Origin of the sequence: Nostoc paludosum FACHB-159 (assembly GCF_014698835.1) — a bacterium.
Classification (GTDB): domain Bacteria; phylum Cyanobacteriota; class Cyanobacteriia; order Cyanobacteriales; family Nostocaceae; genus Nostoc; species Nostoc paludosum.
Window position 1 is genome coordinate 1 of record NZ_JACJTU010000019.1, and the last position, 57671, is coordinate 57671.

Annotated in this window: 50 protein-coding genes and 1 tRNA gene (1 of these 51 running past the window's edge); 20 read left to right on the plus strand and 31 right to left on the minus strand. The window is 41.6% G+C overall.

Annotation, left to right across the window (positions count from 1 at the left end; translation table 11 throughout):
• The first annotated feature begins 754 nt into the window (after window positions 1-754).
• The 3 genes from gor to H6H03_RS19670 all read left to right on the plus strand — a co-directional run bounded on the left by gor (window position 755) and on the right by H6H03_RS19670 (window position 4271).
• Window positions 755-2134: a glutathione-disulfide reductase gene (gene gor / locus H6H03_RS19660; RefSeq protein ID WP_190956775.1), complete on the plus strand. Its 1380-nt coding sequence runs from the start codon at window positions 755-757 to the stop codon at window positions 2132-2134.
• Between the two features lie 75 nt (window positions 2135-2209).
• Window positions 2210-2851, plus strand: coding sequence for a YqiA/YcfP family alpha/beta fold hydrolase (locus tag H6H03_RS19665; protein ID WP_190956776.1), 642 nt, complete (start codon window positions 2210-2212; stop codon window positions 2849-2851).
• Between the two features lie 271 nt (window positions 2852-3122).
• Window positions 3123-4271, plus strand: a complete 1149-nt coding sequence (locus H6H03_RS19670; protein WP_190956777.1) for a histidinol-phosphate transaminase — start codon at window positions 3123-3125, stop codon at window positions 4269-4271.
• A gap of 4 nt (window positions 4272-4275) precedes the next feature.
• On the opposite strand, the gene H6H03_RS19675 is transcribed toward H6H03_RS19670, so the two are convergent.
• Window positions 4276-4830: a hypothetical protein gene (locus H6H03_RS19675; protein WP_190956778.1), complete on the minus strand. Its 555-nt coding sequence runs from the start codon at window positions 4828-4830 to the stop codon at window positions 4276-4278.
• 787 nt (window positions 4831-5617) lie between these two features.
• The gene (locus tag H6H03_RS19680; protein ID WP_390842686.1) at window positions 5618-6250 is read right to left on the minus strand and encodes a GNAT family N-acetyltransferase; all 633 of its coding nucleotides are present in this window, start codon (window positions 6248-6250) and stop codon (window positions 5618-5620) included.
• 904 nt (window positions 6251-7154) lie between these two features.
• On the opposite strand from H6H03_RS19680, the gene H6H03_RS19685 reads away from it, so the two are divergent.
• From H6H03_RS19685 to H6H03_RS19710, 6 genes are all read left to right on the plus strand, one after another.
• Window positions 7155-7301 carry a hypothetical protein gene (locus H6H03_RS19685; RefSeq protein WP_190956779.1) on the plus strand — a complete coding sequence of 49 codons (147 nt, stop codon included), beginning with the start codon at window positions 7155-7157 and terminating at the stop codon, window positions 7299-7301.
• On the plus strand, window positions 7298-10861 hold the full coding sequence (locus H6H03_RS19690; protein ID WP_190956780.1) for a response regulator: 3564 nt from the start codon (window positions 7298-7300) through the stop codon (window positions 10859-10861). The genes H6H03_RS19685 and H6H03_RS19690 overlap by 4 nt, the downstream gene beginning before the upstream one ends.
• 99 nt (window positions 10862-10960) lie before the next feature.
• A complete protein-coding gene (locus H6H03_RS19695; RefSeq protein WP_190956781.1) occupies window positions 10961-12118 on the plus strand; it encodes a hypothetical protein in 1158 nt (385 codons plus the stop codon).
• 50 nt (window positions 12119-12168) lie between these two features.
• Window positions 12169-12239, plus strand: a tRNA-Gly gene (locus H6H03_RS19700).
• Between the two features lie 384 nt (window positions 12240-12623).
• Entirely contained in the window at window positions 12624-14408 is a 1785-nt protein-coding gene (locus H6H03_RS19705; protein WP_190956782.1) for a M61 family metallopeptidase, read from the plus strand.
• A 4-nt stretch (window positions 14409-14412) separates the two neighbouring features.
• On the plus strand, window positions 14413-14586 hold the full coding sequence (locus H6H03_RS19710; protein ID WP_190956783.1) for a hypothetical protein: 174 nt from the start codon (window positions 14413-14415) through the stop codon (window positions 14584-14586).
• Here H6H03_RS19710 and pyk read toward each other — a convergent pair.
• Together pyk and H6H03_RS19720 are read right to left on the minus strand one after the other, a co-directional pair.
• Complete coding sequence (gene pyk, locus H6H03_RS19715; protein ID WP_190956784.1) at window positions 14542-16308, minus strand: pyruvate kinase; 1767 nt, start codon at window positions 16306-16308, stop codon at window positions 14542-14544. The genes H6H03_RS19710 and pyk overlap by 45 nt on opposite strands.
• Before the next feature lie 87 nt (window positions 16309-16395).
• Complete coding sequence (locus H6H03_RS19720; RefSeq protein ID WP_190956785.1) at window positions 16396-16566, minus strand: hypothetical protein; 171 nt, start codon at window positions 16564-16566, stop codon at window positions 16396-16398.
• Window positions 16567-16749: 183 nt separating this feature from the next.
• Here H6H03_RS19720 and crtR point away from each other — a divergent pair, with 183 nt between their 5' ends.
• From crtR to H6H03_RS19740, 4 genes are all read left to right on the plus strand, one after another.
• A complete protein-coding gene (crtR, locus tag H6H03_RS19725) occupies window positions 16750-17640 on the plus strand; it encodes a beta-carotene hydroxylase (RefSeq protein WP_190956786.1) in 891 nt (296 codons plus the stop codon).
• Between the two features lie 41 nt (window positions 17641-17681).
• The gene (locus tag H6H03_RS19730; RefSeq protein WP_190956787.1) at window positions 17682-18047 is read left to right on the plus strand and encodes a papain fold toxin domain-containing protein; all 366 of its coding nucleotides are present in this window, start codon (window positions 17682-17684) and stop codon (window positions 18045-18047) included.
• Window positions 18048-18060: 13 nt separating this feature from the next.
• A complete protein-coding gene (locus tag H6H03_RS19735; RefSeq protein WP_190956788.1) occupies window positions 18061-18426 on the plus strand; it encodes a hypothetical protein in 366 nt (121 codons plus the stop codon).
• Between the two features lie 112 nt (window positions 18427-18538).
• Window positions 18539-18724: a hypothetical protein gene (locus H6H03_RS19740; protein WP_190956789.1), complete on the plus strand. Its 186-nt coding sequence runs from the start codon at window positions 18539-18541 to the stop codon at window positions 18722-18724.
• Window positions 18725-18743: 19 nt separating this feature from the next.
• On the opposite strand, the gene H6H03_RS19745 is transcribed toward H6H03_RS19740, so the two are convergent.
• The 5 genes from H6H03_RS19745 to H6H03_RS19765 all read right to left on the minus strand — a co-directional run bounded on the left by H6H03_RS19745 (window position 18744) and on the right by H6H03_RS19765 (window position 22204).
• Window positions 18744-19265, minus strand: a complete 522-nt coding sequence (locus tag H6H03_RS19745) for an opioid growth factor receptor-related protein (protein ID WP_190956790.1) — start codon at window positions 19263-19265, stop codon at window positions 18744-18746.
• A 181-nt stretch (window positions 19266-19446) separates the two neighbouring features.
• Window positions 19447-19860 (minus strand): chorismate mutase, encoded by a 414-nt coding sequence (gene aroH / locus H6H03_RS19750; protein WP_190956791.1) that lies wholly within the window; start codon window positions 19858-19860, stop codon window positions 19447-19449.
• A gap of 102 nt (window positions 19861-19962) precedes the next feature.
• Window positions 19963-20784, minus strand: a complete 822-nt coding sequence (gene sppA / locus H6H03_RS19755; RefSeq protein WP_190956792.1) for a signal peptide peptidase SppA — start codon at window positions 20782-20784, stop codon at window positions 19963-19965.
• 662 nt (window positions 20785-21446) lie between these two features.
• Entirely contained in the window at window positions 21447-21743 is a 297-nt protein-coding gene (locus tag H6H03_RS19760; RefSeq protein ID WP_190956793.1) for a hypothetical protein, read from the minus strand.
• 269 nt (window positions 21744-22012) lie between these two features.
• On the minus strand, window positions 22013-22204 hold the full coding sequence (locus tag H6H03_RS19765) for a hypothetical protein (protein ID WP_190956794.1): 192 nt from the start codon (window positions 22202-22204) through the stop codon (window positions 22013-22015).
• Between the two features lie 52 nt (window positions 22205-22256).
• Between H6H03_RS19765 and H6H03_RS19770 the strand changes: the two genes are divergently transcribed.
• The 4 genes from H6H03_RS19770 to plsY all read left to right on the plus strand — a co-directional run bounded on the left by H6H03_RS19770 (window position 22257) and on the right by plsY (window position 25778).
• On the plus strand, window positions 22257-23054 hold the full coding sequence (locus tag H6H03_RS19770) for an MlaE family lipid ABC transporter permease subunit (RefSeq protein WP_190956795.1): 798 nt from the start codon (window positions 22257-22259) through the stop codon (window positions 23052-23054).
• 112 nt (window positions 23055-23166) lie between these two features.
• The gene (locus tag H6H03_RS19775) at window positions 23167-23553 is read left to right on the plus strand and encodes a DUF3119 family protein (protein ID WP_190956796.1); all 387 of its coding nucleotides are present in this window, start codon (window positions 23167-23169) and stop codon (window positions 23551-23553) included.
• Between the two features lie 193 nt (window positions 23554-23746).
• Window positions 23747-25021 (plus strand): DUF3086 domain-containing protein, encoded by a 1275-nt coding sequence (locus H6H03_RS19780; RefSeq protein ID WP_190956797.1) that lies wholly within the window; start codon window positions 23747-23749, stop codon window positions 25019-25021.
• Window positions 25022-25097: 76 nt separating this feature from the next.
• On the plus strand, window positions 25098-25778 hold the full coding sequence (plsY, locus tag H6H03_RS19785) for a glycerol-3-phosphate 1-O-acyltransferase PlsY (protein WP_190956798.1): 681 nt from the start codon (window positions 25098-25100) through the stop codon (window positions 25776-25778).
• A gap of 234 nt (window positions 25779-26012) precedes the next feature.
• Here the strand turns inward: plsY and H6H03_RS19790 are convergent, their stop codons facing one another.
• The 18 genes from H6H03_RS19790 to H6H03_RS19875 form a co-directional block, all read right to left on the minus strand.
• Entirely contained in the window at window positions 26013-27404 is a 1392-nt protein-coding gene (locus tag H6H03_RS19790) for a PP2C family protein-serine/threonine phosphatase (protein ID WP_190956799.1), read from the minus strand.
• A 720-nt stretch (window positions 27405-28124) separates the two neighbouring features.
• On the minus strand, window positions 28125-29762 hold the full coding sequence (gene ftsY / locus H6H03_RS19795; protein ID WP_190956800.1) for a signal recognition particle-docking protein FtsY: 1638 nt from the start codon (window positions 29760-29762) through the stop codon (window positions 28125-28127).
• A gap of 164 nt (window positions 29763-29926) precedes the next feature.
• A complete protein-coding gene (gene nusB, locus H6H03_RS19800) occupies window positions 29927-30568 on the minus strand; it encodes a transcription antitermination factor NusB (protein ID WP_190956801.1) in 642 nt (213 codons plus the stop codon).
• Between the two features lie 121 nt (window positions 30569-30689).
• Window positions 30690-31403 carry a DUF502 domain-containing protein gene (locus tag H6H03_RS19805; protein ID WP_190956802.1) on the minus strand — a complete coding sequence of 238 codons (714 nt, stop codon included), beginning with the start codon at window positions 31401-31403 and terminating at the stop codon, window positions 30690-30692.
• Window positions 31404-31815: 412 nt separating this feature from the next.
• Entirely contained in the window at window positions 31816-32724 is a 909-nt protein-coding gene (locus H6H03_RS19810) for a glycosyltransferase family 2 protein (RefSeq protein ID WP_190956803.1), read from the minus strand.
• 181 nt (window positions 32725-32905) lie between these two features.
• A complete protein-coding gene (gene hpsJ-B, locus H6H03_RS19815) occupies window positions 32906-33748 on the minus strand; it encodes a hormogonium polysaccharide biosynthesis protein HpsJ (RefSeq protein ID WP_190956804.1) in 843 nt (280 codons plus the stop codon).
• Between the two features lie 325 nt (window positions 33749-34073).
• Window positions 34074-34709: a TIGR04282 family arsenosugar biosynthesis glycosyltransferase gene (locus H6H03_RS19820; RefSeq protein WP_190956805.1), complete on the minus strand. Its 636-nt coding sequence runs from the start codon at window positions 34707-34709 to the stop codon at window positions 34074-34076.
• A gap of 32 nt (window positions 34710-34741) precedes the next feature.
• A complete protein-coding gene (locus tag H6H03_RS19825) occupies window positions 34742-35305 on the minus strand; it encodes a GspH/FimT family pseudopilin (protein WP_190956806.1) in 564 nt (187 codons plus the stop codon).
• On the minus strand, window positions 35271-36326 hold the full coding sequence (locus H6H03_RS19830; protein ID WP_190956807.1) for a glycosyltransferase: 1056 nt from the start codon (window positions 36324-36326) through the stop codon (window positions 35271-35273). Before H6H03_RS19830 ends, H6H03_RS19825 begins: the two co-directional genes overlap by 35 nt.
• A gap of 1 nt (window position 36327) precedes the next feature.
• Window positions 36328-37320, minus strand: coding sequence for a hormogonium polysaccharide biosynthesis glycosyltransferase HpsE (gene hpsE / locus H6H03_RS19835; RefSeq protein ID WP_190956808.1), 993 nt, complete (start codon window positions 37318-37320; stop codon window positions 36328-36330).
• Window positions 37321-37325: 5 nt separating this feature from the next.
• Window positions 37326-38300: a hormogonium polysaccharide biosynthesis glycosyltransferase HpsE gene (hpsE, locus tag H6H03_RS19840; protein ID WP_190956809.1), complete on the minus strand. Its 975-nt coding sequence runs from the start codon at window positions 38298-38300 to the stop codon at window positions 37326-37328.
• 180 nt (window positions 38301-38480) lie between these two features.
• Window positions 38481-39209: a pilus assembly FimT family protein gene (locus tag H6H03_RS19845; protein ID WP_190956810.1), complete on the minus strand. Its 729-nt coding sequence runs from the start codon at window positions 39207-39209 to the stop codon at window positions 38481-38483.
• 38 nt (window positions 39210-39247) lie between these two features.
• Window positions 39248-40249: a hormogonium polysaccharide secretion pseudopilin HpsC gene (gene hpsC, locus H6H03_RS19850; RefSeq protein ID WP_190956811.1), complete on the minus strand. Its 1002-nt coding sequence runs from the start codon at window positions 40247-40249 to the stop codon at window positions 39248-39250.
• Between the two features lie 61 nt (window positions 40250-40310).
• Window positions 40311-41018: a hormogonium polysaccharide secretion pseudopilin HpsB gene (hpsB, locus tag H6H03_RS19855; RefSeq protein ID WP_190956812.1), complete on the minus strand. Its 708-nt coding sequence runs from the start codon at window positions 41016-41018 to the stop codon at window positions 40311-40313.
• Window positions 41019-41204: 186 nt separating this feature from the next.
• Entirely contained in the window at window positions 41205-46190 is a 4986-nt protein-coding gene (gene hpsA / locus H6H03_RS19860; RefSeq protein WP_199339002.1) for a hormogonium polysaccharide biosynthesis protein HpsA, read from the minus strand.
• A gap of 702 nt (window positions 46191-46892) precedes the next feature.
• The gene (gene metH, locus H6H03_RS19865) at window positions 46893-50414 is read right to left on the minus strand and encodes a methionine synthase (protein WP_190956813.1); all 3522 of its coding nucleotides are present in this window, start codon (window positions 50412-50414) and stop codon (window positions 46893-46895) included.
• A gap of 256 nt (window positions 50415-50670) precedes the next feature.
• A complete protein-coding gene (locus H6H03_RS19870) occupies window positions 50671-50940 on the minus strand; it encodes a type II toxin-antitoxin system PemK/MazF family toxin (RefSeq protein WP_190956814.1) in 270 nt (89 codons plus the stop codon).
• Entirely contained in the window at window positions 50921-51124 is a 204-nt protein-coding gene (locus H6H03_RS19875; protein ID WP_190956815.1) for a hypothetical protein, read from the minus strand. The genes H6H03_RS19870 and H6H03_RS19875 overlap by 20 nt, the downstream gene beginning before the upstream one ends.
• 137 nt (window positions 51125-51261) lie before the next feature.
• Between H6H03_RS19875 and H6H03_RS19880 the strand changes: the two genes are divergently transcribed.
• Entirely contained in the window at window positions 51262-51588 is a 327-nt protein-coding gene (locus H6H03_RS19880) for a hypothetical protein (RefSeq protein WP_313931885.1), read from the plus strand.
• Between the two features lie 42 nt (window positions 51589-51630).
• On the opposite strand, the gene clpB is transcribed toward H6H03_RS19880, so the two are convergent.
• The 3 genes from clpB to H6H03_RS19895 all read right to left on the minus strand — a co-directional run bounded on the left by clpB (window position 51631) and on the right by H6H03_RS19895 (window position 55318).
• Window positions 51631-54273 carry an ATP-dependent chaperone ClpB gene (gene clpB, locus H6H03_RS19885; RefSeq protein WP_190956816.1) on the minus strand — a complete coding sequence of 881 codons (2643 nt, stop codon included), beginning with the start codon at window positions 54271-54273 and terminating at the stop codon, window positions 51631-51633.
• Between the two features lie 369 nt (window positions 54274-54642).
• Window positions 54643-55077 (minus strand): lactoylglutathione lyase, encoded by a 435-nt coding sequence (gloA, locus tag H6H03_RS19890; RefSeq protein WP_190956817.1) that lies wholly within the window; start codon window positions 55075-55077, stop codon window positions 54643-54645.
• A 97-nt stretch (window positions 55078-55174) separates the two neighbouring features.
• Window positions 55175-55318: a hypothetical protein gene (locus tag H6H03_RS19895; protein ID WP_190956818.1), complete on the minus strand. Its 144-nt coding sequence runs from the start codon at window positions 55316-55318 to the stop codon at window positions 55175-55177.
• Window positions 55319-55323: 5 nt separating this feature from the next.
• Here H6H03_RS19895 and H6H03_RS19900 point away from each other — a divergent pair, with 5 nt between their 5' ends.
• Window positions 55324-55986: a class I SAM-dependent methyltransferase gene (locus H6H03_RS19900; RefSeq protein WP_190956819.1), complete on the plus strand. Its 663-nt coding sequence runs from the start codon at window positions 55324-55326 to the stop codon at window positions 55984-55986.
• A 997-nt stretch (window positions 55987-56983) separates the two neighbouring features.
• Window positions 56984-57328, plus strand: a complete 345-nt coding sequence (locus tag H6H03_RS19905; RefSeq protein ID WP_190956820.1) for a hypothetical protein — start codon at window positions 56984-56986, stop codon at window positions 57326-57328.
• 38 nt (window positions 57329-57366) lie between these two features.
• On the opposite strand, the gene H6H03_RS19910 is transcribed toward H6H03_RS19905, so the two are convergent.
• Window positions 57367-57671, minus strand: the final stretch of a protein-coding gene (locus H6H03_RS19910; protein WP_190956821.1) for an amidohydrolase family protein. 808 nt of this gene lie beyond the right edge of the window; the window shows 305 of its 1113 coding nt (coding positions 809-1113); the start codon falls outside the window, past its right edge — the gene reads right to left on this strand; the stop codon is at window positions 57367-57369.

Below are 57671 nucleotides of genomic sequence, written 5' to 3' on the forward strand. Positions count from 1 at the left end.
GGTAATGAAAACCCTGGTGGAGGTACAGGTAATGAAAACCCTGGTGGAGGTACAGGTAATGAAAACCCTGGTGGAGGTACAGGTAATGAAAACCCTGGTGGAGGTACTGAAAACCCCCCTCCAGAAACTACATAAAACTACTACAGTACTCTGCTATGGAGCGTTCCATCAGTTAATCTACAGTGATTGAACAAAAAATGTTGAGCGCAGTCTCCACCTCAACTTCGTTCTAGGTGGAGTAAGCGAAATCACACAGAAAACGCGCAGCATCCTTATTCTAATTTCCCCTGATTCTGGAGATACTCGATAACTTTTCCCAAGGGCGCTTGGCTTCCAACTGTAATCAGCGCGTCATACCAATTCTCTAAAATTCTGCAAAAGATTCAAACCTTGAAACCTAGATACAATATGAATTTCACAAATTGCGTTAGCGTAGCAAGGCATAGCCCATTGCCTGGCTTGCTTCCCCTTTTGCGGATATTGCAAATTAGGAATTGGTATAAGCCATGAAAACGTTAATTTATTCAATCTATTACCATATTTTTAGGTGAGTCCCATACACACCAAAACCTTTCTAGAAGGTACACTACAGCAAAAAAGTAATATTCCCTACGAATACAGAGAATCTGCTAACGCTAGATTAAATCAAGGACAAGACTTACACAAGGTTTACCGGATATCCTTATATAGTTCGATCGCATTCTGTGTGTAAGTTCTCAGGAACTAACTTGTTGCTAAAGAGATAGAAAAATTTATGACTTTTGATTACGACCTGTTTGTAATTGGCGCGGGTTCTGGTGGTTTGGCGGCTTCCAAACGGGCGGCTAGCTTCGGAGCAAAAGTGGCGATCGCCGAATATGATTTAGTTGGCGGAACTTGTGTTATTCGCGGTTGTGTTCCCAAAAAACTCATGGTCTATGGCTCCCACTTTCCGGCACTCTTCAGTGACGCCGCAGGCTATGGCTGGAAAGTGGATAATGCACAATTGAACTGGGAACATTTTATTACATCTATAGATAAAGAAGTTCGCCGACTCTCCCAATTACATATCAGCCTTTTAGAAAAAGCAGGCGTAGAACTAATTCCCGGTCGCGCCGCATTTTTAGACCCTCACACAGTAGAAGTTGATGGACGCAAAATTACAGCAGACAAAATTTTAATTGCTGTTGGCGGGCGTCCCATAAAACCCGATTTGCCAGGAATGGAACATGGCATTACTTCTAACGAAATTTTTCATCTCAAAGAACAACCAAAACACATTGCCATTATTGGCGCTGGTTATATTGGCACAGAATTTGCCTGTATTATGCGCGGTTTGGGTTCTCAAGTAACGCAAATTACTAGAGGTGAAAAGATTTTGAAGGGGTTTGATGAGGACATCCGCACAGATATTCAAGAAGGTATGAAGCAGCACGGAATTGAGCTGATTAACAATCATGTGATAGAAAAAGTTGAACGGGTGCCAGAAGGAGTGAAACTGACTTTATCAGGGGAAGATCGAGAACCAGTAATTGCTGATGTGTTTTTAATAGCCACTGGTCGGACTCCAAATGTAGATGGACTAGGTTTAGAAAATGTTGGGGTTAATGTTGTCCCTAGTTCCATAGAAGGGCCAGGATACAGCAGCACAAATGCGATCGCAGTCAATGAATATAGCCAAACGAGTCAACCGAATATCTTTGCTGTTGGTGATGTCACCGACCGAATTAATTTAACTCCCGTAGCAATTGGTGAAGGTCGCGCCTTTGCTGATAGTGAATTCGGGAATAATCGTCGAGCCTTCAATCACCAAAATGTGCCCACAGCCGTATTTTCTACCCCGGAAGCTTCAACAGTAGGCTGGACAGAAGCTGAAGCTAGGGAAAAACTCGGTGATGAGGCCGTAAAAATTTATCGTGCTCGCTTCCGCCCGATGTACCACAGTTTGACTGGCAAGCAAGAGAAGGCAATGATGAAATTAGTAGTTGATAGCAACACTGATAAAGTGCTTGGCGCTCACATGGTAGGTGAAAATGCTGCTGAGATCATTCAAGGTGTGGCGATCGCTGTGAACATGGGCGCAACCAAAAAAGACTTTGACGCCACTGTTGGCATACATCCCTCGGTAGCTGAAGAATTTGTCACAATGCGATAACTAGGTCATTAGTCATTAGTCATTAGTCTTGGATAAACGATCGATGACCAATGACAACCCTATGGTAAAAGTTGAATGTCTACCCAGTATATCTATTTACACGGCTTTGCTTCGAGTCCAAAATCTGCTAAAGCACGGTACTTTGGCCATCGCTTTACCGAAATTGAGACAGAACTGAAAATTCCTGATTTGAATGCTGGGGATTTTTCCCAGCTGACGATCGCTCGTCAAATCACTCAAGTTGCGGCAGAATTACCCAAGGATTCTACACCAGTAACGATTATTGGCTCAAGTTTAGGTGGTTTAACTGCTATCCACTTAGCACAGCAATATTTACAAATACAACGCTTAGTCTTACTAGCGCCAGCTTTCGGTTTCTTATCCCATTGGTTACCCAAATTAACAGATGAGGAAATACAGCGTTGGCAGCAAGAAAAATATCTCATGGTGTACCACTATGAGGAAGGGCGATCGCTTCCCTTAAATTACAATTTTGTGACCGATGCAGCACAATACGAAGAAGAAATTTTGCAACGTCCTATTCCCACGCTAATTTTGCACGGAAAGAACGATGAAGTCATTCCTATTGAAGCTAGTCGTGACTTTGGGCGATCGCGTCCTTGGGTGGAGTTAGTCGAACTCGACAGCGACCACGCTTTAGGTAATGTTATGGAAGAAATATGGCAAGCAATTCGCCTCTTCTGCCAGTTACCTTGAAGTTGTAAAATATAAAACTTACACATAACCTACATCACAATCAGATTCTACATCTGAAGGCAACAGGCAATTAATCTTTATCTATTGCCTATTCCCTATTTCCTCACCTATGAGTAAGTTCAAAAGTCAAATGAGGATTCTATATTTTTCAGTCAGTACTACTCAACTCATAGATTGAAAGAGGGTATATTCACTTACCGTCAAAAACGATTAGGTCAAATTAAGCCTTTTGTAAACAGTATTGATTTAAAATCCAAAATCTAAAATTGATATGCTTCCCTTCATCCGAGCAGATTTAGCACAATTTACAGCCTACAAACCCCACCCTAGCAGCGATACTGCTGCATCAGTTCCGACGCAGTTCGATCGCCTCGATACAAATGAAAGCCCTTATGATTTACCGTCCCAGTTAAAAGAAAAGTTAGCCTGGACATATAAGCAAGAAATTGAAACAAATCGTTATCCTGATGGCGGACATGAGACACTTAAAAGTGCGATCGCTAAGTATGTTAATGAGTCAGCTGGTCTGTTGCCATCTTTGTTTAATGCCGCTAATATCTCTGTAGGCAATGGTTCAGATGAACTAATCCGTTCTTTATTAATCGCCACTTGTCTAGGAGGAGAAGGTTCAATTCTTGTTGCCAATCCCACTTTCTCAATGTACGGAATTTTGGCACAAACTTTGGGCATTCCTGTAGTAGCGGTGGGGAGAAATGAAATCAATTTTGAAATTGACTTAAAAGCTGCCCAGTCTGCCATTGAAGAAACTCAAAACCCTCCCATTCGGGTAGTTTTCGTGGTGCATCCGAATTCGCCAACTGCCAACAGTTTAACTACAGCAGAGTTGCTTTGGTTAAAGAGTTTGCCTGAGCATATTTTGGTTGTGATTGATGAAGCCTATTTTGAATTTAGCCAAACTACTCTAGTCGGTGAATTACCACAGCACCCTAACTGGGTGATTTTACGGACTTTTTCTAAAGCTTTTCGATTGGCATCTCTTCGCGTCGGCTATTGCGTTGCTCATCCAGAGGCGATCGCCATCTTAGAAAAAATCCGCTTACCCTACAATCTTCCGAGCTTTTCCATAGCAGCAGCATTAATCGCTTTACAAAATCGCCCACTCTTACTTGAGTCAATTGGGCAAATATTAAGCGAACGAGCCAAACTCATTGAAGCTTTATCCCAACAACCAGAACTACAAATCACAACCAGCACTGCCAACTTTATTTACGTGCGTCTCAAACCAAATAGTTCACACTCACAAGACGCTAGTTTAAAAAGTTTGCATCACAAACTTAGGACAGTGGGCACACTCGTGCGATATATTAGCGGCGGATTACGAATTACTGTCGGAACGACCGAGGAAAATGCCCGTACTATTAATCGAGTACAAGCCGCTTTGGCAAATTTGCAATCTTAACAATTCACTCAATAAATCTACCGTCATCTTCACTGCCCAAACGGCGTACCAGTCCTACTGTTTGTGGCAGCACACCTACTAAAAGAGCAAAGGCTACATCCGGAAGAAGAGACACTATTTCCGGTGGAAAGTATTGCTCAAATTGATCCAGAATTTTTTGGACTCGCTGGCCAGGAACTGGATTTTCTGTAATTTGTTTGATCAATCGAATCCATTGTCGCCTAATCAAGTAAGCTTTCTGACGTTCTTCATTAGATTCTGGAGTTAACAAAGACAGATTACCTATTGGCAGTGCCCCTTGGCAATCAAAATCGTAGTCTCCACCCACAGCAGCCCCAGGGCCCGCGAACTCTGCATGGTAACGTTTAAACAGTATTAATCCGTTTCGCCTGCGACTATTGACGATGAAAACTTCTCCACTGTGTAAACGTGTAAGGATGTCCGAGCCTTGTGGTTGCTCAGTTCCATCTGGCATGACAAGATAGTCGGGGAAACTAGTTTCAGGGTAATAGGTTGATACCATAGAGGGCTGATAGCGGCGATGCTGTTCGCTATCCATGTTTTTTAAACTTTCAAAGGATTTGGTAGTAGTATGCACTTCAATAAGGAACTAGCTGTTATTTCAAATGAGATTTTTCATTCTTTTATCATCAACAGTCTTGTGGTCAATTTATCTAAGATAAAAATAAATAGGCATTATTCACTAATTGAGTGATTATATTTTATGAGATACAAGTAGATTTGTCTTCAAATTATAATAGTGTTTTTTTAAAGTTTTTATAAAGATGAATATCTTAATTACAAAGTTATTATGAGGAATTGAGAATTTTTTTGTTCGGATTTAGAGCTATCTCCATTATAATCTATATTCTTTGCAAGAAAAATTATTTAAATTTATTAATTAAAATCAAAAGTACCAAACGTAAATTTTTATGAACAAATCTACTTTTATAAAATTGTAGTTTTCTTAAAATTACTATTTATAATTTTGATAAAACTCTCAATATAAATATCTTTCAGAGAATTACTAAAAGCTGTATGTTAATATCAAAAAGGTAGTTTCCAAATTCTTGCTATTTAGCTAATATCTGATTTTTGAACGATATTTCGCCTATTTTTCCAGATTTTACATTAAATTAATTTATATTCAATTGCGGATTTTGTTAAGAGGATGTTTGAAAAGGATCAATAATTTTGCTTTCGGGCATAATCTCAATTTTTGTTGGATATTGCTCCTCATTCCTTGAAAACCACAAGTCAAGTCTTCAAGAGGACTTTCCAAACAACCTCTAATAGAATTTTTCAAAGCGATCGTAACATTAAAATTTATAGATGCTAAAAAAAATTCAGATAATGGAGTCAGCACTTAGGCCTTTGTGCAATAACATCTGACTCGAACGTCTAAGCAAAAATGTATTCCAATTCGATTCGACTTTATGCACCCGATATCCCAGCTTGAAATAAAGCTGTCTTGCTTGGTGGTTATTTTCTAGAACGTGGAGATATAAATCTTTAAATCCCCATTCTTGAGATATTTTTTCACAGCGATTCAGTAACCCTGACGCCACGCCATGTCTACGGTAATTTGGGTGAACCGCTAAATTCGATAAGTAAGGAAAACCCAAGCCGACCTGACTCCAAGAATCGCTATAACGCACGCCCAGTTCTACAGTACCCACTAAGTTACTAGCAGCACCAGTAGTATAATCAAGAGCAACTAAACAAACATGACGAGGCGCAGGTGATACAATGCGATGTCTTAAGTCTTCGTAAATGCCCAGACGTAACAATGGAAAAGTCCATCCCCAAATGCCTTTTTGTGAGTGAAAGCTTTCAGCAATAATTTGGGCAACACTAACTAAATCAGCAGGTGTAGCCATGCGAATTTGGAAATGGCAAGAAGGTGGATCGATTGGCTGTTGGTGGTAAGGGTGAAAAAACCGATATTTCAAGGCTACTTTAGTATTGATTTTATTCAAAGAAAATTTATCAAAAATTTTAAAACAGTATTTACTTAACAGTAAGTTGCCCAGGAAATTGGACTAACTTCAGACTAAGAATTCATGTTTGGTTAGGGATTCGACAAAGTGTAAAAGTTGGTTAAACTTTTCTAGCCCGCATTGTTGAAAGCGCCTTAAAAGTTAAAGTTTCGTAAATTTAAAATCTTAAGTTCAATGGATTTAGATAAATTCCTGATGCTCTGGGGTATGAGATCGGTGTGGCGATCGCAAAGCCATCTGTAAAAAGCTAGAGGTTGGTGTGAATAGATAGAAGAACAGCATAGCTCGTCTCTCGGCAGCAGCTACAAAATTTTTAATTAAATGCATCATTCAAGTATAAAAAAGGAACTACGGACTGGGGATTGGGAATTAGGGACTGGGGGAGACCGCAGAAAAGTTCTGAATCTAAGCAAGTTTTATCCCAGGCTTGTGTGAATGTCAGAGTGTCCCCGTGTCTTCTTTGCGCCAGTATCCAATACCCCTCTGCTTGGCGAGTAGATCCTTAATTCTCAACTTCTTAACCATCGGCACTTGTCTTAATGATAGTTCTGATTGCTAAATTGGAAAGAGGCATTTGTCTAATAGTATACTTTGGCTTTAAATCTTATTGTTTTAATATTATTGGCTCTACCATGACTACCATAAATAAAATTTACCTGCAAGTGTTAGTACAACTGCTACGCGGGGAAAACTTAATATGCAGCTTCATCTGGATTTTTCAGCTAGCTATGAGTGCTGTATGTAGTATCAGAGATTGCTCACTGGAGGTGAAAGAAAATTTGGCAAGCAAGTATAGACTCTGTAACACTAAAACAGACTATAAAATCAATTACTCTGTACTAGAGCAAACAGTAATCGATATCAGCCATTGAGATAAATCACTGTGAGTAAACGCTCCCACACTCAGCAGTCATGTAGCCAAACAGCCTTATTGGTCGAAATGCTCTGCTCTTACCTGACTCAGAAAAATCCTCACCCCATCAGATTATTCTTTATCCGACTGCCGTTGCAGCAGGAAAGCGGTGCATGAAATCCCAAGCAAACAGTAAGCCTAAAATTTTGGTTGTTGATGATGAACCAGACAACCTTGATTTGCTCTACCGCACTTTCTATCGTGACTATAAGGTGCTAAGAGCAACCTCTGGCCCTGCGGCACTCGATTTGCTGGCTCAAGAGGGAGAGGTCGCGGTGATCATCTCCGACCAGCGGATGCCGATGATGAGCGGTACAGAATTTTTGAGCCTGACAGCAACTCAATACCCAGATATTATCCGGATTATTTTAACTGGCTACACCGATGTCGAAGACCTGGTGGAAGCAATCAACGCTGGTAAGGTTTTCAAATATGTCACTAAACCGTGGGAAGCAGAGGAACTTAAAGGAGTTGTACGCCAAGCTTTAGATACCCACAATGTCCTCAAAGCTCGTACCCGCGAACTTACCCGCACACTCAGGCGAGAATCGCTGCTCAATACGGTCACAAATACGATTCGCAGTGCATTAGACTATCGGCAAATTTTGCAGGCAATTGTTGATTCAGTGGGTCAGATGTTGGAAGTAGATGTCTGTCTGTTGCGTCCCTTCCAAGATGAACAGTTGGCAGATAAAGGATTTATCTATCAAAAGCCTCTGGAAGACAAAGGAGATGAGGACACAAAGACGCGGGGACACGGGGACACGGAGATCGATTTTCCTATTGCTCCTCCATCTGCCACTCTTGCCATCTCACCCTCCTCGTTGCTGGCTCACACGGTTTGGGAAACCCGTGAAGTTCAAGTAATTCATGACGTGATAGATGATGAGCGGGTTCAGGGTGATACCCCAGAACTGCGCCAACGTGGAGAAGCTTTTGCTGCTGCTGACATTTGTTCTAGTTTAGTGGTGCCACTAATCTGTCAACAGGAACTGATGGCAGTCCTAGCACTGCACCAGTGTTCTCTGCCCCGCTCCTGGGGGGAAGATGAAGTGCAGCTAGTATTGATGGTGGCGGATCAAGCAGCCTTAGCTTTGTCTCAAGCTTATGTTTACGAGCAAGTACGTGCCCTAGCTAAGCGAGAGAGTTTGATTAATACCATTACTAGCGCGATTCGCTCTAGCTTAGACCCTGAAGATATTTTTGCAGCTATTACTCAGCAACTGGGACAAGCTTTACAAGTTGATGGCTGTGTTCTATCTCTGTGGACGGAGGAAGATGAGTTTGTCCAGTCTGTGGGCTTGTATGACAGTTTTCAAGATCGGGAAAATTTCGGTAGCCACAACCCAAACCAGGCATCGCTAGCTCTAGACCACAATATAAGTAACAATAATCACGTATTAACTGTATTACCTAATTCTCAAACCTCTATAAAAGAGAATCCCATTTTACAAGAGATTTTACAGACACACGAACCAGTAGTAATTGCTGATGTAAACCATTCTCCCAGAGGAATACAGGGTTTTGATTTGTCTTTGAAAATGCCTGCACGATCGCTAATGGTCGTGCCATTATTGGCTGATGGCAAATGCATAGGTAGTATTACTTTATGTCAAAGTAATAAAATACGGCAGTGGTTATCGTCTGATATCGACCTAGCTAAAGCAGTAGCAGCTCAAGCCGCGATCGCTGTGCAGCAATCACGTCTATATGAAAAAACTCGCCAACAAGCCGAACGCTTACTGGAATTAGACAAACAAAAAACAGAATTTTTTCAAAATATCTCCCATGAATTTCGCACTCCCATCACCTTGATTCAGGGGCCTTTAGAGTCAGCGGTGGGGGCTGGTGAGGGGTTATCTTATTCCCAAAGTGCGATCGCCCTACGTAACTCCCGGCGTTTGCTGCGACTGGTAAATCAACTGCTGGATTTACAACGGCTAGATGCAGGAAGAATGCAGCCTAGTTTCCGTCCTTGCGATTTAGTCGAATTTGTCAGCCAAATTGTTGAGTCTTTTCGCCCCTACTGCGAGAAAAAGGGACTACAACTTACTACACAGCTGTATGAATGTCCTACGGTGTACTTGGATATGGAAAAATTTGATAAGGTCGTTTACAACCTGCTATCAAATGCCATGAAGTTTACTCCCGAAGGTGGGACAATCAACGTCAGGCTAAAACCTGAAGGCGATCGTTGCATCTTGGAAGTACAAGATACTGGAATTGGCATTGTTAAAGAACAAATTCCCCATTTATTTGAGCGCTTCCGCCAAGCAGAAGGTTCAGCAAACCGTTCCTATGAAGGCAGTGGTTTGGGTTTGGCTTTAGTTAAAGAATTAGTAGAATTACATAGCGGTCAAGTCAGTGTGGATTCAATATATGGTGAGGGTACTACCTTTAAATTATCGTTAGTTACTGGTACTGCTCACTTACCCACAGAGCAAGTGCTGGAAAGTCCTGTTGAACTAAACACAAGCCGGGCTAGTGTAGAATTGGCTGATTTAGAACTGCTAGATCAAACAGCAGATAATATTGAAAATATTACAAAAAACTTATCACCCACTTCTGATACTCAAGAATCACTACTGGGCAATGGGCACTCTATTTTAGTTGTGGACGACAACCCCGATTTGCGAAGTTATGTATCTGATATACTGCGTCGCAATGGCTATCAAGTGCAGACATCTCGTAACGGTTATGAAGGGTATCGCCTAGCTAAAGAAATTATGCCCAGCTTGGTTCTTACTGACTTGATGATGCCCTTGGTCAGTGGACTTGAAATGATTCAGATGATCCGCAGCGAGGAGAAGCTCAAAGGAATACCAATCATTTTGCTCACAGCCAAAGTTGACGAAGAAACTCGCATCGAAGGTACAGAACATGGTGCTGATGCTTATTTAGCAAAACCATTCAACGATCGCGAGCTTTTAGCGGAAGTTCGCAATCTTTTAGCGTTGAAAGAAAATGAAAGACGGATCTCGGAGTTAAATATATATCTTACAGAATCGGTACTAAAGCGCTTTTTGCCGGCTGTGTTGGTGCAAAAAGCTGCCGCCGGAGATTTGGCTTTAGATTTGCGCCCAGAACCACGCTTAATTACAGTTTTGTTTAGTGATATTGTGGGTTTCACACAGCTAGCAAACACCCTTAGATCCCGGCGAGTAGCAGAGTTACTCAATGAATATTTAGAAGCTATGACCAAGGTTGTATTTGCTAATGGCGGTACTGTAGATAAATTTATGGGAGACGCCATCTTAGCTTTATATGGGGCGCCAGAAGAACTCACTCCCAACGAACAGGTACGTCGTGCCATAAATACAGCAAGAGGAATGCACCGTTCTCTGGATCAATTAAACCAGCGTTGGCGAGACCAAGGTGTATTTGATGGTGACAGACAAACTGGCGTCCAGTTTCGCTGTGGTATTCACCAAGGTACGGCAGTTGTGGGGATGTTTGGTAGCGCTGAACGTGCTGACTATACTGCTATTGGCCCAAGCGTAAATATTGCTGCTAGGTTACAATCTGCTGCTGTTCCCGGTACTATCTTGGTTTCTGCTGCCGTGGCAGATTATTTGCAAGAAGAAGAAATTACTAAAGGTAGTCCCCTAGAACTTAAAGGAGTAGATGAAACAGTTCTGACCTTCGCCGTTACATCAGAGGTAATGATTAATCGCTAAAATTTAGACTGGATTCTAAATCACGGAGTGAACACTGATAACTGGTTAAAGCATACAAATTAGTAAAAGTGCCTAATCAGAACCAGTTTCAAAGAGAATATGGAACCCTCGGTTGCAGACAAAACTCCAATTCCAGCCAAAGTCTGGAGGCGACATACCGATCCACCTCTTTTGTGGATTTCTGTTGCTACCAGCTCAGTCTTTCTGCATTTGTTAGTGTTCTTGTTGTTGCGGTCATCAAATACTTTTAATCTCTGGTTTCCTCAGGAAAGCCAATCTGCTATACCCATTGAATTGATAGACATTGCTCCTGCAAGGAAATCAACAAGCAAATCACAATCAGCAGCTAAAATAGTTTCACTAAAGCGATTTTCTTCAACTCAAAAGTCTGTAGCAGCAAGAACTACGCCAAAAAATCGAGATTCTGCTGCAATAAATTCCACTAATAAGCTTCAGCCCAAGAGTAAAACTGACACCTCTCAAACTAATAGTCAACCCTCTGGGCAACAAAAAGTTGCCAAGCCGATGCCCACACCCACGGCGACACCTACACCTAAAGTTCTAGTAGGTAATCTTCCTTGGAACCGCCGTCAAGATTTAAAATTCGGCAAGGGCACAGCGCTACCATCAAGCCTTCCCACAAGTTTGCCAACTCCACCAAGGGGAAGTACGCCAACTCCTACCCCACAAGCTTCACCAACTCCACCAAGGGGAAGTACGCCAACTCCTACCCCCCAAGCTTCACCAACTCCACCGAGGGAAAGTACGCCGACTCCTACCCCACAAACTCCACCAACTCCCGCAGGGCTAACTCCGCCAACTCCTACCCCACAAGTTCCACCGACTTCTACTCAGGGAGCGTCGGTAGCAATAGTAGCTCCTTTACTTAGAGATGAAGTCAGTAACTTGATAAAATCAGGAGAATTTATACAGGATACTTTGCCAGATGCGATCGCTATATATCAAGGTAGCAATACAAAACAATTCGATCCCAGTTTTCTCTCCCAAAATTCTGGACTTCAGCCAGCACAACTCCTAGCTAGCTTAGTAATCGATCGCAATGGCAACTTTCAACAAGCCGTAGTGCTAGAAATACAACCAGCAACACTGAAAAGCCAAAAAAGCACATACGAGCAAGCCCTTAACCAAATTTTCAAAACAGAAAACTTTCTTCCTGCTCAAAATAACGATGGTACAAAACCAGATTTGAGCAATCTGTATGTCCGGATCAAAATTCAGTCTGCCAATTCCAACTAAAAGTTTGAATTTTCTTTATAACTGTGTTATAATTAAAAAGTTGGAAATTTGCGGGCGTAGTTTAGTGGTAAAACTATAGCCTTCCAAGCTATTAATGCGGGTTCGATTCCCGCCGCCCGCTTAAAGGATACACAAAAGCCTTTGGTTAAATAGGATTACCTCCTATTTAGACCTTTGTTTGCCTCGATTAAAAGTATCAAAATTAACCAATAAGTTAAGCTCGCGTTAGGTTAGGAGTATTAATTGTTCTGAGTCATGAAATCAGTAGATTTACACTCAGCACAGCGCACTTTGCAATACATCTTTTTTAACAATCTCGAAATCGAGTTTTATAATCATCTTGGTGACTGAAGTTTTAGGCATACTTGAGAAGTCCGTGCTTAATCTTCGTTTTTATTGAGCTATTTCTCCAACAGCCCCAGGAATAGAAGTCAAAATTTAAAAACAAATTTGTCATTATTGGGACAAATCTAAGAATCTCATTAATATTAACTCAGCACACAAGATGACTGAAGCAACTGCATCTCGACCCAATACCCACGTTCAGGAAACTGCACCAACGATTCATTACTTGGTGGCAATGTCCCAGCCAGAAACTCATCTGTTTGAGGTGACTTTACGCCTTGTAAATTACCCCTGGCCGATTCTTGATTTAAAACTGCCAGTATGGACGCCAGGTTCATACTTAGTTCGGGAATATGCCAAGAACCTACAGGATTTTGTGGCTTTTGCAGAGGATAAGCCTTTGCCTTGGCGGAAAATTAGTAAAAACCATTGGCAGATAGATAAAGTAAGTGTTTCAGAATTAACTATACGCTATCGGATTTTTGCCAATGAGCTATCGGTACGGACAAATCACTTGGATGCTACCCACGGTTATTTCAACGGTGCAGCAATATTTTTTAGAATACCTGGCTGGGAAAAACAACCGATTCGTGTCACCATCGTACCACCACACCCAGAATGGCAGGTAACTACTGCTTTACCTGCCATTGGCGAGGAAAAGAATACTTTTTTGGCTAGCGATTTTGATACTCTTGTCGATAGTCCATTTGAAATTGGTCGCCACGAATTGTATCAATTTGAGGTTTTGGGAAAACCCCATGAATTGGCAATTTGGGGGCAAGGGAATTATCAAGTCCAGCAGATGATTGCTGATATCCAAAAAATTATTCGGGTAGAAGCACAGATGTTCGGCGGTTTGCCCTATGAACGATATGTGTTTTTGTTACATTTATTTAGCCAAGCTTTTGGCGGTTTGGAGCATAAAAATTCTTGCTCTTTAATTTATCAGCGTTTTGGGTTTCGCGTTCCAGAAAAGTACGATCGCTTTCTGCAATTAGTAGCACATGAGTTCTTTCACTTGTGGAATGTCAAGCGAATTCGCCCAAAAGCTTTAGAGGTTTTTGACTATGATCAAGAAAATTACACTCCATGCTTGTGGTTTTGTGAAGGGACTACTAGTTACTACGATTTGTTAATTCCTTTGCGGGCAGGAATTTATGATGCTAAGTCCTATCTGAATCATTTAAGTAAAGAAATTACCAGATATCAAACCACGCCAGGGCGGAAAGTACAGCCTCTTTCCGAGTCGAGTTTTGATGCTTGGATTAAACTCTATCGTCCAGATGCCAATAGCGGTAATTCCCAAATTTCCTACTATTTAAAAGGAGAAATGATATCGTTATTGCTAGATTTACTGATTCGCTCAACTCACAGTAATCAGCGTTCCCTCGATGACGTAATGCTGAAAATGTGGCAGCAATTTGGAGAAGCTGAAATTGGCTATACCCAAGAACAGTTGCAAGAAGTTATAGAATCTGTGGCAGGAATTGATTTAGCTGATTTCTTTGAGCGCTACATTCATACCACCGAAGATTTGCCATTTAATCAGTATTTAGAACCCTTTGGTTTACAGTTAGTAGCAGAACCGCAGGAAGAACCTTACTTGGGTGTGAGAATAAATACTGAAAATGGGCGGGAGATTATTAAGTTTGTTGAAGCGGGTTCACCTGCACAAGCAGGGGGAATTGATGCAGGTGATGAGTTATTGGCAATTGATGGAATTAAGGTAACGGCAAATAGTTTAAGCGATCGCCTCAAAGATTACCAACCAAACGATAAGATTGAGGTCGCAGTTTTCCACCAAGACGAACTCCGTACTTATTCAATTACGCTAGGGTCACCAAATCCTACTAAGTATCAAGTAAAACCTGTTGATTCTCCCGACTCTACACAGCAGCAAAACTTTGCCGCATGGCTTGGGGTAGCGATCGCAAGTGTTAGATAAGGGCATGGGGCATGGGGCATGGGGAGGTGTGGGAGGTGTGGGAGGATGGGGAAGAAATCTTTCCCCCCACACTCCCCACACTCCCCCATCTCCCAGTCACCAGCCTCCAGTCCCCAGTCGCCAATCCCCAATCCTAAGACGTTTTCACAGCCCCAGAGTAGATCAAACCCCGTTGTAAATCCAGCGTTATAATTGCGCCGTCCCGAATTACTTGCGTCGCTTGCTTTACGCCAACAATCACTGGCACACCAAGACGTAAGCCGATTACTGCTGCGTGACTTGTAAGACTTTCGTCTTCCGTAATAATCCCAGCAGCTTTACGAATTGCTTCCACAAAATCAGCATTGGTGCGGGAAGCAACCAAAATATCTCCGGGATTAAAGTTACTAACATCCATGCTAGTATTTGCCACCCGTGCGCGACCGCTGACCGAACCTTGGCCTAGTCCAATTCCATGACCTAGTATTGCCGTTACCACCTCAACTTTAATCAAGTCTGTAGAACCAGAAACTCCCTGGAGTGTCCCAGCAGTCATCACTACTAAATCTCCCTCAGAGAGTAACTTTAGTTCCTGAGCCACGTTGATTGCAGCTTGGAATGTTTGGCCTGTGGAAGGCAATCCCAGTACTAGCAGCGGTTTTACTCCCCATACCATCTGTAATTGTCGCGCCACGTTCACATGGGGTGTTACTGCTAAAATCGGTGTATGGGGACGAAATTTCGAGACATTGCGAGCTGTTGCCCCAGTTTGGGTTAGAGTCATAATTGCTGCTGCTCCCAGTTGTTCTGCAATTTGACTCACAGCTTGGCTGATAGCATTGGGAATAGAGCGTCTGGTATCTCTTAACTGACGTACTACTGACTGCGCCTCCTCTTGCTCAATGCGCTCGGCGATACGTGCCATTGTGGCCACTGCTTCTACTGGGTAGTTACCTACGGCAGTTTCATTGGAAAGCATCACCGCGTCTGTGCCGTCTAAAATAGCATTTGCTACATCTGACACTTCGGCACGTGTGGGACGGGGATTGCTTACCATGCTGTCTAACATCTGAGTGGCAGTGATGATGGGAATCCCTAAGCGGTTTGCTGTCGCAATCAGCCGCTTTTGCAGTACGGGGACATCTTCTGCTGGTAGTTCCACGCCCAAATCGCCTCTGGCGACCATCACACCATCACACAAGGCCAAAACCGCTTCCATTTGTTCAATGGCCTCGTGTTTTTCAATTTTGGCAATCACTGGCACTTGCTTGCCTGTACTGGAAATTAGCTCTTTAATTTCCATCAAATCCTGGGGATTGCGGACAAAGGAAAGTGCTACCCAGTCTACACCCTGATCTAGACCAAACATCAGATCCTCTCGGTCTTTGTCGGTCATTGCCTTAATTGATAAGTAAACTCCAGGAAAGTTTACGCCTTTGTTGTTAGAAAGTTTTCCAGCGACGGTAATGCGACAGTGCAAATCACCTTTGTCACGGTTAATTTCCTCCACCACCATTTCCACTCGTCCATCATCGAGGAGGATTTTTGCACCAACCGGGACTTCTTGGGCTAAATAATCATAGGTGACGCAGCTAATTTCCTGGGTACCTATAACTGGACGATTTGTTAAGGTGAAGCGATCGCCTTTTGCTACAACTATAGCTCCATTGTCAAACTTCCCCAAGCGAATTTTTGGGCCCTGCAAGTCTTGGAGAATAGCCACTGGTTGATTAAGTTCAAAAGCGGTTTGTCTAATTAAGCGAATATTACGCTGATGATCTGCATGAGTACCGTGGGAGAAGTTTAGCCGCAGTGTCGTTGCTCCCGCTTCAATAATCGCCTTGAGCATTTCAGGACTGCTTGTGGCGGGACCAATAGTAGCGACAATTTTTGTCCGGCGTAGAGAATCTCTTAATTGCATAGGGGCTGAATTTAGGGAGCTATCTGGGAAGTCATCGTAACTTTAAATGGCATCTCCTTTCTGGTCACTGCTATAAGATTTCAGCAGTTAGAGTAGGGTTATAGGAGAAATGGGCATTGGGCATTGGGCATTGGGCATGGGGCATGGGGAAGAGGATGGAGAGATAGGGGGATAAGGAGGTGTGGGAAGTGTAAAAGAGGAAGAAGCATAAATTCTATTTTTCCGCACACTCCCCATGCCCCATGCCCCATACCCCATTTCCCATTCCCCTACTCATGAGCAAAGACTAAGCCTCGTCTGGAATCATAGCGTTATTCATCTGCCCATAGGCTAAGGTCTGGATAAATCTTGGTATATAAAAATTTACAAATCTTTACTATTCCCTAATCTTTGTCGTATATTCGTAATGTTTAATAAAAAAACAAGGAGTCGATGTTAACAATGCTCGCGTCGGAGGCACAAAAGCCATTAACAATCCCACCCAAGGAATTTTTAGCGCCTCCTGGTGATTTCAATCCAACACAACTGCTGTTTTCAGCTGCTGTGGGAATGTTGGTGTTATCTAACTTTGGTTACTGGCTTTGGGAATGGCCGCACTGGCTGTGTTTTGGTGTTAACACTATTGCCTTGCATTGTGCGGGAACAGTAATTCACGATGCCTGTCATCAATCTGCCCATCGCAATCGAATAATTAATGCAATTTTAGGACATGGCAGTGCATTGATGTTAGCTTTTGCTTTTCCAGTGTTTACGCGGGTACATTTGCAACATCATGGCCATGTGAACCACCCCAAAGATGACCCGGATCATTATGTCTCTACAGGCGGGCCTTTGTGGTTAATTGCATTTCGATTTCTATATCATGAAGTATTTTTCTTTCAACGCCGACTGTGGCGTAAATATGAGCTACTAGAATGGTTTATTAGCCGTTTAATTATCGCTTCAATTGTATATATTTCAGTTCAATACAATTTTTTAGGTTACATTCTGAATTTTTGGTTTGTCCCTGCTTTTGTAGTCGGGATAACACTAGGATTATTTTTTGACTATTTGCCTCATCGTCCTTTTTTAGAGCGCGATCGCTGGAAAAATGCCCGCGTCTATCCCAACTCTATTCTTAATATATTGATATTAGGACAAAACTATCACTTAATTCATCATTTGTGGCCTTCGATTCCTTGGTATAATTACCAGCCTACTTATTACCTGATGAAGCCTCTTTTAGATGAAAAGGGTTGTTATCAAACTTCTGGTTTGCTACAGAAAAAAGACTTTTTTGAATTTCTTTATGACATTTTTTTGGGAATTAGATTTCATCATCATAAAGAATAAGGTTGTTGGATAAAGCGATCGCTGCGTGACAAAAGTACATCATGACCAACGCAAGCCTTCAAAATCAACTGAGCGCGATCGCTTCACAATTCCAGGTTTTTGAATGTGTTCCCTGTGCCATCGTCCTGCGACAATTCCTGATAGATCGAAAAATTTCTGGTAAACAGATTAGCCTGTTCACAGGTAGTACAGAAGATCCTTTCTGCAACATCTACCACGAACGCCTCCAACAAAACATCTCTATTAATGGACGACATGAAGCGATCGCTGTTGAAATTGATGGAGAAGAACTCATATTTGACAACATTCACCCTGAAGGAATACCCAGGGTAGACTGGATTAATAACCTATACTGCCCTGCCCAAGATTTAGGCGGCAATTTCCAAATTACTGAAACCGAACTTTAAGTAAGAGGGACAGATGGTTGATTTGTATGACCTAATTTGCAATATTCGCAAACGTCCTGCTATGTATTTAGGACGAACTTCCATATCTAATCTCCGCACTTTTTTGGCAGGTTACTGTTTTGCTCGTCGTCAGATGGGGATTCCTCAAACAAAACAAGAACAAAAATTTTCAGAATTTCAAACTTGGATTCAGCAGAAATTTAATTTAACTTCCAATCAGACCTGGGATCAGATTATTCTATTTTTTTCGCAAGACGAACACACTGCATTAGAGCAGTTTTTTAAATTGTTTGACGAATTCACTCAAACAGAAAATTCGATTGAATTTCAACAGAATGTAACGAATAATTTGAGAGTGATTTCAGGAACTCAAGAGTGAAAATGACCGTTTTAAAAGCCAATTAGTGAGACTACTATCTGAGAGAAAGCTTGATGCCAGATATATATAATAACATACAAGCAAGTACTACATCTTGTTGTGGAAATTTGAAATGGATGCTTTAGTTCAAGAACTCGATACAAAACTACGTCAATGGCAACCTGATATTGCTCAACAAGTACGGCAACGCCTTGCAGAGATTATTGAACTGGCTGACCAAGATGCTCTAGATATTCTTGTTTCGAGAGTAGTTGAACAAGAAGTATTAGATTTGATTGATAATCCAGAAACCCGGTGAAGTGTGGTTAGCCGATTTATTAGAACTCATTCCCTTTGACTGCAATTGTCCAATAATGAAATGTTTTAGAACCAATCTGATTACTATCTTCTTGGTAGATTTGCCGCAAGCACTCATAAAACCCTTGGGCTTCATTCTCTAATCCCAAAGTCATCAAGCACTTTAAAATCCGGGTGATGCGAAGATAATTGTGGTTAAACATACAAACCCATTCACCTTTTCGGTTCCCATAGTCTTCTGACTTGCTGATAATTATTTTTCCATCCTCACTTTCTTGGCGTTGCAAACCATAAAACTGAAGCATAACTGTGAAGGAATGCAGCAAATTTTGACGTAGGCGTGGGTTGCTATGAAATGATTGAATTACTTGCTCATCAACAATGGGAGCATGAGAATTAAATGCGCTTGGCTCAGGTAAAGGAAACAACCACTGAATATAATTGTGGACATACTCCAATTCTTCAAAATTCCAAGCCCATATTTCGGTAATCGCCCGACCTTCTGAGTCTGGTTGTTCCCCTAAATAGAATGGGACAATCATTACCAACTACCTCGATAACTCAATATCTAAATTTTGAGTGCGATCGCTTTTTACCAAGAATGGCAAATCACAACAAAAAGTTAGTAATATTTTCCCATCAATAACACAACGTTCACCAGCCCAATTACCAATGTAATAGTTTATTCAATTTTCTTTTTTACATAAAATTTGTCTAAATAATTTACACTTTTGACTTAACTGCTTGCTGGGACGTTTGTAAAGGCTGTGGCAAACTCCAGTCGGGACGCAAGCTAGCGGCATTACGTAAATAAATATGATGAATTGAGGCGGAAGCTGGCAGGTAGGCGTGGATTAAGAAGCGGATACAACGCTGTAAACTGCCTTCAACATGCATTTGTTGGACATCTAACATTGCTACATTATCCCAGCCGGGACGCGCTCTGGCGATCGCAGCCGGAAAAATAGCATCTAAATCCCGTGTCACTGAAAAAGTGACACTAATAATGTCACTTGGCTGGAATTGATTCCGGTTTTCTAGTTCATCCAGTAATTCTGTAACCACTTCTCGCATAGCTTCAACAGAATTTTCGGCAACTGTTGTTGCCCCGCGAATAGCCCGCATTTGCCACTCCACGCCAAAATCCTCCTTAAAACATAAAAGTTAGGAGTCAGGAGTTAGGAGTTAGGAGTTAGGAGGTAAAACTCTCAACTTCTTTCTCTTAACTTCCAACTCACGTTAGGGTCGATACAACCACAAGGGTAACCCACTAGTAGACATCTCAAATTCGAGCCAATCAATTCCAGATCGAATTCCAGATGAAACCTGGCGACTCCCTGGTAGAACGCGACTCAATAAGGGTTTACGTTCTTCTAGGGTATAGCAGAGAGTTTTTTCTGGATCGAGTCCGACTAGTTCTGCTGTCCAACGACGGGCATCTTCTTCTGTACCCAGGCGGTCTACAATACCTAATTCTAGGGCTTGCTGTCCAGTAAAAATCCGTCCATCGGCGAAACTTCTGACGGTTTCTACTGCCAAAGAACGGGCATCGGCTACTGTTTGGACAAACTGCTGATAACTCGTGTCAATTAATTCTTGGAGAATGTTTGCTTCTGGTTGAGTCAGTTCTCGGTCAAAAGCCAAAATATCTTTGTAAGGACCAGACTTAATTACCTTGAAAGAAACGCCAACTTTTTCTAATAGGCGTTCCAAGTTATTCCCACGGAGAATCACACCAATACTACCTGTAATCGTACCTGGGTTAGCCATAATGTGTTCGGCTCCCATACCTATGTAGACACCTCCAGAAGCCGAAATATTGCCAAAGCTGGCAACGATTTTAATTTTTTCGCGCAAACGCTTGAGGGCACTGTAGATTTCTTGAGAATCTCCGACTGTACCGCCAGGGCTATCGATACGCAGTAATAAAGCCGGAAACTTTTTTTCTTCTACAGTTTTCAGGGCTTCTAAGACGCGTTTGCGAGTAGCACCGGCGATCGCACCAGTAATTTCAATCCGCGCAATTTGTTTCTTAAACTTGGGCTTAAACGGCCAAACCATGAGTTGTCAACATACCTCGTAATAAACTTAATATAAGATGCCCAGCGGTCAAACGACCTCCTTTGATCTGTTAAGAAACATAAGCAAGCATGATTTTCTTGATAATTTTAAGAAATTTTTTATATTTTGCAGAGACTTTTATGTGACATTTTCGCTGGATGCTGATGGAGTTGTTGTAGATTGTGGCTAATATAAAATACCAAACTCTAGTTTAGCGTCCAGTGCGAACCTTGATAAAGGCTATGTTAGCTATTTTTCTGGCTTGAAAGTTCTGAAATATTTGGTGTTAAGTAGGTCGGTGTTGAAAATTGTCGTTATGACAAGGCAGGAGGCAGAAGGCAGAAGGCAGAAGGCAAGAGTTTTTTGGGCAACTTTACTTTTAGTTACATATTTTGGTTTTTTTACGCTGTTCTACTTATATCTTTTTAGCCATGAAAAATCACTTTGTTATGGTCGCACATATGCACTAGTTATTAGTAATAAATTAACTAATAAGTCACAAGTATTTAATCAATAATTTTGGCAGTAATTTTAACTAATAAAAAATTTCTTGAGCAAAACTAATCACTATCGAGGATGCTCCGGTAGACTTTCACTTTGGTAAACATGACTTTTTAGTTTTGTACACCGATGAGTATCTCAATCAAAGCTATCTTCACTATTTAAGAGTCGATTCGTAAAATTTGACACCGATAACAAACGTAAATGTCAAACAGTGTGCCCACAAAACTACAGGTCAAACTGATTACAAATAATCCGCGTAGGGGAGTACCAGTGCCAAAAGTGGCGAGAAAATGGACAATATCAGTAGCGATCGCCTCAGTTAACTCTTGTAAACCAGGAAAGTGACCGATCAGGAACAAAAACAGCAATCCTGCGCCAACGAGAAAAATAGGAGCGACAAAACTAAAAACCATCGTTAGTACCAGGGAGCGGAGAAAGTTAGTGAAAATGGTCATTGAACACAAACTCCGTGAGTGAAGATGACAGTAGCTAGATACAGGTTTGTCATTTTCTACAATACGTGCGATCGCTTGCGAGCAGACAATCTGTCAAAAATCTTAAGTTTTCATTAAAAGAAACTGCTACCAGTTACGCCACATGCTGGAGATGTTAAAAACTACTTACATTTACAAAACACTTGTCTAGCCAAGGTTACAACCGAAGTTAGCACCTCTTCATTTCTAAGCAACACGTTTAATACCAGCTTTATTTTCTGAGAACATCTTTAAAGTAAGTTAATGTTCGGTTTTATTTGGGCATGGGGCACTTGTACTGAGCGTAGTCGTTGGCGCAGCCTCTCGTAGAGAAGTATGGGACATTGGAAGTCTGGGAGTGTGAGAGGGTGGGAAGCATAAATTCTCTTTCCCCCCACTCCCTCATCACCCCATTTACCCATGCCCAATGCCCCATTCCCCATTTCTCATAACTTCCGCTATTCTTAAGGCAGTTACCGAGTTAGCTACAGAACATTGAACCAGACTACATCCAAATCCAGTTTAGGAGAGTGGAGTCAGCGGTTGCTGGCAGCAATTTTTTTGGGTGGACAAGTGTTAGTTCACCTAGTAAGGGGTAAAATCCATCGGCGCAACACCCTAGAGCAAATGGCAGCAGTTGGGCCAGATTCCCTGTTTATTGCTTTATTAACGGCTATTTTTGTCGGCGCGGTGTTTACAATTCAGGTGGCACGAGAATTTATCAATTTTGGCGCAGGAAATATTATTGGCGGAGTACTTTCCGTAGCTTTGACACGAGAACTTTCTCCCGTGTTAACAGCAGTGATTTTGGCGGGGCGGGTGGGTTCTGCGTTTGCAGCAGAAATAGGTACTATGCGGGTAACAGAACAAATCGATGCTATGTTGATGCTCAGAACAGATCCAATCGATTACCTGGTTATTCCACGCGTCCTTGCTTGTTTGTTGATGTTACCAATTTTAACCTTGCTGTCTTTGGTTACAGGGATGTTAGGGGGATTTATAGTTGCGACAAATATTTACAACCTATCGGATACAGTCTTTCTAGACTCAGCCCGTGACTTTCTTGGTGTTTGGGATATTTGTAGCGCCATGATTAAAGCGTGCTGCTTTGGTATTCTAATCGCTGTAATTGGTTGCAGTTGGGGCTTGACAACAACAGGAGGAGCTAAAGGTGTAGGACAGTCAACCACAACTGCTGTTGTGACTGCCTTGCTAATTATCTTTGTTAGCAACTTCTTTCTTTCTTGGTTAATGTTTCAGGGAACTGGCAGTGCATTCCTGCAAGGATTCTAAGAGTTAGGAGTTAAAAGTTAAGAGTTAACAGTTTTAACTCGTGACTCATAACTCCTAACTCCTCACTCCTAAAATAAGAGAGAGATGTACTAACAAAGCAGGATTTAAGACTGTGACCAGTTCATTTGCCCCTAACTCCACTGCAACTGTGGAACTCAAGCCTAGTTACAATATACCTGTGGTGTTGGTGATTGCTGCTATTCCACTAATATTGGTACAACCGTGGATAGGCTTTACTGTCATGCTGTTTGGCTTATTTTTGATGTTTCAGACTTTAACACTGCGCTTGCAATTTACCGCGACCGACTTAGATCTTTACAGAGGCGAAAAATTGATTCGACGTTTTCCTTACCAGGAATGGGAAAATTGGCGTATTTTCTGGAATAGAGTCCCCATCCTGTTTTACTTTAAAGAAGTTAAAAGTATTCACTTTTTGCCAATTTTATTTGACCCCAACACCTTGAAAACTTGCTTGGAAGAACGTTGTCCACGTATTTAGTGCTAAGTGCTTACTCGCCAAAGATTTGAGCGGTACAAACGGCCGCTCAAATCTATCCCGGATGGCAAGTAGTTCTAATCTATACTCAAAGCCCAAAATTGAGTACCTCTTAAAACTTAGAACATTCAAAGCTTGTTAATTGTAATATTTCTGAAAGTTATTTATTCGCATCATAGGAATTACAGTATTGTTTATGAACCCAGAGGCATCTCAAACCCCAGAACCAATTGATGAATGGTTGACAGAAGAACAACAAACCAATGGAGTTGAAAATCCAACAAACCCATCTGTTGATTCAGTGGTAGAAACAGCACCTATTAGCTCATTAGAAGACCAGGCAATTGATTCAACTTCTAATGCAGCAGAGGAAAATTCTACACTAGAGCCAACAGAACATTCCAATGGAGAATCTGGACAGCAGTTGGAGCCGGAAACTGCCGCACTGGGGTCAGACACATCAAACTCAGAAAACAGTTTATTATACGTTGCAACACAGCAGCGAGTGGCACAGTTGCAGAGTACCGAAGCAGCATTGAAAGAAGAAATAGCCAACCTGCAAGCTTCGTACAAAATTCTTCAGGCACAATTGAGTGAAACTCAAACTTCTCTCGGACGACTCGTACAAGAGTCCCTAGTGCAATTAGAACAACGCAAACAAACCCTGCAAATTTCCATAGAACAGCTAGAACGCCGTCAAGAACGTATCCGCAATGAGATGCGAACCACTTTTGCAGGGGCGTCTCAAGACTTGGCAATTCGAGTGCAGGGTTTTAAAGATTATCTCACGGGTAGCTTACAGGATTTGGCCGCTGCTGCTGAGCAACTGCAACTGACGCCAACTGTAGTAGAAAGAGAAAGGGAAAAACCCGATGTCAAGGAGGTTAAACCAGCTGAACCTCAGCCAGGAATACCGCAATTTGCCCAACAACAGTTTCAAGATACTACAAAGCAAATTCGCCGTCTAATTGACCAATACCGCAATAAGCCAGATTACTATGGCCCGGCTTGGCAATTACGCCGGACGTTTGAGCCAGTCCACGCAGAACGAGTTTCCAACTGGTTTTTCAGCCAAGGAGGACGGGGTGCTTTGCGGACAATGGGTAGTCGCTTGCAAAATATCCTAATTGCCTCAGCTGCAATTTCGATATTACACAAACTGTATGGCGATCGCGTCCGTACTCTAGTTTTAGCTAATACACCAGAACGATTAGGTGAATGGCGTCGCGGCTTGCAAGACTGTCTAGGAATAGGTCGCCCAGATTTTGGCCCAGACCGAGGCGTGGTATTATTTGAGGCACCGGAAGCTTTAGCTCAGAAAGCAGACCGATTGGTAAAAGCTAATCAACTGCCTCTAATTATTATTGATGATTCAGAAGAGCAAATCAGTTTGTCCCTACTGCAATTTCCTTTGTGGTTGGCCTTTGCCCCCGACCCCAAAACAGTGAGAAACTATGATGATGACTTTTAATTAGTCATTGGGCATGGGGCATTGGGCATGGGGCATTGGGAAAGAGTTTTTGAATTTTGAATTTTGAATTGTTAATATGGCTATCTGGTTAACTCTGTGCGGGGTAACTGTACTTGTAGCTTACCTGCTGGGTTCCTTTCCCACCGGGTACATTGCTGTCAAGCAGTTAAAAGGTATTGATATTCGAGAAGTTGGTTCCGGTTCCACTGGAGCAACAAATGTGCTGAGAACCTTGGGGAAAGGGCCAGGAGCATTCGTTTTAATGCTTGATTCTTTGAAGGGAGTATTAGCGATCGCTCTTGTTTATTGGTTGTTCAATTTTGTCACTAATCAAAATATTATCTCCCCAACGGTAGATGTAAAATTATGGCAACCGTGGTTATCAACTTTAGTTGGTTTAGCTGCCATCCTTGGACATAGTAAATCAATATTTTTGGGTTTCACTGGTGGTAAATCCGTTGCTACCAGCTTGGGGATTTTGTTGGCAATGAATTGGCAGGTAGGTTTAGCAACAGCAGGTGTATTTGCCGTTGTCGTGGCAATATCGCGAATTGTTTCTTTGAGTTCAATTGCAGGCGCGATTGCTGTTCCTATTTTTATGTTGCTCTTGCATCAACCTTTACCATATATTCTGTTTGGGATTGCAGGTGGGTTGTATGTGATTTTCCGCCATCGCAGTAATATTGAACGACTAGTTGCTGGTACTGAGCCAAAAATTGGGCAAAATTTAACGACAGAACCAAAACAAACTGCATAATTAGCCAATTGCTAAGACATATAACAGGCAACAGGCAATAAGCTTAAAATTACCTTGGTGTAAGGATTTCATCCTCAGTTAATGTCTTAATCTACCTGACCGCTACTATATATTTTTAATAGTGAACAGCCATAAAAGTTGAAGCATAGTTTAAGACATAACCCGATGGTAAAACTCCGACACTAATAGATAGACTTTCTTTGCCTGTTGCCTATTGCCTATTGCCTGCTATAACTAAAGAATTTGCAAAACAACTAGTGTCATATCATCGGTATTTTGCTTATCAGCACCGATAAATTTCTGAACTTGGTCAAATAAATAATCGACAATTTCCTGCGGCCCATTGCAGTATTTACAAGCCGTATTGAAATCAGCAATAAAGTTTTCTTCGTCAAAGCGATCGCCACTAGCCGCAGCAGCATCCGTCAGACCATCTGTATAGTAAATAATTGTATCTCCAGGTTCTAGCTGCGCCTGAGCATCTTCATATTGACTGTTAGCATCCAAACCAATCAGCATTCCTAAAGTATCTAAACGGCTAACAGTTTTCGTAGCGGCGTGCCACCACAAAGGAGGATTGTGTGCCGCATTACTATAAGACAAAATTCTATTATGGGGATTATATTCTGAGTAAAAGAGCGTTACAAAGCGATGGGAATTTTCCAAATCCGCATACATAACTCGATTTAAGTTTTGTAGAATTCCGGCTGGAGAATTACCGTGTAAAACTTCTCCTCGTAGCATTCCCCGCATCATCGTCATAATCAGCCCAGCGGGAACACCTTTGCCCATCACATCTCCAATCACCAAACCCCAGCGACCACTTCCTGACCCATTTTTAGCGCTTGGCTGAATTTGATTGTTATTAGTAGCAATAAAGTCGTAATAGTCTCCACCCACCCGATTCGCAGGTTTACAGCGTGCCGCTAAAACTGCACCAGGAATTGTGGGACATTGCCGTGGCAGAAGTCGCCGTTGAATTTCTGCGCCAATTTCTAGTTCTTGGTCTAAACGTTCTTTTTTTCTCAGTTCTACAGCTAGTTCATCGTTTTCAATCGCTACTGCTGTTTGGTCTGCCACCAACCTAACCAACTTTTGCCTAGTTTCTGTCCAACTATATTCTGGATCGCGGCTCAAAACATACAGCCAGCCTCGTTCTGTATGCTTTACCAAAATCGCAGTACCAAAGATTTGCACATCTGGCCCCAAATAGCGATGCATTTGGTCATCCAAAATCCCTGTAGCACTTGCTAATGGGGCAGCATTGGGCACAAGTGTGATTTGACTGCTAGCTATTTCTAGCGCCTTGCGGATATTCTTACGCTGGTGGCTATCTTGCCAGTGTAGTTGCTCTAACCTGACTTGACCATTGGGTTTGTAGAGAAACAAGGCACTGCCATCGGCATCTGTGACTCTTGTTGCCATCAGTGGAATCAGTTCCAAAAACTGATTCAAATTATTGAAGCTTCTAAGTGCGAAACCTAAAGAACTGAGTAAATCTTGAATTTTATTCTGTTCCCGGTGCAACCTTGCCACGAGTTCTTTCAGCGCCACGACTGGTGTGACATCAGTCGTAGCACTACTATTGTTGTCAGTGGGTTGAGAGGGCAGTTGAGACACAGGCACAGGTTTTATTACACTTTTATATTTTGGTAGGTTTGAGATTACTTATAAATTTTGTGGCTTTGACATTGCTAAACCATATTTAGACAAGACTCGTCATTTTAGCAAGAGTATAAAGACGTAACAAGTAACTTTTATGAGTATTTTATTTGCTTATTGCATTCTTAATTGAATATTACTCAGTTGAAAGTTTGTATTTCTAATCAAAATTTAACCCTCTAAAACTAGTTCTTTTGGATATATAGTTGGCGAAGTTTTTCATTTTTTCATAACTTAATTGCTAAAGCATATCTCTGAAGTCGTAAAAATACTTTAATAAAAGAATAATTACTTAGATTTTTGGAGAAAGTGTTGGTTTTGTCCTTTATCATTTCTTTATAATGACCAATGACTAATGACCAAACACTTTAAACTTTGAGATTTAGTCCAGAAAATATTGGTGGATATTTACGGAAAAATTAGGTGGAAAGAGAGTTGAGAGTGCGGAGGCATTTGACTCATATCAGTTGAGGATTTTAGGACTTAAGCTGTTTCCAGTATTTTGTTTGTGGTTAATTCAAGCGATAATACCAGATTCAGTGACTCCTAAATGTATCAATTTGTCAACCACAATTTTTAACCTCAATTTTTTGGACTAGCCATCTGTCAAGCCAACTTTGCAGAATTTAAAACACTCCATGTTTCGTATCCTCTTCAAGTTGTCAATTTTTCCTTAATGAATTACTAACCGCTTAACAGGGCTTCGACAAACTCGTAGCTAGAAAAGGGGCGGAGGTCTTCGATTCCTTCGCCGGCACCGATAAAGCGAATAGGTAAACCCAGTTGTTGCACGACAGCAAGGGCAACACCGCCTTTGGCAGTGCCATCAAGCTTGGTTAAGACAACGCCACTAAGTTGGGCAGCTTGGGAGAAAACTTCGGCTTGCCGCAGTCCATTTTGACCTAAAGTGGCATCTAGAACCAACAGTGATTCTACTTTTGCGTTTGGGGCTTTTTTGTCGATAATTCGCCGAATTTTACTGAGTTCGTCCATTAAATTTTTCTTATTTTGAAGTCGCCCAGCAGTATCTACCAGAAGTAATTCTGTTTGACGCGCTTGGGCGGCAGCGATCGCATCAAATACAACTGCTGCTGGATCTGTATTCTTTCCAGGATTGGCAATGACTTCCACACCACTTCTACTGCCCCAAACCTTAACTTGTTCTACAGCAGCGGCGCGGAAAGTATCTGCTGCCCCAATCAAGCATTTATAACCAGATTTTTGTCCGAGGTGGGCAATTTTGCCAATGGTGGTGGTTTTCCCTGCGCCATTTACCCCAGTAATTAACCAAATGTTTAAACTTTCTTTTTCTGGGGCAAAGCTAGATTTATGGGATATTTTGCTTGGTGCATCCAGCATATCCCGGATGATTTTTTTCAAGTAAGCGATCGCTTCTTCTGGTGGAGTGACTTCTTGGAGCAATTTTTTCTGTAGGGCATCGATAATCAAATCTGTCGCCTCAACGCCTACATCAGCTTGCAGCAGCAATGACTCTATTTCTGATACCGCAGCTTGGTTAAGCGGCCCTTGTCCAACGATCGCTTTGAGTTGATTGAGAATGTTACGGCGAGTTTTGTCTAAACCTTGCCGCAGCTTTTTCAACCAGGTAATTTCTTCAATAGAAACATCTTCTGCACGTCTACCTTGGGCTGCTAAGACTTCCGCTGACCAGAGAAATCCATCATCAAATACCAGTTCGGGGATTTCCTCTTCTGTCTTTGATACTGGCTGTACTACCTCTGGTTCTGGGACTTCAATGGCGCTAGCTATAAGTTGTTCCAGCTTTGCTTGCCGTTCCGCCGCCGCGCGTTCTAAGAAAGATGGTGCTGTTGCCTGCGTTGCCTCTGGCGTAGTTGGTGATTCTATCGGTGTTGTCTGTGCTTCACTTGTAATTAATTCTGAGCTTTGGACATCTGGCTCATCAGTAATTGCAACCACTAAAGAATCTTCTGTACTTTCTTCTGTAGTTTTTTGGATACCTTCTGTTTGTGTTGTTTCTGGGCTTATGACAGCAGGTTCCTCAGTGATTTGAGTTTCTACAGTTTCTACCTGAGAAGTTGTCGTTTCATTAGCTTCAGCTACTTCTGATGACGCTGGGGTATCTGCTGAATCAGGCGGGGTTTCTACTGCCTGAGATTGTTGTTTTTGTTGAATATTTTTGTAAGCAGCTTTAGCAAAGGCTAACAAGTCTGCTGTTGTATCTGACGAAGTTTCGGCTGTCTCTGGTTGGGGTTCTTGTACAGGAGGAGTTTCTTCCTGCTTCTGGTCAGAGGGAGTGTCAGAGGAATCATTATATTGACGGCGGAACCAATTAAAAACCATTGCAGCAGTATTAGTTGTTGTTATAAGTTACGAATTATGAGTTTAATTTAACTTCGGGCATTAGGTATGAGGGACTGAATACTGAGAATTGCGTATTGAGTACTAGGTAGTGTGCAAGTATTCTTAGTCCCCAGTTCCTCACCTCACGAAATAAACATAAAACACTATGCACTTTTCTTCTGCTCGCTAACTCGGCGTAAAACACCATTAATAAAACGATGACCTTCGTCTCCACTGTACCGTTTCGCTAGCTCCACTGCTTCGTTAATGGCGATGCTATCTGGAACTCCTAAGAATTTCATTTCTGCTACAGCTATTTGCAAGATATCTCGGTCAATTTGAGCCAGACGAGTTACTTGCCAATCTACCAGGGCATTGGATATGAGTTCATCTAAAATTTGTCGATTTTCATTGACTGTAATTACAAGCTCTTTAGCGTAATTGCGAACTCCCTTGTCCTGATTAGCTAGCTGAATTAATTCTGGAAAATCAACAGCGGTACCCAACTGATTAATTGCTGTCTGGGTACATGCGATCGCCTCTTGCAGCATTGTTCTAGCAGTATTCAGGTCGGAGGCGCGAGTTTGGCTACTTAATAGGCGATCGTTACTGCGTTGCAGTTCACCTGCGGCGTTATTTAGGGTATCTTGCACTTCTGAAGTCAAGGTGCGTACAGCTCCTAGCACCAATTTTGATACTAGTTGCTCGTCTTCCAATTTATCTAATTTTTTTGGGCTGACTGGCAGTTGACTAAGGCTTAAAAGTGCCAATTCACGAGCAATTTGCTGGGGTTTACGAGGTTGCATAAAAGTGAGGGTGATTGTGCGAGAATTGATTAACCAGGCGTGACAAGCTTATAAGTCTATCAATTTTGGCACAGTCAAACAACAAAATTACGCATTTGCTTGTGACTTTGCCAGATAGAGTTTAAGTTTCTTCTACGTGAATAACTTGCTGTCTGATTTGGTCGTGTTTCATTTCCAGTGTGGACTCTTTGGGTAAAATCAACGGCGTATTGGGGGCAACAATTCCACCTGAGACGACTATTTTAAAAGCGTCTTCAATGGACATGGAGAGGTTCAGCACCTCATCCTCAGGAACCGCTGCATACCATCCAGTAGTCGGATTTGGGGTAGTGGGAATAAAAACACTCAGCATCGGACGAGACATCTGGGCTTGGATATCACCGCTGATTGCACCAGTTACAAAGGCGATCGCCCAAATTCCTCGGCGGGGATACTCTACTAAAACTACACGCCGAAACTTGCCATTGGAATCTTTTAGTATTGTTTCTAAAAGCTGCTTGAGTGTTTTGTATACCTGTCCAGCTAGAGGAATTGCCTGTAATAAACGCTCACCAAAATCTAACAACCAACGCCCAGCAATATTCCTAGCCATCAATCCAATCACGAGAATACTCAGCAATGGTACGGCTAGCCCTACAAATAAATTAAGTATATTTACTAGGATTGGATGTAACCCGTCAAAGGGATTCAGCTGTTTGGGAATTTGCGTGAGAAAGTTAATTACCCAAGTAGCAATGGTAATTGTTAGCCAGATGGTAGTTGCTAGGGGAATTACTACCAACAAACCAGCAATCAGGTCATTTTTTAAGTCCTGCTTTAGGCGATCGATTACCAAGCGCCGATTCTCCTGTTTTAAGCTATTTTCCTACAAGCATACACACAGACATCAACTAACCGAATAACGACTGGCTATTCTGAGAGGATGTTACTTTTCTTTGAAAAACTTGTAAATGATTGTTACAAGTTTCTCAAGTTATTACTAATTTACCGCGTTGAATGAAAAGTTGCTCATGCTTGTGAAAGCACGACGAGATAAGCTTAAGAATTCTTTTGTCTTATGAATGGCTGACATATTGACGGAAACAGCTTTTCTGAAAAAGCTCCGTTAAAAATATTAACTTATTATAGATAAAGCAGGCGTAGGGGCGCACAGCTAGCTGTGCGCCCCTACAAATTACTATTCGCTTGTAAACTCTGATAATTCGATGCTTACGGCAAGGGCTTCGCCCAAGCAGGAGCTTCAGGGTTTACACTGCATCAGCGCGCGTAGTTTCTGAAGTCGCACACTGCACCTGTTGTGTAGTTTCCTGAGCCAGAGTTGCTTTTATGTTCAAGTCAGGTTTTGGTAGATACTTCATTTCCCAAACTTTGAGCAAAATCAAGTATTCGTAAAATGCTTGCAATGTACACCAAGCAAGACCGGCGCCTCCGTCTAAGCAACCGCCCAAGAGAAAATACATATAAATAAAGCGTAACAAGGGTCTAGCAGGTAAACGCAAAGACAAATCTTTGAGAGCGCGGCGTCTTTCAACTTCTGATTTGCCAAAAAACAACTCTCGCCAGTTTATGTTTCCTTGTTCTAATTGATATAAAGTTTCTTGAGCTTCATCAGTGGAATAACGGTTATGTTTTTCAATCCAGCGACTTAAGCCTTTACTACAAGTGTAGTGGGGATATGTTTCTTTTAAAAAGCCAGTTGCACCGTCACAAACTTCTCGTTCAGTGTGGCCGTAGTCGGTAAACCAAACTTTACCATGACGAAACAGGCGCATTTGGTAACGGGGATACTGCGTGCTGTAGCGAATCCAACGATTCATAAACATAACGCGTTCAGCCACATAGTACCCGATGTAGTCTGGACTCTGACTTGCCTTTTTACATTCTGCGAACAGTTCCGGTGTCATCCGTTCATCAGCTTCCAGAATGTAAACCCATTCATGCTTTGGGGGAATAGACTCTAACATCCAGGTGCGTTGGCGTCCGTGGCTTTCAAAGGCGTGCTGGACAACGCGGATGGGATAGCGATTAGCGATTTCTACAGTGCGATCGCTACTGCATGAGTCTACAACAATGATGTCATCAGATAGCATCGCCGATTCGATACAAGCAGCAATATCTAGTTCTTCGTTATATGTCAGTATGTAAATTGAGAACATTCCCCAGGTTTTATAGTTAAAAGTTAAAAGTTATTGGATATAGGGTATGGGGCATGGAGCATAGGACATTGGGCATTGGCATTGGATATTTGGCATTTGTTCAGTTGTCTCCCCTGCTTTCTCTGCCCCTTTGCCCCAACTCTTCACACTCCGCACTCCCCACTCCCTACTCCCGAAAAAATTAGCGTGCAGTAGCTTTGGGTTTACCACCTTGTAAAGCACCCCTGCTTCTTAGGCCTGTCCAGCCGATGATAATGTAACCAATAGACAAGAGCAAACTGCTAATACCAATCCGCAATCCAGACTTCCATGCACTATCTTTAGCTTGTTTCTCAGTTTCATCCCTGCGTTGGCGAATTTGGCTCAATTGTTGAGTTCTCAGGGTCTGAATATCTGTTTGTTGTTCAATTGCTTTATCAAGTGCTTGGGGATCTGTTTTAGCCTTTTTTAGTAAATCCTTAATGGCTGGAGGAACTTGGGCGCTTTCAAGTGCTTGCTTGTATCTTTGCTCATCGCTGAGTAGTTCGGTAAACTGAGCTTTGGTTTGACTCCGCAGCTGTTCTAGCTGAGCTTTTCCTTGTTCGGTATTTAGTTGTGCTTGCAATTGCGATAAGCGATTGTTGAGTTGATTTTCTGCCTGATCTGCTTCTTGGATGATTCGGTTAACTGTTTGAGTTTTGGCTTGATTCACATTATTCAGATGCAGAGGAAAAATCAGCAAGAACATCAAGCCTAAAATACTTGAGAGAATTAGAGCCGGAAATCTTAAATCAACACCTTGGGGGCGATCGCTTCCTGCATCAGCGCTATCAATCCAATGGCCAGCGAACAAAAGCCCCAAGCCTACCAAAGGAACAATTCCCCGATCAACTAGCGCTGTTGCCAAATTTATTTGCCATCCGCGATCGGTTGGTTGAAAGGGCAACAAGAGAATCAAAAAGTCAACAAAAAACGACAAAATACAGATTATTCCAACTACCTTAACAGTGAGGGCAGTACTCACGGAAGTAAAACGGTTAACCATAGTTTTTCAAACTTGCAGTAAATACGAATGATTTTCATATTTCAAGTTACTCGAATATTGTGCCCATGACCGTAACTGTTCTATAGAAACAGGAACTAGATTCAATAATTGTGAACTTTTCTGCCTCTTGGTTTTCAACTAGACCACAGTAACATTTGTTATGCCCCGTGTCTTCAGGAAAATCCTAGTATTTGAAGATACGAAGCTAATGTGGGGCTGTAGATTCAGATCCCTGACTTCTTGCAGAAGTGGGAGATTTGTATATTCGACGGAAACAAGAGCCAAAAGCTTTAACTTCTTCTTGGCGTCTCCACATCCCTTATCGCTACCCCATAAACGCTTGTTCCCAAATTGACAGATCCTCTGGTCGGTCAATGTCGGCTAAAGGCACTAAATTCACATATGATAAATTAAGTTTCTGAGCAATCTCCAAAGTTCTTTGGAATACTTGAGCAGTTCCCCACTCGATGTTAGCGAATAACTCTGGAATAGGTTGCCGCAAACCAATTAAGTAATATCCACCGTCCATCGCTGGGCCAAGTACAAGGTCAAAGGTGCATAACTTATCAAAGGCTGTTGCGAGAATTTGGGCATTTAGTCCAGGACAATCTGTACCAATGATAATTGCTTTTTGTGCACCAGATTGAAAAGCCTGGAGGAGCGATCGCCCCATCCGCAAACCTAGATCTCCTTCACCTTGAGGCTGGTAAACTAAATCCAACCCCAACCATTCTTGCATTAATCGCAAATCTCCACCTGAGTACCACACTGCTACAGATATATCAATTACTTTTTGCAATTCTTTAACCTGTAAGATTGTGTGTTCAGTCATTTGGCGTTGAAGATTAGCTGCGCCGACAGATCCTAAAACAGGTATCAGCCGAGTTTTCGTCTTGCCTGGTTCAGGGTAGCGAGTGAAAATAATCAAGCCTTGTTTTGAGCTTGCTGGAAAGTTCAGCACGCAATACCTTATTTGAGTAAACTAAGAATATCTTAATAGCAATACTTAGCGTCATCGGCTCTAGTGTGTTCCTTTGCAGTTCGCATTGCCCCTAAAATCGTTGAAACAATAACACAACGCTTAGCTTTACCACCAGACTTACTGGATAATGTAATCCGTCCTAAATCTTTAGCATTACCTCTGTAGTCAAATCTAACTTCTTGTACACTACTCAATGACGCTTGAAAGTTTGTCTCCGAATCAAGGCGTACATTGGCATCTAAATTATTCCAGTTTGCATTAGATGGGTTTACTGTAGCAGGATGAACAGCCCATTGAACGATGCCGTTTTGCTCGCGAAAACTAGCTTGCCAAGTCAATTTGTCTTTAGTGGCTTGCGTTTGAGCTTGGCGCATCGCATGGTAAACTTCGTTTTGAGCAGTATTAAGACGGCGAGTAGCCACAAAAGTCATCCAGTTTGGTATTCCTACTGCGGCTAATATACCAACTATTATAATAATTACTAAAGTTTCAAGTACAGTAAAACCACTACTAGAGGGATCGTTCAAAATATTTTTTGCATTAACGAGAGATGGTAAATGCGCCTGGGTATTCATTTTTACTTTCTGGTTTTTTTTCAGCCACCCAGTTGTTTAACAATATTTCAGTTTTTTGGCTTTTTAGTTCACGCTGCTTAGTAAAACTGTGAAGTAAAGTGGGCAATATCAGGATTATGGCAATTTTCAGTAATAGTTTCGAGCTAAAATTTATATTCTGAAATCTTGAAGAATCATATAGAAAATACTTCCATAAAAATTTAGCCGCAGTTAAACCTTTTTGTCGATTCAATGGCTTTTGTAAAGCTTTGCAAGTAAGGTATTTATATAAATTTGCAATACTTCTGTTCCAAGTTTGCTTAAGTGCTGATGGTCTTTCTTGATATGCTCTCTCAAGCAACTGTAAGCACGATTTTTCTTGCCTGACAAGATTGGAAGAAACTGAATTAGTACTAATTCGGTATAAGATTTGTACAGATGGTACACATACGAAATTAAATTTCGATGCTAAGCGTAGCCACATATCCCAGTCTTGTGCCGCAGCTAGAGATTCATCAAAGCCTCCCAATGTAATTAAAGCTGTTCTATGAATTAAAGGATTAGAGCCATTCTCTAGAAAATTACTTACTAATAAACTTTCATAAACATCTCCATTAAAATTAATGCGTTTACCTGAAATGACAAATTCACCATTCGCATCAATATAATCAGTCCAACTGTAAGCAACTTTAGCAGTCAAATTTTCTTGCAGAGCCTTTAATTGAGATTCAAGTTTATCAGGTGTCCAAATATCGTCGGCATCTAGAAAACTAACAAATTCTCCAACTGCAAGGTTTAGTCCTCTGTTACGACTGACATTTCCGCCAGCATTAGAATAAGAAAATATTTGGATTCGTGGGTCTTGAATTTGCTTAACAATATCTAAAGTAGAGTCTTGTGAACCATCATTAATCACAATTAATTCTAAATCTGTAAAACTTTGATTTAAAACAGAATTAATTGTATGAGTAATAGTTTTTTCACTATTATAAGCAGGTATAATTACAGAAATTTTTGGGTGTTTTTGACTAGAGTTAATCATTTTATGTGGCTGCTTTGTTTTTGAATAGTTTCCCTAAATTACATCTTAAGTAATAAAAAGGACTCATCATACTAGCCAAGTAAAATTCCATCTCAAAAAGTAAAATTAAATTATTTTTTAACTGTCCTTTATATTGAATTATGTAGTGTAGTACTCGGCGTAAATTTCCTAAAACAGTTTTCAGAAACACTATTGGTTTTTGCCAATTTTTAGTATTTATCAACCTGAGCTGGAAAATACACAAGCCACACCCGCGTGCTAGATTTAGTAGATAATCTTTTTCAAATCGCCAGCGTGGTATTTGATGGTAAGTATGCATGGTAGGATTATACCAAATTTCCCAACCTGCATTATGTATATAAAGTAATGGTTCATAGTCTTCGCCTTGTACCAAAATACCAGGTAACTTTCCGCTTAAAATAGGTCGTTGTGGTACATTTTCACACCACGCTTTTTTGCGGACAACAAGCGCTGCACCAGGAGGAAGTCTTAAATTATCTGCATCAAATAAATGTGGATCTGAACCATGTTCTCTGATAGCCAGAAAAGCTTGAATTTTTTCAAAATTTTCTGGCGGTTTTACCTCAAAATCACCATGAATTTGTCCACTCCAAACACCTGCTTGAGGATATTCCAAACCAAAGGCATATCCTTCTGCTAACCAATCAGTTGCAGGTAAATTATCATCATCTAAAAATGCAATTAGCTCGCCTCTAGCTTCACGTACTGCCCGCAACCGTGCAAAAGCGGCTCCCTGTTCTTTTTCAAAAGAATATCTTAAATGACAGCTTCCATTGTATAGTTTTTGGTAATTCTGGATTACCTCAGATGTATTATCAGAACTATTATTATCGACAACAAGAACTTCCCATTTCAAGTTTTGTACTCCTGTCTGAGTTAACAGTTTATCCAAAATCTGAGGTAAACGGGTTGCTCCGTTATATGTAGGAATAGCTACAGTAATATCTAATTTTTCAACTAATAATTTAGTCATAACACTTAATATTCTGATAATTTATTTTTCAAATAGCCGTTTTTCCAAAGATAAAACGGACTCATTAAACTACTTAAAAAAAGTTGCATTTCGCAAGCAGCTACCAAATCCTGTTTCAACTTAGTTCGATATTTCAAGAAATGTATAGTAATTTTACGCAGGTCATTGATTGTGTACGCTAAAAAAGCGATCGGTCTATACCAAGGTTTTATATTTACCATTCTAGTTACATAACGGCTGAGTCCAATACCTCGAAAAAATGGAATTAAATAGTCTTTTTGTAATCGAGAGATTGGTATTTTATGAGAAATTTCCATTTCTGGGTTATACCAAATTTCCCATCCTGCTTTTTGAATGTAAGACAACATTTCTAAATCTTCACTGGTAAGCATATTACCTTGAACTCTACCAGTTAAAATGCACTTATCTGGTACACTTTCTAACCAAGCTTTTTTACGGACAACCAGTCCAGCAGAAGGAGGTAGTAGTTTATTTTTTGCTTCATATAATAGGGGTAAATTTCCTCGTTCCGTGATTGCTAAAAAGGGGGCAATTCGTTGAAAATTTTCTGGTGGTTCTACTTCCCAGTCAGGATGAATTTGGCTACCATAAGCTCCTGCCTTGGGATATTTTTCAGCAAAGCTATAAGCTGCGGCTACCCAGTTTGATATTGGGTAATTATCATCATCTAGAAAACCTATCAATCTACCTTTAGCTTCTGCAACTGCCTTTTTTCGAGCATAAGCCGCCCCTTGTTTTGCTTCAAAGCAATACTTTAAAGCGTAAGTACATTGCCAATTTTCTTGATAGGCTTGCACAATTTTAGCTGTGTTATCTGTGCTGTTATTATCTACAACTATAATTTCCCAAGATAAATTTTCGGTGTGAAGTTGATTTTTTAGTCGCTCTAGTAGTTCAGGCAAACGACTCTCACCGTTGTAAGTTGGGATAGCTACAGTAAAGTCTAAACAATCAGTCATGTATGAAAGTTATATTTTGATATTTTGATATTTGTTTAGCCAATGGCTAGTTTATTATCGACCACTCAAGAAATTTATCCAATAAAAAAACTACACCTGATGCTTCAATTTTGCTATCAATGTGCAGTTTTATGTTCAGTATTATTTCGTATTTTTATAAATTCGGGCTATGAAAATTATTTAATTACAGTCAGAGTCTTTTTTTGTGACCATTGAGCCTAAGAGAGTTTTCACAATGATGCATCGCTTTACACTACTAGCTGATGAAGGATTTTGACGATCTGGGATAGCTACTACTATTTTTATCCCAGGTGGTTCTGTTGCAGGGGGTGTAACTGTTCCAAAGTTTGCATTTGTTAGAGTCCCCATGTAATCGAAGGTCATTTTTGCTGATGTACTTAAAGTGTCAGATACAGATGAACCAGCAGTGTTTTCACTACTGAGATTTGTACGTATCAGAAATTTATCAGAGCTAACTCCCACATCTGCTCCTAAAGGTTTCCATGTGCTGATTTCAGCAAAAGCTAAGTTGCTACCATCACTCTTTTTCGTAGGATAAATAGCAACCTCAAAATTTTGGGTTGTACTATTTTTCTGAAAGCTCACACTATAGCTAAGTTTTTTCTTTTGGGCTTCTCGTTGTGCATTTTGTAGTGTAGCTAAAACTGCATCATTAGCTTTATTTAGCTGCTGTCGGTTGACAAAGGCAACCCAACCTGGAGCCGCGATCGCTGCTAAAATTCCTGCCAACAGCACTACTACAATTAATTCTATCAGAGTAAATCCCGCATCTTGTTGATTGTAGCGATCGCTATAGTCTCTGTTTGCTAAATATTGCTGCTTTAGTTTTGTTTTAGAGCTATGTAAATGAAAGTAATCTAATAATTTCAAAGTAGTAATATTCCCCATACTATCCTGCTTTTATTAATCTTGGTCAAAGATACATGCTATTTGTTAAAGATGAAACTCCGCCCTTGTACCTTAATGTTCGCATTTGGAAAATAACTAGCTTTGCTCTGGGTGTAACGTATTTTTGTTTCATCATTTTGTATTAGACGAGCTTGTGCGTTACCCCTTAAATAAACTTCAACAGTACTTCTGTTATCTGTGCCAACTGAATTTACACAAGCATAAAAGCCTCTTCTTTCAATGCTTGCTGGAACTCTTTTAAAGACAAGACCAGTAGGTGTAGGGCAAGTTACTGATGCTGCTGTCACTGTAGGATTTTCCTGTGATATTGTTGTTTGATCTATAAAATCAACAAGAACTACGGAACTTTGATTATAAGTTCCTCCGGCTCCCAAACTATTTGTCCAACTATTCATTTTTTCTTGTAATGTTTTGCCTTTGTCTGACAAGTCAAATTGTTTAAAACCTTTATCTGGACATAAGCTATATTTTTCAGTAGTAAATCCAGGACAATCAGTCCTACCACTACTATTTAGAACGCCATCTTTAATTTGCCATCTGGCGATGCGCGCGGCTTGAGACCAGTTAGAACTAGAACTGGTGTCTTTAATTAAATAGTAAGCTACCAGTGAATACACAAAAGCATCGTCTCGAAATAGAACTGTAGCGCCATTTTTAGTTTCAAGAGTATCTTTAGTAAACTCTCGCTTCCAAAATACTAGAACTGGAACTCCATTTGTTACGGCAGGAATTTGGGAATTAATAGCTGTGATACCTGTATCATCGTATATGTATAGTGCTTGTTGGAGATCGCGAGCAATATAATCAAGCGCTGCTTTTATTTCTTGCTCAGAGTTAGCTTTAGCTTGTTCCTGACGATCGGTGTTTAAAACTCCGATCATAAAACCTAGTAACGGCGTAATTACTAGGAATGCAATCAGCATAGCTACTAGTAATTCAATCAGGGTGAAGCCATTATTTTTGTTCTGCTTATGAGAGAGTTTTAGCTGAGTATTTAACAGCCACCTCAGTATATTCATCTTGCTACAGTTTCTCCTTAGTGATTGATACTGAGTCATGAAATTATTTATATTTGCTGGGTTAATCTTGACAACCACCAAGACGCTCGCATAAAGCGTTATAGGAGGGTTGACCTCTGACAATTTCAGTTGTAATTTCTACTAGTGGTGCTTTGCGATCGCCTAGTCCGCCACTGAATGTTGCTGTTTTTTTTGCATTAGTATCACTACTTTTTTTCAAGTTACCAGAATCGATGAAGGCATCTGAACGATATACCCGAACTCCCAAACGATAGCTTTGACCGTTATCAATTTGAGCGGTACTTGTACTGATAGTTCCAACAGCTTTACCAAAAGCCTGAATGTAAAACTGAACTGGGCTAGTTGTTTTGTAAGTTGTACAGTCGGTTGGTAGAGTGATTTTGCCATCCTTGTGAAAGCAATACAAACTAGTTATGGCTGTGGGAACAGCAGCACTACTGAGTAAATAGTCGCCACTGGTACTTGTGTCTGATACTGTTCGAGGTGCATCTGCGGTTGCAGCAGCGAGTGAAGTAGTAGTTGATACTTGAGCTTCGGAAATTGTTTTAGACTTAATAGCATCAATGAAGGCTTGAGCAGCTTCTGTTGCCAATTCCACCCGTCTAGCTTGCACGCGAGTTGCGGTTGAAATGACTAAGACAGGTGCGATCGCTACCAGCAAAATGCTAACCACGAGGATCGCCACCAGGGACTCAATGATCGTAAAACCAGACTGGCTAGATGATTCTTGTAGTTGGTGTGGGTTCATAGTCAGTTCCTCAATTGGGCTATGTCTTAGAGCAATTGGCGATCAAGTGTAATGCACTCCTTACCCCTCCCCTTTTACGCGAGGGTTAGGCAAAGGTAGGGAAAGGGCAGGAGGCTAAAGGCTTTTAATGCGATCTATTCACCTCAGAAGTGCTGCAAAAAGAGTCATTCAGACACTTCAGGATGCTTAGAGCTTACAGTCACCCGGACGTTCACTTGCAGGTAGCGCAAATTTTAAACCACTGCCAAAGTAGGTAGTGTCTGGAGTCTCAAAACCATCTGCTGTTTGAGTTTGGACAGCACACAATAGACTTTGCACCCAAAGGTCATCTCGACCTACTTCTCTGTAGTATTCATTTGGAGGATCTGCCGCTGGAACTACGAAGCGCTGGGCAAACAAGTCTGGATTTTGCGCGAGTAAGGCTACATCAAAACCCCAGTTACGGTTAGGAGCCATATAATAAGGCGCTTCCCCAGCAGGAGCAGTACCTACATAAGTAACATCTGATGTGTAACCTGGTCTATCAACATTCAGAGCTCTCATAAAGATACTGTTAATATTGGCACTATTGACAGAAGACGCCTGGGATATGTCAGAAGGGGTTGCAGCTACAGTTCCCGATCCTGGTCTGACAAGAACTTGGAATGGTGCGGTAGCATAGATACTGCGTTTAAATTGGATGAACGAACCGCTAATATTGGCATTAACCCCATTCCAGTTTTCTAAGAAGCGCACAAAGTTATGCAAACCCCCATTGATTTCGTAAGTACTTGGACCTACACGAACAGGAGTATCACCAGCTGCAACTGCTAGATTAAAAGTTGTTTCACTTGCCTTAGGCAACCATCTGGTATTTTTAACCACGCTAGATGTACTGGCTAAACTAGCGTAACTTTCATTGTGTTTAGGTACTTCGGTTGTTACCTGTAATTGCAACACAGGCTCTAGTAGTGGTTGAAAATACTCATTTCTTGTGAATGGTGTCGTGGTGAATGGCGTCGTGTCTCCAGGAAAATCTTTCTCAGAATATGCATTAGGCGATGCGAGTGGTATTCGGGGGTACCTGAAGAATAGACGATAAGTCTCACTAGCACCATTAGTGTAGTTGTATTTCATATTGTCGAGTCCGAACCCTGGTGGTGCGCCATAGTTAGTATCTTTTGTGGCTGTAAACCATAGGGCATTATTGGCTACTTCCGGTATATCACCGTTACGAAAGTGGCCTACTACCTTCACCGGAGTTCCTGATGATGAATCTGTTTTTATACCGAGTACGATGGGAGTAGCAGAGCCGAAGTTTATGGGAGCATTAGAGGTATCAACCAGCTGCCCAGAACTATTTCGTTTGTAGGCAACTCGACGGGCAAATTTTTCAAAACCAGCTCTTGCCGCTTGAGCAGTAGTACCAGCTAATAGTCTGCTTCTTGGAGCATTTAGAACGTCAGTATCACTAGATTTTTTTTGGATATATGCTAGCGTCAAACCATTGGTTGCATCTGTATCATTGGTTTGGTCATCATCATTATCCAAACCAATATACCAATCAGTTACTCCACATTCAGAAACTGGTATTTTGAAGCACATTTCCATGACATACTCCGGCAAAGTACCTCGGCGCTGAATGGGTGTGACGAAGTTGTTAAAGTAAGAACTGTTATAGTCTCTTGAGTCAGTATCAGTGGGAGTACCCTTGTAGTAGGCATCACCACCAGAGTCAGTGAAGAATTTAGATGAAGTGACGAAGTTGTTATTCCAGAAACCTGCTTTCAATCGTTTGAGTACAACGTTGGGGTCACTTCCTTGATTATTTCGCAAGTCGTAATCACCCTCATTGCGGAAGCCTTCGCGGAAGTTACCAGACAACAAGGTGACAGCATCAGCAATCACTGATGCTGGTCGCCAGGTTTCCCCTGTTCCACAATTAGGTAGTCTAGGGTCATTGGGGCGACAAGCAAAGTTAGGATCGCGATTTGCCGCAGCACGGCTGTAAAATTTACTATCGTAGGCTGCATTACTCGCGTCGTCGGTGGGTGTAACTAGAAGATCGGGAGTTTTGAATTCTTGTTTGCTGTGCAGATTAAAATTGCCTTTAACATACACTGGGAGTTCAGTTGCTAAAATTAAGCCTTTTTCTTCTGCTCTGTAATCATTCATGCGACTCAAGTCACTGCCATTAATCAACATAATGGCGTTGGGTCGCCGTTCTGGATCTAGCTTGTAGTCGCTAGCACTAACGCTTTCACTGCTTGTGTCACTGCGGTCTTTTTGAGCATCATCACGAGAGGCATAGATAATACCGCTATTGGGGAATAGATATTCGTTAGCCCAATTTTTAGTAGCGTCTGGATTGGTGTTTGTTTGTGCGCGAAGCAGACCTAAATCTATGACGGTGGCACGAATTTCTAGAGGCTGACGCTGCTCAACTTCCAGATTGTATTTTCCGGTTAATGCAGGACCTTTATCAATAGCCTTAATTTGTCGGGCATCAAGAAATGCAGTTTCTTTGATTGCGCCATCAGGAATGTAGGTAGTACTGCGGGTCAGAGAGCCATCAGCAATCTTGATTGCACAGATGGTAGAGTCAATTGCTGATTGCTCAGAGAGAGTGAGTTTGCTGGTTGTTGCTTTGGCCAGTGCTTGGCGCAGCAGAGGATTAACAAGGCGACCATTGGGAAATACCAAGTTGGCTTGATGTTTCAAGCGGTCTAGTAAAGCTACGCTAGTGTTAGTAACATCATCATCATTAGCGACAGCTGCAAAAAAACCGTTGCTGTCTACTGCCTGTCCTCTAGTTATACTAGCGGCTGTAGTGCTGGGAGCTTCGTAAACAACCCCATTATTTGATTTGGCTCCAGCAGGTTTAGCACCAACTACTTCACCGCTGACATCCGGCAGTGTACCTGTATTTCTTGCCGTATCTTTGTTTGTGGGATCGTAGTAGCTACTTACACAGGCCATAGGTGTTTGATAATCATCTGCTGTGCTGGCCGCAGGAGCATAGGAATCAAAATTGTAGTGATACACTGCTGTGGCACGCATTACCAAATGACCGCGTGTTGGTGTACCGTTGAGAGGATTACTGGAATCAGGCACAAGCATGGGCATTGTGTCCGGCCAGACTACATTTGTGGCAGTGGCATTATTTTCTAATACGTCTGTTGTAGTGGGGTCGTCATTGAGTGGCGAGGCAGGTGTGGCCGAGGGAGGCGTGGGAGGGAGGTTAGAACCTGTAGGTCTATATATTCCCGCACCTGTAATCACCCTCAGTCCACCGACTACATCAAGGATATTAGCTCTGGGTGAAGCGGCTGAAATTTCCCAAAAACCATCACGCCCAGTTACTCCCAAATCTGATAATTGTCTGACGCGAGTGGTACGAGTACGATCCTTAGTAGTACTACCTGTCCACTTCACACCAGTAATGGTTTGGGGATCATTCTCTCCTACAAACTCTCCTTTTGTGTCGTTCCATATTAGTTCAGGCAGGTTGTTACCTAGTACAATGCGATCGCCTAACTCTGTTTCTGTTACCGGAGTGTTGTCTACAATCTCTGGATCTCTTGTAGGTAGTTGGGCTGTATTTAGTGTGAGTTTTGTGTTAGCGTCTGTTGGATAAATCCAGGCATCCATTGGACGTAGCGTATTACCAGAAGAACTGTTCAATAAAGTTGTTGCATCTGCTATGGTGTAATTCACGCCAGCAGATTTTTCAATACCAGAAGTACCATAAGGAACTTCTTTAAATGGTACACGCCGAGTACGTTTACGGAACCAAGTTTCCAATTCTTCTTTACGTACTTTATATGCGTCTAAGCTTGGATCGTTTACAATCCGTTTGCTTGTATTAGTTTGGACTTCTGTAGGATCGGCACTACTCGCATTAGCTAATTGTACATTCACTAATAAGTCTATGCGTTGAGCATAAGCTTGAGTGTTATAGGCAACGTCATTCGAGCCATTTGAGGTAGTTTTATTCTCAGAAGCTAAAGTTTTACTTGTATCAGGTGTATTGCTTTCTTTAAATAAATCTACACGCGTTCCATTTTTATCAGTTGCACTGATTGGGCTACTAACTCCAATATTACCGCCGACAACTATCTTGCCATTTTCTCGTTCGTAATAACAAGAATCTTTGCTACTAACTTGAAATAGGGTTATATCTTTATCAGTTTTAGCAGTAAATAAGTTACTGTTGGTAAAGATACGTCCATTAAGACGGAATCTAGGACCAGGTGTAATATCTAAGTCATCTTCATATACAACAGCATTATTAGTAATAGAAACTTGGCTGCGATCTTGTTGCATTTCTAAAGCTGAGAAGCCTTTATTACCTCGATATGTTTCATATTTGGTTGTATCGAGACTAGCTTGACTAGTAATGGGAACTGTTGCTGTATATACGAAAAAGCTTTTTTTCAATTCGCCACTTGGAAGCTTATACCAACCTGAATTACCTACTAAGCTGGCACTTGTCTCACCAGCTACATCACAAGCTCCACCTGCCTTAGCAGGTAGCATGGGAGGGGTTCTAGCATCTAGTGGGATTCTCTTCCTGGTTTGGCTTGTACCGCTTTGGGGGGGAGTGCGGAAGTAAATACCGTAGAGAATAAAGCTATCAAATTTACCGTTATTATCTGTATCAGCAGGAAATTTCCAGGCTGTTTGTATGTTTTCTCTATCCTCTAAAATCATAGTACTGCCTGCTTCAATGGTGTCGTCCCCATCAATGTCATAAGGCACAGTTATGGGAGTTTCATCACCAAATGTATAGGCAGGAAGTTTATTGGTTAAGGTATTGTATAGTGTTACGTTTGATGGGACAGAACGTGGCAAAGTAGGGTCGGTAAACAAGGCAGTTATTTTTGCTTTTGCTCTCTCTAATGCAGGGGTAGCAGCTTGCATTGTAGCCTCATTAACTCGGACATTACTGGCGTTTTTGGCTCGCTCAAATGACCGAAACAAAATTGCAGTTGTTAACAATACGACGACCAAAGTTACCATTGCTACTGTTGGTAACACAAAGCCTGCATTCGCTGGAGTGCGTCTTCTTCTCGTGAGAAAGATAGTCCGTAATAGCCAAATAATTCGCTTGTTAATTGCAGATAAAAAATTCTTGCCAATTAGTTTGAAGGTTTTTTGAATTGCCTTGACTAGCTTATTTTTTCCAGACATAGCTGCTTTCCTGTCAAGTGGTTTCTACCAGATTTTTGATTGTTACCGAATTTTTAACTAGACCTGAAAAATAATTTTTCAGACAAAGTATGAGACTGGATTTATGTAACGAGTGGCTCTTTTTTAGAAACTTCAAAATCAAGGGCTACACAAAAAAGACAATTTATTAAAGTTATATCATTCATGAATTGTTCATTTGATCCGGTAAATACTGATTTTTTGAGAATTATTTCAATTGATTCTGAGGAAGAATAAGTGCAGAATTTGACGGTAAATTTGCGGAAATGTATTTTATTGGCAGGCAAATTTATAAAGATGATGTTAGGAAAACAAGCTTATAATACCCACTTATAAAGGAAAGATATCAGTTCGATATAAAGTAATGTAAATTCAACGGCTGATATAATGTCCGTCTAATTAGCTGAAAAAGACTTTTCCCTCGTTTTACTAGGCAAAACCGTTCCTCCCCGACTCGGAGAGAAACTTGAACTTTAGTTCAACGCAGGGAGAGGTTTGTGGAATTCACGTTAAAATAATCAGAGTTAGCCCCAGATTTCTGGCTTACTTACAGAAGTACAGAAGTTGTGAATCTTGTGATTTAGGATTACTAATTACCAATAGCCAGTAGGGTAGCACAGCTATTTGTGCTACCCTACGAAAGGCTTATAAGTTAAACTCAGAACGACTATCGGGTATGGGATTCTACGCGCTAAAGTATTTCGCTACTGGGTGGTAGGTAATAATCGCTGTTGTAGACTGTTCTGGATAAAGCTGTTCGCTTTCATCCATATATAAGTTAATTCTGTCAGTCTGCAATAACTCCAGTTGCTTGTACTGATCTTGAATATTTGGGCAAGCGGGATAGCCAAAACTATACCGCGAACCACGATAGCGTTGTGCCAACATATCCCGAATATTATCTGGTTCTTCGGCAGCAAAGCCCAACTCACGGCGGATTCTGGCGTGTGTCCACTCTGCCAATGCCTCCGCCACCTGTACTGCCATTCCGTGAAAATACAGGTAATCTGTGTATTGATTATCTGCGAACAACTGTTGGGCAAATTCTGTTGCAATTTCACCCACAGTCACTGCCTGCATGGGGAAGACATCAATGATTCCCGACTCTTTTGGTGCAAAGAAATCTGCTATGCACAGCCGCCTTAATGACTTTTGTCTGGGAAATTCAAAAGTTGTAACCTGCTGTGATTGGTTCCATACATGTAGAGAATTTCCCTCGGCTTGACAAGGAAAATAACCATAAATCACTTGCGGGTGCAACAGATTTTCCTCAATAATCCGCTGTTTCCAAGTTTCTAAAACTGGGTAGACCTTCTCAGTTAAGAAAGCTTGATATTCTTCCTTCGATTGGTCTTTTGGTTTGCGGAATTGCCATTGTCCAGCTATCAATGCTTGCAAATCTAAATGCCAGAATATTTCTTCCACAGGAATATCACTAGGCTGCAATAATTTTGTTCCCCAAAAAGGCGGTGTGGGACGTTCAATATCTGTGGCTACTGCCTCAGAACGTCGAGTATCTATCTGTTTTGGTTCTGTAGATGGTGTTTTCTGAGTAGTTGTGGCTGGTGATTCTTTATGACCATTTGTCGAAACTTCATCTGTTTCAACTTCGTTCAAAAATCCCTGCAAATCATCCCAGTTACCAGTGGTCTTCGCTGGCATTAATTTATCCATGAAGTGTAGGTCAGAAAAGGCATCTTTGCCATAAACTACTTTACCTTTGTAGGTGTTTTGGCAATCTTCATGTACAAATTTAGGAGTCAGCGCTGCACCACCTAATATTACAGGGACGGTAATTCCCTTTTCGTTAAATACCTCCAAATTTTCTTTCATGAAGGCGGTGGATTTTACTAGTAAACCACTCATGGCAATACAATCGGCTTTGTGCTGTTCGTAAGCCTGAATAATGTTTTCCACCGGCTGTTTAATTCCCAGGTTAATCACTTTGTAGCCGTTGTTGGATAAGATGATGTCTACTAAGTTTTTACCAATGTCGTGGACATCGCCTTTGACTGTGGCAATGATAAAGGTTCCCTTGGAATTGTTGCCTGATTCGGATTTTTCCATGAATGGTTCTAGAAACGCAACCGCCGATTTCATGGTTTCCGCAGACTGTAACACGAAGGGTAGTTGCATTTGTCCAGAACCGAATAATTCCCCGACAACTTTCATGCCATCCAGCAGGAAGGTGTTGATAATTTCTAAGGGAGGATATTGTTCTAAGGCTTTTTTGAGATGTTCTTCTAAGCCGATGCGTTCGCCGTCGATGATATGGCGTTTGAGGCGTTCTTCGATGGGGAGACTTTCATCTAAGGAGCGATCGCGTTTTGTCGTTACCCCAGCAAATACTGTGGTAAGCTCTCCCAAGGGATCGTAAACGCAAACATCACCTTCAAATCTCCGCTGGTCATAAATTAACTGACGACAGATTTCTTGATGCCGTTCTTCAATCTTGGATAGCGGTAAAATTTTATTCGCACTGACAATTGCTGCATCCATTCCCACTTGCGTCGCTTCGTGCAAAAACACTGAGTTCAGCACTATCCGGGCTGCGGGATTTAAACCGAAGGATATATTAGAGACACCCAAAACTACATGACATCCAGGCAATTCTTGGCGAATGCGCCCAATCGCTTCTATGGTGGCTTTGCCGTTTTCTCGGTCTTCTTCAATCCCAGTGGAAATCGGTAGAGCTAGAGTATCAAAGAATATTTCTGTGGCAGGTATGCCGTATTCTACAGCTTGACGGTAAGCGCGTTGGGCAATTTGAAACTTTTTCTCGGCTGTCCGCGCCATGCCTTCTTCGTCGATGGTACCAATGACGACGCCAGCACCGTACTTTTTCGCTAGTTCTAGCACTTTCAAAAAGCGCGGTTCGCCGTCTTCGTAATTGGTGGAGTTCAGCAAGCATTTACCGCCGGCTATCTTTAAACCCGCCTCCATTTTTTCCCATTCGGTGGAGTCAAGCATTAAAGGCAATGTCACATTATTTACAATGCGCGAAACTAGTTCGTGCATATCCCGCACGCCGTCGCGTCCGACATAATCGACGTTGACATCAAGGATGTGTGCGCCTTCTTTGACTTGCGCCCTGGCCATTGAGACGAGTCCATCCCAATCTTCGGCATTGAGCAAATCGCGGCACTTCTTGGAACCACTGGCGTTGAGACGTTCGCCAATAATCAAGAAAGAATTATCTTGGTCGTAGGGCTGAGTGGTGTAAATTGATGCTGCCGCTGGTTCTAAACTTGGTTGTCTAACTTTTGGCTTGAGTTCTTTGGCGATTTCTGCCAATTGTTGAATGTGTTCTGGACGCGTCCCACAGCAACCCCCGATCACTTGGACACCCAAATCTTCAACAAAGTGCATCAGCGCCATGCGTAATTCCAACGGTGTTAAGCGGTAGTGTGCTTGACCGCCGACGTTCTCAGGTAAACCTGCGTTGGGAATACAGGAGACGATGAAAGGTGAATGTTCTGCCAGATACTTGATATGTGGTTTCATCAAGTCTGGGCCTGTGGCGCAGTTTAAACCGAGAATGTCAATTGGGTATGGTTCTAAAATTGTCAGCACTGCGCTGATTTCTGAACCTACCAACATTGTGCCCATGCTTTCCATTGTCACAGACACCATCAACGGACGGCGATCGCCCTTTTTCGCAAATACTTCTTCAATACCATTCAGCGCCGCTTTGATTTGCAGCACATCTTGGCAAGTTTCCACAATAAATAAATCTACGCCACCATCCCACAGCGCTTCGGCTTGTTCGGCGAAAGACGCTTTCATGGTGTCAAAGTCAATGTGTCCCAAGGTGGGTAGTTTGGTTGTCGGGCCGATGGAACCAGCGACAAACCGGGGTTTTTCCGGAGTGGAAAATTCTGCGGCGACACGCTTGGCGAGTTCTGCGGCTGTTTTGCTGAGGTAGTAGGCTTTGTCTGCTAAGTCATATTCTGCTAAGACAATGGACGTACTGCCAAAGGTATCCGTTTCGATGACATCAGCACCAGCAGCGAGAAAGTCGCGGTGAACTTTGGCGACGGCTTCGGGTTTGGTGTGGACTAAGTATTCGTTACAACCTTCATATTGGGCGCCGCCAAAGTCTTCTGCTGTCAGGTTTTGGGTTTGCAGGTTAGTTCCCATTGCACCGTCAAATACGAGGACTGGGCTATCTGGACTACGCAGGCGTTCAAGGAAGGGATGAGTCATATTTTCCTAGAAGAAATGAGGAAATCAAGTGAGTCTTGTGATACTCGACTTACTTTATTATTTTCCAAAATTTTGGGAGTTTCGGCAGTATTTATTCTCAAGTCATACCATTTTGGATTTTGGATACTGAATCACAGGGAACTAGAGACTCAATCCTAATACCTGCACTGGCAATCTCATTACCCGTTATTAATATCGTTTCTTTGTGAAGCTGCGCCAAATCTTAACTTTTTTTCAACGCAAAGGTACGCGGAGGTTAGCGCGAAGGTACGCAGAGGTTTTCTAAAGATAATTCGCTGTGTCCTAAAATAATTAAGCGCATTTTCATAGAGAATTGGTATAAGTATTGCGTCACGGTTAAAGGGCGATTAGTGTTGGAAGTACAAGGCACAACCATTAAATCATCAAGAATTTGGTTCAATTGATTTGCCGAAATTACAACAGCAGGGCGAACTTTAAACTGTGTGAATCGAGTCGAAGGCATGGGGACTCGACATAGTACGACATCACCGCGCTGTAAATTCATCAGCAAATACTTCGTCGTAAATGTCATTTTCAGGACTTACCCAGTCCTGATAAACCTGAGATTCAACAGTAGAATGAATAGATTTTTTTCGATTCTTGAGCGAAAGAGCTAAATCCAGCAGTGTTGATAATTGGTCATCATTTAGTTGTTCAATCGCATTTAGAAGTTCTTGACGAATACTCATGGAATCACTAGCTGCTAACTATTTTAATGGTATGCCATGAGACGATCGCCTGTAGCGTTGGTAGTGCATCGCAATTATAAAGCGATCATAGTCATAGTGGCGTGTTAGCGCGAAAGCATAATGCACCTTTGATACTCGTGAACGAGTCTTTGATATTCGGCGACGAACCTCTGATATTCGTGAATGAATCTTTGATATTCGGCGACGAACCTCTGATATTCGTGAATGAATCTTTGATATTTAGCGACGAATCTTTGATATTCGTGGATGAATCTTTGATATTCGTGGATGAATCTTTGATATTCGGCGACGAACCTTTGATATTCGTGAATGAATCTTTGATATTTAGCGACGAACCTCTGATATTCGTGAATAAATCTTTGATATTTAGCGACGAACCTCTGATATTCGTGAATGAATCTTTGATATTTGGCGACGAATCTTTGATATTCGTGGACGGGTAGAGACGTTGCATTGCAACGTCTCTACATTTTTGTATGTGTGGTCTACGTAGCAATCTGTGTTACTGATACTTTTACTGGCACTTTTTTACTAAAAGACAGACCGTTTTCACTTCTGTCAATGAAAATCGTGTCTCCAGAGATAAAAGTATTTTCCAATAACTTGGTAGCCAAAGGATTTTCTACTTCTCGCTGAATTGCGCGTTTGAGTGGGCGGGCACCGTAAACTGGGTCATAGCCGGCTTCCACGAGGTAATCACAAGCGGCTGGGGAGATTTCAAAGAAGATTTTTTGATCGCGGAGGAGATTTTCTACCCGTTTGAGTTGAATGCGGATAATGTGCCGCATTTCGGAACGGCTGAGGGTATGGAAGAGAATTAAATCGTCAATGCGGTTGAGAAATTCGGGGCGAAAATGCGATCGCAAGTTGTCCATTACCCGCTTCCGCATGGTTTCATACTTGGAATCATCACCAGATACATCCAATATATGTTCGCTACCAATGTTACTGGTCATGACAATGACGGTGTTGCGAAAATCTACCGTTCTGCCTTGTGAATCAGTAATTCTGCCATCATCTAGTACCTGCAATAAAATATTAAACACATCGGGGTGTGCCTTTTCTACTTCGTCCAGCAACACCACTGAGTAGGGACGGCGGCGAACTGTCTCGGAAAGTTGACCGCCTTCTTCGTAGCCGATGTATCCAGGAGGCGCTCCCACCAGCCGAGAAACTGAGTGTTTTTCCATATACTCGGACATATCGAGGCGGATCAATGCGTCATCAGAATCAAAGAGAAACTGAGCTAAAGCACGGGCAAGTTCGGTTTTACCAACGCCTGTAGGCCCCATGAATAAAAATGAACCAATGGGACGCGAGGGGTCTTTCATTCCTGCACGGGCGCGACGAATTGCGGCTGCTACTGCTGCTACTGCTTCTTCTTGACCAATGACTCGTTGATGCAAGTGACTTTCTAGTTGCAGTAATTTTTGTCGTTCCGATTCCAACAGGCGATTAACAGGAATTCCCGTCCACTTAGCGACGATTTCAGCAATATCGGCTTCAGTGACTTGTTCTCGCAGCAAGGTGGAACCAAGGCTTTGAATTTCTAAAAGTTTCGCTTCTTTGGCTTCGCGATCGCGTTGCACTCCTTCCAATTTGCCATACTTCAATTGGGCGGCTTTGTTTAAGTCATAAGCGCGTTCGGCTTGTTCGATTTGCACTCGCAGCGCATCTTCTTCTTTCTTTAAAGCACTTATCGCTTCTAATAGCTGCTTTTCACCTTGCCATTGATCGTTAAATATATGCTGTTTTTCCGTTAAGTTGGCGATTTCTTCCTCAATTCGCTGCAAACGTTCTTTGGTTTGGGGAGTACCTTTTTCTTCGCCAGCTAATGACAGCTTTTCCATTTCTAGCTGCATGAGGCGGCGGTCAATGGTTTCTAGTTCGGCTGGTTTGGAGGTAATCTCCATTTTTAGCTGTGCGGCGGCTTCATCTACTAAGTCAATGGCTTTATCTGGTAAAAAGCGATCGCTAATATAACGCGCTGACAAAGTTGCTGCTGCTACCAAAGCTGAATCAGAAATTTTGACGTTGTGATGCACTTCGTAGCGTTCTTTCAATCCCCGAAGAATGGAAATAGTATTTTCCACAGTTGGCTGATCGACAAATACTTGCTGAAAACGGCGTTCTAGGGCTGCGTCTTTTTCGATGTGTTTGCGGAACTCATCTAAGGTAGTAGCGCCAATGCAACGCAATTCTCCCCGCGCCAGCATGGGTTTGAGTAAATTTCCCGCATCCATCGCCCCTTGTTGATTGGAACCTGTGCCGACTACGGTGTGCAATTCGTCAATAAACAGGACGATTTGACCGTTTGATTCCATCACTTCCCGAAGAACGGATTTTAAGCGGTCTTCAAATTCACCCCGGTATTTTGCCCCAGCAATCAAACTACCCATATCCAAAGAGATTAACTGGCGATTTTTCAGGGATTCGGGAACATCACCGTTAACCATGCGCTGTGCTAAAGCTTCAGCGATCGCTGTTTTACCTACTCCAGGTTCGCCAATCAATACCGGATTATTTTTGCTGCGGCGGGACAATACTTGAATTACCCGACGAATTTCATCGTCCCGCCCAATCACCGGGTCGAGCTTCCCAGATTTTGCCTGCTCTGTCAAGTCTCGGCCAAATTTTTGTAAAGCTTCGTAGCGGGATTCGGGGTTTTGGTCTGTTACTTTTTGGCTACCGCGAACACTTTTGATTGCAGCTTCTAACTTCGCTACATCCACATTAAAACCTTTGAGTATCCGCCGTCCAACGCGTTCATCGTCAGCAAAAGCCAGCAGGATGTGTTCCACAGAAATGTAGGAATCTTTCATCTTGGCTCTAATTTCCTCGGCTTGGTCTAGTAAAACATCTAAACCGCGACCAAGGTAAAGCTGATCGCTTTTACCAACTTTTGGCTGACGTTGGGTAAAAGCTTCTAGTTGTTGCTGCAAGCGAATTGGATCGACTTCAGATCGAGCCAGAATACGTATTGCTAAACTAGTGGGTTCTTCTAACAGAGCAATTATTAAATGTTCAACATCTAGTTGCTGTTGTTGATAAGCACGAACTATATCCTGAGATTTAACAATCGCTTCCCAGGCTTTATCTGTAAATTTATTAGGATCTGTAGGTTGCATCTTTAAAATTTTCGATTTGAGATTTTTATTTTAGGGATTGGGTACTGGGGATTGGAAATTAGTAATTGACGATTGGGTACTGGGGATTGGGGATTAGGGATTGTTCATTGGCGATTGGGTACTGGAGATTGGGGATTGGTACTGAGAAAATATTCCTATAATATTTGTTTCCTATTCTCCAGTCCCTAGTCACCAGCCCCTAGTCCCTAGTCCCCAGCCCCAGTCCCCACCTATTCCCTAATTTAAAACGAAAACATGGTTATGAGCGTGGTTACCAGATGGTGCTATTGGAGCGATGTCTACGAAGGGCTACACCTACGCTGTCGATCTTGCCCATCAATGACAGTATATAGATTATTACTGTGAGAATTACTGGCTTACAAGCTGCTCTTGTGATTCCTGTTTGATGGCAGAACCTTGAGTTCCCTGTTGAATTAGTTCAATTTTATACCCATCAGGATCTTCTACAAAAGCGATAACTGTTGAACCATGTTTCATTGGCCCTGGTTCTCGCACAATTTTACCGCCGTGATTGCGGATTTCTTCACACTTAGTGTAAATATCATCAACCCCAAGAGCAATATGGCCGTAAGCATTACCCAATTCGTATTTTTCTACTCCCCAGTTGTAAGTTAATTCAATCACTGTATTATCGCTTTCATCACCATAGCCAACAAAAGCCAGGGTAAATTCTCCTGCTGGATAATCTTTTCGCCGCAGTAATTTCATACCCAGAACTTCACAATAAAATTTTAACGACTCTTCAAGGTTACCCACCCGGAACATTGTATGTAGTAATCGCATATTGACCTTGCTCTGTGGAATATTGCTTTCTGCCAACATTTTACAGAACTTGCCAACAAAGCCCATCCTTTAAAAGTGTATGATTGGCAAAAAAACATTAACAATAAAATATTACTTGTCCGGTGACGAGATGAGGAGATGGGGAAGTGTGGGGAGTGTGGGGACAGAGGAGGGAAAGATTTCTTCTCCATCCTCCCATACTCCAATGCCCCATGCCCAATGCCCAATGCCCAATGCCCAAATTTTATGACAACTCAAACACTAGGACTCGAACAAAATTTATATGATTATTTACTGTCAATTTCTCTTCGAGAACCGGAAATTTTAACTCAGCTGAGGCAAGAAACAGCCCAGTATCCAGTAGGTAGAATGCAGATTGCTCCTGAACAAGGCCAGTTTATCGCATTGCTGGTGCAGTTGTTGGGAGCAAAAAAAACTTTAGATATTGGTGTTTTTACAGGCTATAGTTCTCTAGTGGTGGCATTGGCGTTACCCAAGGACGGTAAGATAGTAGCCTGTGAGATTAGTGAAGAATTTACAGCGATCGCTCGACGTTATTGGCAGCAAGCAGGAGTAGCAAATAAAATTCAGCTGCACATCGCTCCAGCTTTGCATACTTTAGATTGGCTATTGGCAACAGGAGAAGCAGAAACTTTTGACTTTGCTTTCATCGATGCAGATAAAAGCAACTATGATGGCTATTATGAGCGATCGCTGCAATTAGTACGTCCGGGGGGATTGATTGCGATCGATAATGTCCTGTGGTCAGGCAGAGTTGCTAAACCCGAAGTGCAGGATAATAGAACTAAAAGAATTCGTGCTTTTAATCAGAAGTTGTATCAAGACGAGCGAGTTAGTCTCAGTGTCATTGCGATCGGAGATGGCTTGACTTTAGCTCTGAAAAAGTAATGTTTTTTGGTAATAGATAAATAGGCAATAGGCAATAGGTAATAGTAAAATTCCCGGTTCTTCAGTACCTTTTACGCTAAAGTTTCAGCCAAAAATCTTAGAAGTATCTCTATGTAAGCAAAATTATCTTTATTGACTAAGATTATTTCTTAATCTTGCCTCTTTTCCCTGTTCCCTGTTACCTCTTAAATACTATTAATTTGGCATAAGAAGTACGGTAGAGCCAAATTTTCATAATTAAAATTAGCTTATTGTCAAAATGACTTATTGAAACACCACGCCACCTTGTTTCAATGTTTGATGTTATCCAGAATTAAAATTACTTGTTCTCTACCCAATTATTCAGACAGGGTTCTCTTGCCTATTGCCTCTACCTTGAGAGAGAATGGCTTCGTCAATATTAACTCTCATCAATTTTATTTATTAATTTAAAAACTAAAAATGTTTGTTTTTGTTTTAGAGATTTTCTAACATATTCTTATGGAAATCTAATTAGCTAAAAGCAAGTAAAATTTTAGCTGTTGATTAAAACAAAAAAGCTGAAAAATACCATAATTACAAATACAGCAGTCTTCCAGAAGCATCGAAAAGAAGAACTAGGTGTAAAAACTAGATCTAGAAGCTGTTCTGGTTCTGAATAATGATGTTTTAAAAAAGCGTCTTTCCTCTTTTATTTTGAATTGCTGGTATCAGCCCGATCAAGCCTAATTATCTTCTTATTAGGAGTTTATGAAATGCTAAGAATTTCTAGATATCTGCCAGTTGAAAATAACAACGAGAAAACACCAAATAACACAGATATCAATTGTAAAATTTTGAATAAAAATTCTTCAAATGTAAATTACCTCAAACCATTTGATACTGCTTTTATTGCATATTACATGATGGGATTTGGTAATTTTTAATCAGAATTCTAGTATAAATTCAAAAATCAAATTCGATATAGGATTGCTGTAAATACTTTCGTGCCAAAATACTTTCCAATGAGGATAAAATTATGAAATTTACACCTTTAATAAATTGTGCGCTGATTATTGCTTCTATTACTTTTATGCCTAGAATTGCTGGCGCTCAAACAGTCAATAATAATAACGGCAGTTATCTCCAACCCTTCAATATTGTCTTTCTGGCTTATCAAGGTTATTTGGAAGACCAAGGTATTCCTAGTATGGGTACATTGTTATATCAATACCAAATAGGAAAGGTGACTGCAAAAGATGTAGTTGAGGCTGGGGTGAAGGCTAAAAAGTTACCGGCAGAAGTTATAAATGATGAATATTACCTCAGCGCAGTTGAGTTGCAACTGTCATCATTGGGCAATGGCAATAAGTTACGTAACTAATAGCATTTGGGATTGTGAACGCGAGTGGTTCTAATTGCTCACGCATACAAAGACAAAGCATTTTGACGTAAAATTGCAAATGCGATCGCCTCTGCTTCACTTGCAGTAATATCAGAATCTTGAATTGCTTGTTCTAGCACTTCTCCTAGCAGTTGACGCCCCCATTTTGCTGCTAAATAATATAACTCTGGAATTGAATGTGCATCAGAGGAATACATCAATTTACTCGTAGGAGTTAATTCTAATAATTGGCGTATTGTCTCTCGCATTCCAGATACACTTAAAAATGGTATTGCTAAACCAAAATCCAAATAAACTTGAGGGTAGACAGAGGCGAGATATC

What these genes read in the sequence shown, in the direction of transcription:
- gor (WP_190956775.1), top strand. Translation starts at nt 755, where the DNA reads ATGACTTTTGATTACGACCTGTTTGTAATTGGCGCGGGTTCTGGTGGT.
- H6H03_RS19665 (WP_190956776.1), top strand. Translation starts at nt 2,210, where the DNA reads ATGTCTACCCAGTATATCTATTTACACGGCTTTGCTTCGAGTCCAAAA.
- H6H03_RS19670 (WP_190956777.1), top strand. Translation starts at nt 3,123, where the DNA reads ATGCTTCCCTTCATCCGAGCAGATTTAGCACAATTTACAGCCTACAAA.
- H6H03_RS19675 (WP_190956778.1), bottom strand. Translation starts at nt 4,830, where the DNA reads ATGGATAGCGAACAGCATCGCCGCTATCAGCCCTCTATGGTATCAACC.
- H6H03_RS19690 (WP_190956780.1), top strand. Translation starts at nt 7,298, where the DNA reads ATGAAATCCCAAGCAAACAGTAAGCCTAAAATTTTGGTTGTTGATGAT.
- H6H03_RS19695 (WP_190956781.1), top strand. Translation starts at nt 10,961, where the DNA reads ATGGAACCCTCGGTTGCAGACAAAACTCCAATTCCAGCCAAAGTCTGG.
- H6H03_RS19705 (WP_190956782.1), top strand. Translation starts at nt 12,624, where the DNA reads ATGACTGAAGCAACTGCATCTCGACCCAATACCCACGTTCAGGAAACT.
- H6H03_RS19710 (WP_190956783.1), top strand. Translation starts at nt 14,413, where the DNA reads ATGGGGCATGGGGCATGGGGAGGTGTGGGAGGTGTGGGAGGATGGGGA.
- pyk (WP_190956784.1), bottom strand. Translation starts at nt 16,308, where the DNA reads ATGCAATTAAGAGATTCTCTACGCCGGACAAAAATTGTCGCTACTATT.
- H6H03_RS19720 (WP_190956785.1), bottom strand. Translation starts at nt 16,566, where the DNA reads ATGGGGTATGGGGCATGGGGCATGGGGAGTGTGCGGAAAAATAGAATT.
- crtR (WP_190956786.1), top strand. Translation starts at nt 16,750, where the DNA reads ATGCTCGCGTCGGAGGCACAAAAGCCATTAACAATCCCACCCAAGGAA.
- H6H03_RS19730 (WP_190956787.1), top strand. Translation starts at nt 17,682, where the DNA reads ATGACCAACGCAAGCCTTCAAAATCAACTGAGCGCGATCGCTTCACAA.
- H6H03_RS19735 (WP_190956788.1), top strand. Translation starts at nt 18,061, where the DNA reads ATGGTTGATTTGTATGACCTAATTTGCAATATTCGCAAACGTCCTGCT.
- H6H03_RS19740 (WP_190956789.1), top strand. Translation starts at nt 18,539, where the DNA reads ATGGATGCTTTAGTTCAAGAACTCGATACAAAACTACGTCAATGGCAA.
- H6H03_RS19745 (WP_190956790.1), bottom strand. Translation starts at nt 19,265, where the DNA reads ATGATTGTCCCATTCTATTTAGGGGAACAACCAGACTCAGAAGGTCGG.
- sppA (WP_190956792.1), bottom strand. Translation starts at nt 20,784, where the DNA reads ATGGTTTGGCCGTTTAAGCCCAAGTTTAAGAAACAAATTGCGCGGATT.
- H6H03_RS19760 (WP_190956793.1), bottom strand. Translation starts at nt 21,743, where the DNA reads ATGACCATTTTCACTAACTTTCTCCGCTCCCTGGTACTAACGATGGTT.
- H6H03_RS19765 (WP_190956794.1), bottom strand. Translation starts at nt 22,204, where the DNA reads ATGGGGAATGGGGCATTGGGCATGGGTAAATGGGGTGATGAGGGAGTG.
- H6H03_RS19780 (WP_190956797.1), top strand. Translation starts at nt 23,747, where the DNA reads ATGAACCCAGAGGCATCTCAAACCCCAGAACCAATTGATGAATGGTTG.
- plsY (WP_190956798.1), top strand. Translation starts at nt 25,098, where the DNA reads ATGGCTATCTGGTTAACTCTGTGCGGGGTAACTGTACTTGTAGCTTAC.
- ftsY (WP_190956800.1), bottom strand. Translation starts at nt 29,762, where the DNA reads ATGGTTTTTAATTGGTTCCGCCGTCAATATAATGATTCCTCTGACACT.
- nusB (WP_190956801.1), bottom strand. Translation starts at nt 30,568, where the DNA reads ATGCAACCTCGTAAACCCCAGCAAATTGCTCGTGAATTGGCACTTTTA.
- H6H03_RS19810 (WP_190956803.1), bottom strand. Translation starts at nt 32,724, where the DNA reads ATGTTCTCAATTTACATACTGACATATAACGAAGAACTAGATATTGCT.
- hpsJ-B (WP_190956804.1), bottom strand. Translation starts at nt 33,748, where the DNA reads ATGGTTAACCGTTTTACTTCCGTGAGTACTGCCCTCACTGTTAAGGTA.
- H6H03_RS19825 (WP_190956806.1), bottom strand. Translation starts at nt 35,305, where the DNA reads ATGAATACCCAGGCGCATTTACCATCTCTCGTTAATGCAAAAAATATT.
- H6H03_RS19830 (WP_190956807.1), bottom strand. Translation starts at nt 36,326, where the DNA reads ATGATTAACTCTAGTCAAAAACACCCAAAAATTTCTGTAATTATACCT.
- hpsE (WP_190956808.1), bottom strand. Translation starts at nt 37,320, where the DNA reads ATGACTAAATTATTAGTTGAAAAATTAGATATTACTGTAGCTATTCCT.
- hpsE (WP_190956809.1), bottom strand. Translation starts at nt 38,300, where the DNA reads ATGACTGATTGTTTAGACTTTACTGTAGCTATCCCAACTTACAACGGT.
- H6H03_RS19845 (WP_190956810.1), bottom strand. Translation starts at nt 39,209, where the DNA reads ATGGGGAATATTACTACTTTGAAATTATTAGATTACTTTCATTTACAT.
- hpsC (WP_190956811.1), bottom strand. Translation starts at nt 40,249, where the DNA reads ATGAATATACTGAGGTGGCTGTTAAATACTCAGCTAAAACTCTCTCAT.
- hpsB (WP_190956812.1), bottom strand. Translation starts at nt 41,018, where the DNA reads ATGAACCCACACCAACTACAAGAATCATCTAGCCAGTCTGGTTTTACG.
- hpsA (WP_199339002.1), bottom strand. Translation starts at nt 46,190, where the DNA reads ATGTCTGGAAAAAATAAGCTAGTCAAGGCAATTCAAAAAACCTTCAAA.
- metH (WP_190956813.1), bottom strand. Translation starts at nt 50,414, where the DNA reads ATGACTCATCCCTTCCTTGAACGCCTGCGTAGTCCAGATAGCCCAGTC.
- H6H03_RS19870 (WP_190956814.1), bottom strand. Translation starts at nt 50,940, where the DNA reads ATGAATTTACAGCGCGGTGATGTCGTACTATGTCGAGTCCCCATGCCT.
- H6H03_RS19875 (WP_190956815.1), bottom strand. Translation starts at nt 51,124, where the DNA reads ATGAGTATTCGTCAAGAACTTCTAAATGCGATTGAACAACTAAATGAT.
- clpB (WP_190956816.1), bottom strand. Translation starts at nt 54,273, where the DNA reads ATGCAACCTACAGATCCTAATAAATTTACAGATAAAGCCTGGGAAGCG.
- gloA (WP_190956817.1), bottom strand. Translation starts at nt 55,077, where the DNA reads ATGCGATTACTACATACAATGTTCCGGGTGGGTAACCTTGAAGAGTCG.
- H6H03_RS19900 (WP_190956819.1), top strand. Translation starts at nt 55,324, where the DNA reads ATGACAACTCAAACACTAGGACTCGAACAAAATTTATATGATTATTTA.
- H6H03_RS19905 (WP_190956820.1), top strand. Translation starts at nt 56,984, where the DNA reads ATGAAATTTACACCTTTAATAAATTGTGCGCTGATTATTGCTTCTATT.